69 protein-coding genes (2 of these 69 running past the window's edge) are annotated in these 52,344 nt (G+C 67.6%); 57 read left to right on the top strand and 12 right to left on the bottom strand.

Going from position 1 to position 52,344, the window contains the following annotated elements; genetic code table 11:
- The 5 genes from FHR20_RS01435 to FHR20_RS01455 form a co-directional block, all read left to right on the top strand.
- Positions 1–394 carry the end of a protein-disulfide reductase DsbD family protein gene (locus tag FHR20_RS01435; protein WP_167297915.1) on the top strand. The gene continues 1,628 nt to the left of window position 1, outside the view, so only the last 394 of its 2,022 coding nucleotides appear in the window; its start codon lies off the left edge, out of view; its stop codon occupies positions 392–394.
- Between the two features lie 14 nt (positions 395–408).
- Positions 409–1,023 carry a redoxin domain-containing protein gene (locus tag FHR20_RS01440; protein ID WP_167297916.1) on the top strand — a complete coding sequence of 205 codons (615 nt, stop codon included), beginning with the start codon at positions 409–411 and terminating at the stop codon, positions 1,021–1,023.
- Between the two features lie 83 nt (positions 1,024–1,106).
- A complete protein-coding gene (locus FHR20_RS01445; RefSeq protein WP_167297917.1) occupies positions 1,107–2,543 on the top strand; it encodes a circularly permuted type 2 ATP-grasp protein in 1,437 nt (478 codons plus the stop codon).
- Positions 2,544–2,553: 10 nt separating this feature from the next.
- Complete coding sequence (locus FHR20_RS01450) at positions 2,554–3,489, top strand: alpha-E domain-containing protein (protein WP_208413480.1); 936 nt, start codon at positions 2,554–2,556, stop codon at positions 3,487–3,489.
- Positions 3,489–4,301 carry a transglutaminase family protein gene (locus FHR20_RS01455; RefSeq protein ID WP_167297919.1) on the top strand — a complete coding sequence of 271 codons (813 nt, stop codon included), beginning with the start codon at positions 3,489–3,491 and terminating at the stop codon, positions 4,299–4,301. Before FHR20_RS01450 ends, FHR20_RS01455 begins: the two co-directional genes overlap by 1 nt.
- Before the next feature lie 36 nt (positions 4,302–4,337).
- Here the strand turns inward: FHR20_RS01455 and FHR20_RS01460 are convergent, their stop codons facing one another.
- Entirely contained in the window at positions 4,338–5,123 is a 786-nt protein-coding gene (locus tag FHR20_RS01460) for an arginyltransferase (RefSeq protein WP_167297920.1), read from the bottom strand.
- A 565-nt stretch (positions 5,124–5,688) separates the two neighbouring features.
- Positions 5,689–6,933, bottom strand: coding sequence for a threonine ammonia-lyase (locus FHR20_RS01465; RefSeq protein WP_167297921.1), 1,245 nt, complete (start codon positions 6,931–6,933; stop codon positions 5,689–5,691).
- Positions 6,934–7,058: 125 nt separating this feature from the next.
- Here FHR20_RS01465 and FHR20_RS01470 point away from each other — a divergent pair, with 125 nt between their 5' ends.
- Positions 7,059–8,714 carry an amidohydrolase gene (locus FHR20_RS01470; protein ID WP_167299321.1) on the top strand — a complete coding sequence of 552 codons (1,656 nt, stop codon included), beginning with the start codon at positions 7,059–7,061 and terminating at the stop codon, positions 8,712–8,714.
- Positions 8,715–8,722: 8 nt separating this feature from the next.
- Positions 8,723–9,409: an HPP family protein gene (locus tag FHR20_RS01475; RefSeq protein WP_167297922.1), complete on the top strand. Its 687-nt coding sequence runs from the start codon at positions 8,723–8,725 to the stop codon at positions 9,407–9,409.
- A 58-nt stretch (positions 9,410–9,467) separates the two neighbouring features.
- Here the strand turns inward: FHR20_RS01475 and ctrA are convergent, their stop codons facing one another.
- The 3 genes from ctrA to FHR20_RS01490 form a co-directional block, all read right to left on the bottom strand.
- On the bottom strand, positions 9,468–10,181 hold the full coding sequence (ctrA, locus tag FHR20_RS01480; RefSeq protein WP_167297923.1) for a response regulator transcription factor CtrA: 714 nt from the start codon (positions 10,179–10,181) through the stop codon (positions 9,468–9,470).
- 136 nt (positions 10,182–10,317) lie between these two features.
- The gene (locus tag FHR20_RS01485) at positions 10,318–11,274 is read right to left on the bottom strand and encodes a LysR family transcriptional regulator (protein ID WP_167297924.1); all 957 of its coding nucleotides are present in this window, start codon (positions 11,272–11,274) and stop codon (positions 10,318–10,320) included.
- A gap of 22 nt (positions 11,275–11,296) precedes the next feature.
- The gene (locus FHR20_RS01490; RefSeq protein WP_208413360.1) at positions 11,297–11,872 is read right to left on the bottom strand and encodes a hypothetical protein; all 576 of its coding nucleotides are present in this window, start codon (positions 11,870–11,872) and stop codon (positions 11,297–11,299) included.
- Between the two features lie 155 nt (positions 11,873–12,027).
- Here FHR20_RS01490 and FHR20_RS01495 point away from each other — a divergent pair, with 155 nt between their 5' ends.
- On the top strand, positions 12,028–12,726 hold the full coding sequence (locus FHR20_RS01495) for a pirin family protein (protein WP_167297925.1): 699 nt from the start codon (positions 12,028–12,030) through the stop codon (positions 12,724–12,726).
- Positions 12,727–12,744: 18 nt separating this feature from the next.
- The gene (gene wrbA, locus FHR20_RS01500) at positions 12,745–13,371 is read left to right on the top strand and encodes an NAD(P)H:quinone oxidoreductase (protein ID WP_167297926.1); all 627 of its coding nucleotides are present in this window, start codon (positions 12,745–12,747) and stop codon (positions 13,369–13,371) included.
- Here wrbA and FHR20_RS01505 read toward each other — a convergent pair.
- Complete coding sequence (locus FHR20_RS01505) at positions 13,302–14,063, bottom strand: M15 family metallopeptidase (protein ID WP_167297927.1); 762 nt, start codon at positions 14,061–14,063, stop codon at positions 13,302–13,304. The genes wrbA and FHR20_RS01505 overlap by 70 nt on opposite strands.
- A 153-nt stretch (positions 14,064–14,216) precedes the next feature.
- Between FHR20_RS01505 and FHR20_RS01510 the strand changes: the two genes are divergently transcribed.
- The 3 genes from FHR20_RS01510 to arfB are packed head-to-tail and all read left to right on the top strand — an operon-like array spanning position 14,217 to position 16,036.
- Positions 14,217–14,927 (top strand): mannan-binding lectin, encoded by a 711-nt coding sequence (locus FHR20_RS01510; RefSeq protein ID WP_167297928.1) that lies wholly within the window; start codon positions 14,217–14,219, stop codon positions 14,925–14,927.
- A 52-nt stretch (positions 14,928–14,979) separates the two neighbouring features.
- Positions 14,980–15,642, top strand: coding sequence for an RluA family pseudouridine synthase (locus tag FHR20_RS01515; RefSeq protein ID WP_167297929.1), 663 nt, complete (start codon positions 14,980–14,982; stop codon positions 15,640–15,642).
- Positions 15,635–16,036, top strand: a complete 402-nt coding sequence (gene arfB, locus FHR20_RS01520) for an alternative ribosome rescue aminoacyl-tRNA hydrolase ArfB (protein ID WP_167297930.1) — start codon at positions 15,635–15,637, stop codon at positions 16,034–16,036. Before FHR20_RS01515 ends, arfB begins: the two co-directional genes overlap by 8 nt.
- Before the next feature lie 85 nt (positions 16,037–16,121).
- Here the strand turns inward: arfB and FHR20_RS01525 are convergent, their stop codons facing one another.
- Entirely contained in the window at positions 16,122–17,177 is a 1,056-nt protein-coding gene (locus FHR20_RS01525; RefSeq protein ID WP_208413362.1) for an AraC family transcriptional regulator, read from the bottom strand.
- Between the two features lie 54 nt (positions 17,178–17,231).
- Here FHR20_RS01525 and FHR20_RS01530 point away from each other — a divergent pair, with 54 nt between their 5' ends.
- The 3 genes from FHR20_RS01530 (at position 17,232) to FHR20_RS01540 (ending at position 19,655) form a co-directional block, all read left to right on the top strand.
- On the top strand, positions 17,232–18,038 hold the full coding sequence (locus FHR20_RS01530; protein ID WP_167297931.1) for a DUF2306 domain-containing protein: 807 nt from the start codon (positions 17,232–17,234) through the stop codon (positions 18,036–18,038).
- A 39-nt stretch (positions 18,039–18,077) separates the two neighbouring features.
- Complete coding sequence (locus tag FHR20_RS01535) at positions 18,078–18,563, top strand: GAF domain-containing protein (RefSeq protein WP_167299323.1); 486 nt, start codon at positions 18,078–18,080, stop codon at positions 18,561–18,563.
- 117 nt (positions 18,564–18,680) lie between these two features.
- The gene (locus FHR20_RS01540) at positions 18,681–19,655 is read left to right on the top strand and encodes an RcnB family protein (protein ID WP_167297932.1); all 975 of its coding nucleotides are present in this window, start codon (positions 18,681–18,683) and stop codon (positions 19,653–19,655) included.
- An 89-nt stretch (positions 19,656–19,744) separates the two neighbouring features.
- Here FHR20_RS01540 and FHR20_RS01545 read toward each other — a convergent pair whose 3' ends face one another.
- Positions 19,745–21,013 carry a M20/M25/M40 family metallo-hydrolase gene (locus FHR20_RS01545; RefSeq protein ID WP_167297933.1) on the bottom strand — a complete coding sequence of 423 codons (1,269 nt, stop codon included), beginning with the start codon at positions 21,011–21,013 and terminating at the stop codon, positions 19,745–19,747.
- A 115-nt stretch (positions 21,014–21,128) separates the two neighbouring features.
- Positions 21,129–21,584, bottom strand: coding sequence for a universal stress protein (locus tag FHR20_RS01550; RefSeq protein WP_086128624.1), 456 nt, complete (start codon positions 21,582–21,584; stop codon positions 21,129–21,131).
- Between the two features lie 130 nt (positions 21,585–21,714).
- Here FHR20_RS01550 and FHR20_RS01555 point away from each other — a divergent pair, with 130 nt between their 5' ends.
- From FHR20_RS01555 to FHR20_RS01585, 7 genes are all read left to right on the top strand, one after another.
- Complete coding sequence (locus FHR20_RS01555) at positions 21,715–23,016, top strand: pyruvate dehydrogenase complex dihydrolipoamide acetyltransferase (RefSeq protein ID WP_167297934.1); 1,302 nt, start codon at positions 21,715–21,717, stop codon at positions 23,014–23,016.
- A gap of 16 nt (positions 23,017–23,032) precedes the next feature.
- Entirely contained in the window at positions 23,033–23,272 is a 240-nt protein-coding gene (locus tag FHR20_RS01560; protein WP_167297935.1) for a hypothetical protein, read from the top strand.
- Positions 23,265–23,672, top strand: coding sequence for an acyl-CoA thioesterase (locus FHR20_RS01565; RefSeq protein WP_167297936.1), 408 nt, complete (start codon positions 23,265–23,267; stop codon positions 23,670–23,672). Before FHR20_RS01560 ends, FHR20_RS01565 begins: the two co-directional genes overlap by 8 nt.
- Before the next feature lie 31 nt (positions 23,673–23,703).
- Entirely contained in the window at positions 23,704–25,101 is a 1,398-nt protein-coding gene (lpdA, locus tag FHR20_RS01570) for a dihydrolipoyl dehydrogenase (protein WP_167297937.1), read from the top strand.
- Between the two features lie 63 nt (positions 25,102–25,164).
- On the top strand, positions 25,165–25,551 hold the full coding sequence (locus tag FHR20_RS01575; protein ID WP_167297938.1) for a hypothetical protein: 387 nt from the start codon (positions 25,165–25,167) through the stop codon (positions 25,549–25,551).
- Positions 25,552–25,570: 19 nt separating this feature from the next.
- Positions 25,571–26,977, top strand: a complete 1,407-nt coding sequence (locus FHR20_RS01580; RefSeq protein ID WP_341786426.1) for a hypothetical protein — start codon at positions 25,571–25,573, stop codon at positions 26,975–26,977.
- 73 nt (positions 26,978–27,050) lie between these two features.
- Positions 27,051–27,395 carry a DUF3140 domain-containing protein gene (locus FHR20_RS01585; RefSeq protein ID WP_286713571.1) on the top strand — a complete coding sequence of 115 codons (345 nt, stop codon included), beginning with the start codon at positions 27,051–27,053 and terminating at the stop codon, positions 27,393–27,395.
- A 17-nt stretch (positions 27,396–27,412) separates the two neighbouring features.
- On the opposite strand, the gene FHR20_RS01590 is transcribed toward FHR20_RS01585, so the two are convergent.
- On the bottom strand, positions 27,413–27,868 hold the full coding sequence (locus FHR20_RS01590; RefSeq protein WP_167297941.1) for a GFA family protein: 456 nt from the start codon (positions 27,866–27,868) through the stop codon (positions 27,413–27,415).
- A gap of 96 nt (positions 27,869–27,964) precedes the next feature.
- Here FHR20_RS01590 and FHR20_RS01595 point away from each other — a divergent pair, with 96 nt between their 5' ends.
- Complete coding sequence (locus tag FHR20_RS01595; RefSeq protein ID WP_167297942.1) at positions 27,965–28,537, top strand: DUF4142 domain-containing protein; 573 nt, start codon at positions 27,965–27,967, stop codon at positions 28,535–28,537.
- 104 nt (positions 28,538–28,641) lie between these two features.
- Here the strand turns inward: FHR20_RS01595 and FHR20_RS01600 are convergent, their stop codons facing one another.
- Positions 28,642–29,124, bottom strand: coding sequence for a bactofilin family protein (locus FHR20_RS01600; protein WP_167297943.1), 483 nt, complete (start codon positions 29,122–29,124; stop codon positions 28,642–28,644).
- On the bottom strand, positions 29,111–29,695 hold the full coding sequence (locus FHR20_RS01605) for a hypothetical protein (RefSeq protein WP_167297944.1): 585 nt from the start codon (positions 29,693–29,695) through the stop codon (positions 29,111–29,113). The genes FHR20_RS01600 and FHR20_RS01605 overlap by 14 nt, the downstream gene beginning before the upstream one ends.
- 266 nt (positions 29,696–29,961) lie before the next feature.
- On the opposite strand from FHR20_RS01605, the gene rpsL reads away from it, so the two are divergent.
- The 34 genes from rpsL to FHR20_RS01775 all read left to right on the top strand — a co-directional run.
- Entirely contained in the window at positions 29,962–30,333 is a 372-nt protein-coding gene (gene rpsL, locus FHR20_RS01610) for a 30S ribosomal protein S12 (RefSeq protein ID WP_086129340.1), read from the top strand.
- 63 nt (positions 30,334–30,396) lie between these two features.
- On the top strand, positions 30,397–30,867 hold the full coding sequence (gene rpsG, locus FHR20_RS01615; RefSeq protein ID WP_086128636.1) for a 30S ribosomal protein S7: 471 nt from the start codon (positions 30,397–30,399) through the stop codon (positions 30,865–30,867).
- A 101-nt stretch (positions 30,868–30,968) separates the two neighbouring features.
- Complete coding sequence (fusA, locus tag FHR20_RS01620) at positions 30,969–33,062, top strand: elongation factor G (protein ID WP_167297945.1); 2,094 nt, start codon at positions 30,969–30,971, stop codon at positions 33,060–33,062.
- A gap of 81 nt (positions 33,063–33,143) precedes the next feature.
- A complete protein-coding gene (gene tuf / locus FHR20_RS01625) occupies positions 33,144–34,340 on the top strand; it encodes an elongation factor Tu (protein ID WP_086128638.1) in 1,197 nt (398 codons plus the stop codon).
- Between the two features lie 172 nt (positions 34,341–34,512).
- Positions 34,513–34,824, top strand: coding sequence for a 30S ribosomal protein S10 (gene rpsJ / locus FHR20_RS01630; RefSeq protein ID WP_029936463.1), 312 nt, complete (start codon positions 34,513–34,515; stop codon positions 34,822–34,824).
- A 386-nt stretch (positions 34,825–35,210) separates the two neighbouring features.
- Positions 35,211–35,969, top strand: a complete 759-nt coding sequence (gene rplC, locus FHR20_RS01635) for a 50S ribosomal protein L3 (protein ID WP_086128640.1) — start codon at positions 35,211–35,213, stop codon at positions 35,967–35,969.
- Positions 35,970–36,584: a 50S ribosomal protein L4 gene (gene rplD, locus FHR20_RS01640; RefSeq protein WP_167297946.1), complete on the top strand. Its 615-nt coding sequence runs from the start codon at positions 35,970–35,972 to the stop codon at positions 36,582–36,584.
- The gene (locus FHR20_RS01645; protein WP_086128642.1) at positions 36,577–36,897 is read left to right on the top strand and encodes a 50S ribosomal protein L23; all 321 of its coding nucleotides are present in this window, start codon (positions 36,577–36,579) and stop codon (positions 36,895–36,897) included. The genes rplD and FHR20_RS01645 overlap by 8 nt, the downstream gene beginning before the upstream one ends.
- On the top strand, positions 36,897–37,748 hold the full coding sequence (gene rplB / locus FHR20_RS01650) for a 50S ribosomal protein L2 (protein ID WP_086128643.1): 852 nt from the start codon (positions 36,897–36,899) through the stop codon (positions 37,746–37,748). The genes FHR20_RS01645 and rplB overlap by 1 nt, the downstream gene beginning before the upstream one ends.
- A 3-nt stretch (positions 37,749–37,751) precedes the next feature.
- Positions 37,752–38,030, top strand: a complete 279-nt coding sequence (rpsS, locus tag FHR20_RS01655) for a 30S ribosomal protein S19 (RefSeq protein WP_086128644.1) — start codon at positions 37,752–37,754, stop codon at positions 38,028–38,030.
- Complete coding sequence (rplV, locus tag FHR20_RS01660; protein WP_086128645.1) at positions 38,030–38,407, top strand: 50S ribosomal protein L22; 378 nt, start codon at positions 38,030–38,032, stop codon at positions 38,405–38,407. Before rpsS ends, rplV begins: the two co-directional genes overlap by 1 nt.
- Positions 38,407–39,114 carry a 30S ribosomal protein S3 gene (rpsC, locus tag FHR20_RS01665; RefSeq protein ID WP_086128646.1) on the top strand — a complete coding sequence of 236 codons (708 nt, stop codon included), beginning with the start codon at positions 38,407–38,409 and terminating at the stop codon, positions 39,112–39,114. The genes rplV and rpsC overlap by 1 nt, the downstream gene beginning before the upstream one ends.
- A gap of 16 nt (positions 39,115–39,130) precedes the next feature.
- Entirely contained in the window at positions 39,131–39,562 is a 432-nt protein-coding gene (rplP, locus tag FHR20_RS01670; protein ID WP_086128647.1) for a 50S ribosomal protein L16, read from the top strand.
- A gap of 4 nt (positions 39,563–39,566) precedes the next feature.
- Positions 39,567–39,770, top strand: a complete 204-nt coding sequence (rpmC, locus tag FHR20_RS01675; protein WP_086128648.1) for a 50S ribosomal protein L29 — start codon at positions 39,567–39,569, stop codon at positions 39,768–39,770.
- Between the two features lie 12 nt (positions 39,771–39,782).
- Complete coding sequence (gene rpsQ / locus FHR20_RS01680; protein ID WP_086128649.1) at positions 39,783–40,055, top strand: 30S ribosomal protein S17; 273 nt, start codon at positions 39,783–39,785, stop codon at positions 40,053–40,055.
- A 65-nt stretch (positions 40,056–40,120) separates the two neighbouring features.
- The gene (gene rplN, locus FHR20_RS01685; RefSeq protein WP_086128650.1) at positions 40,121–40,489 is read left to right on the top strand and encodes a 50S ribosomal protein L14; all 369 of its coding nucleotides are present in this window, start codon (positions 40,121–40,123) and stop codon (positions 40,487–40,489) included.
- Positions 40,489–40,806: a 50S ribosomal protein L24 gene (rplX, locus tag FHR20_RS01690; RefSeq protein WP_086128651.1), complete on the top strand. Its 318-nt coding sequence runs from the start codon at positions 40,489–40,491 to the stop codon at positions 40,804–40,806. Before rplN ends, rplX begins: the two co-directional genes overlap by 1 nt.
- Positions 40,799–41,380, top strand: a complete 582-nt coding sequence (rplE, locus tag FHR20_RS01695) for a 50S ribosomal protein L5 (protein WP_086128652.1) — start codon at positions 40,799–40,801, stop codon at positions 41,378–41,380. Before rplX ends, rplE begins: the two co-directional genes overlap by 8 nt.
- Before the next feature lie 19 nt (positions 41,381–41,399).
- A complete protein-coding gene (rpsN, locus tag FHR20_RS01700) occupies positions 41,400–41,705 on the top strand; it encodes a 30S ribosomal protein S14 (RefSeq protein ID WP_086128653.1) in 306 nt (101 codons plus the stop codon).
- Between the two features lie 11 nt (positions 41,706–41,716).
- The gene (gene rpsH, locus FHR20_RS01705) at positions 41,717–42,112 is read left to right on the top strand and encodes a 30S ribosomal protein S8 (protein ID WP_086128654.1); all 396 of its coding nucleotides are present in this window, start codon (positions 41,717–41,719) and stop codon (positions 42,110–42,112) included.
- Positions 42,112–42,645: a 50S ribosomal protein L6 gene (gene rplF, locus FHR20_RS01710; RefSeq protein WP_167297947.1), complete on the top strand. Its 534-nt coding sequence runs from the start codon at positions 42,112–42,114 to the stop codon at positions 42,643–42,645. The genes rpsH and rplF overlap by 1 nt, the downstream gene beginning before the upstream one ends.
- Positions 42,645–43,004, top strand: a complete 360-nt coding sequence (gene rplR / locus FHR20_RS01715) for a 50S ribosomal protein L18 (RefSeq protein WP_179188060.1) — start codon at positions 42,645–42,647, stop codon at positions 43,002–43,004. Before rplF ends, rplR begins: the two co-directional genes overlap by 1 nt.
- A 2-nt stretch (positions 43,005–43,006) precedes the next feature.
- Complete coding sequence (rpsE, locus tag FHR20_RS01720; RefSeq protein WP_086128657.1) at positions 43,007–43,741, top strand: 30S ribosomal protein S5; 735 nt, start codon at positions 43,007–43,009, stop codon at positions 43,739–43,741.
- A 5-nt stretch (positions 43,742–43,746) separates the two neighbouring features.
- Positions 43,747–43,941, top strand: a complete 195-nt coding sequence (rpmD, locus tag FHR20_RS01725) for a 50S ribosomal protein L30 (protein ID WP_167297948.1) — start codon at positions 43,747–43,749, stop codon at positions 43,939–43,941.
- A gap of 127 nt (positions 43,942–44,068) precedes the next feature.
- On the top strand, positions 44,069–44,506 hold the full coding sequence (locus FHR20_RS01730; RefSeq protein WP_167297949.1) for a hypothetical protein: 438 nt from the start codon (positions 44,069–44,071) through the stop codon (positions 44,504–44,506).
- A 99-nt stretch (positions 44,507–44,605) separates the two neighbouring features.
- Complete coding sequence (gene rplO, locus FHR20_RS01735) at positions 44,606–45,157, top strand: 50S ribosomal protein L15 (RefSeq protein ID WP_167297950.1); 552 nt, start codon at positions 44,606–44,608, stop codon at positions 45,155–45,157.
- Between the two features lie 166 nt (positions 45,158–45,323).
- Entirely contained in the window at positions 45,324–46,685 is a 1,362-nt protein-coding gene (gene secY, locus FHR20_RS01740; protein ID WP_086128661.1) for a preprotein translocase subunit SecY, read from the top strand.
- Between the two features lie 39 nt (positions 46,686–46,724).
- A complete protein-coding gene (locus tag FHR20_RS01745) occupies positions 46,725–47,378 on the top strand; it encodes an adenylate kinase (protein ID WP_167297951.1) in 654 nt (217 codons plus the stop codon).
- Positions 47,379–47,501: 123 nt separating this feature from the next.
- Positions 47,502–48,521: a polysaccharide deacetylase family protein gene (locus tag FHR20_RS01750; RefSeq protein ID WP_167297952.1), complete on the top strand. Its 1,020-nt coding sequence runs from the start codon at positions 47,502–47,504 to the stop codon at positions 48,519–48,521.
- Between the two features lie 27 nt (positions 48,522–48,548).
- The gene (locus FHR20_RS01755) at positions 48,549–49,064 is read left to right on the top strand and encodes an SRPBCC family protein (RefSeq protein WP_167297953.1); all 516 of its coding nucleotides are present in this window, start codon (positions 48,549–48,551) and stop codon (positions 49,062–49,064) included.
- Between the two features lie 350 nt (positions 49,065–49,414).
- Positions 49,415–50,104 (top strand): winged helix-turn-helix domain-containing protein, encoded by a 690-nt coding sequence (locus FHR20_RS01760; protein ID WP_167297954.1) that lies wholly within the window; start codon positions 49,415–49,417, stop codon positions 50,102–50,104.
- A gap of 395 nt (positions 50,105–50,499) precedes the next feature.
- On the top strand, positions 50,500–50,868 hold the full coding sequence (gene rpsM, locus FHR20_RS01765; RefSeq protein WP_137862269.1) for a 30S ribosomal protein S13: 369 nt from the start codon (positions 50,500–50,502) through the stop codon (positions 50,866–50,868).
- Positions 50,869–50,882: 14 nt separating this feature from the next.
- Positions 50,883–51,272, top strand: a complete 390-nt coding sequence (rpsK, locus tag FHR20_RS01770) for a 30S ribosomal protein S11 (protein ID WP_010545745.1) — start codon at positions 50,883–50,885, stop codon at positions 51,270–51,272.
- Positions 51,273–51,373: 101 nt separating this feature from the next.
- Positions 51,374–52,344, top strand: partial view of a DNA-directed RNA polymerase subunit alpha gene (locus FHR20_RS01775; protein WP_086128667.1) — the 5' portion only. The gene runs 97 nt beyond the window's last position; only the first 971 of its 1,068 coding nucleotides appear in the window; it begins with the start codon at positions 51,374–51,376; the stop codon falls past the right edge of the window.

Here is a 52,344-nt window from a genome sequence, read left to right on the forward strand (position 1 = left end):
CGCCGCGACCGCGCTGGTCAACGCCGCGCCCGCCGGGACCGGGGCCGTCGTGCCGGGCGCCGAGAAGTTCAGCGAGGCCCGCCTCGCCGAACTGACCGCGCAGGGCAAGCCGGTCTTCGCCTATTTCACTGCCGACTGGTGCCTCACCTGCAAGGTCAACGAGAAGGCCGTGATCGAGACGGATGCCGTCGCCAGGGCGCTGGCCGATCACAAGGTGACGGTGCTGGTCGGCGACTGGACCGATGGCGATCCCGCGCTCGGCCGCTTCATCGAACGGCATAACCGCGCGGGCGTGCCGCTCTATCTGTGGTACAAGCCGGGCGAGGCCGAACCGCGGGTCCTGCCCCAGATATTGACCCAGGCCATGCTGGTCGACCTGGCAAGCAAGGGCTGAGAAGGAGAGCGAAGATGATTCATCGCATGCTGGTCGGTGCCGCCATCGTCGCGGCGGGTGTCGCTGCCGCGCCGCTCATGGCCGAGCCCGATGTCGCCGCCGCCGTCCCCAATTTCCGCGCCCTCGACATGCACGGCAAGGTGGTCGACCTCTCGGCCTATCGCGGCAGGACCGTGGTGCTCGAATGGAACAACCCCGGCTGCCCCTTCGTGAAGAAGCATTATGGCAGCGGCAACATGCAGAGGACCCAGGCGGCGGCGACCGCGCAGGGCGTGGTGTGGCTGACGATCAATTCGGGTGCGCCGGGCCTGCAGGGGCACATGACCGGGGCCGAGGCGCAGAAGTTCGTCGCCGCGGAGAAGGCGAAGCCCACTGCCTATCTGCTCGATCCCAAGGGGCTGGTCGGCAAGGGCTATGGCGCCAAGACGACGCCGCATTTGTATATCATCGATGGCCAGGGCCGGCTCGCCTATAAGGGCGGGATCGACGACAAGCCGACGGCCGACGCGGCGGACATCGCGGGGGCACGCAACCATGTGCTGGCGGCGCTGGCCGAGATGCGCGCGGGCAAGCCGGTATCGGTACCCGAGACGCGACCCTATGGCTGCAGCGTGAAATACGCCGGTTGACGGCATGACGTCTGCCCCCTTGTGCGACGCAACAAAGCGTTGCAGCATGCGATCCGTCGGCATTACCGGCACATGGGAGGCGCATGGCGGCACGCGGGGCGTTCGACGAAATCTGGGGGCATGGCGGGCCTGACAGTCCGCGCGCCGAGTTCGCCGCGCTTTCGAGGTGGCTGGCCGAAACCGATGCCGCCGAGCTGCAGCGCCGCCAGCAATCCGCCGAAGCCGCGTTCCGCCAGCTGGGCATCACCTTTGCCGTCTATGGCGACAGCGACGCGGCGGAGCGGATCATTCCGTTCGACATCGTGCCGCGCGTGTTCCTGGCCGGCGAATGGGCGCGGCTCTCGGAAGGGCTGGTCCAGCGCGTCGAGGCGATCAACGCCTTCCTGGAGGATATCTATGGCGCGCGCCGGATCCTGCGCGAAGGCGTGATCCCGCCCGAGCTGATCTATCTCAACGCGCAGTTCCGTGCCGAGGTCGACGGCGTCCGCCCGCCGCACGGCGTATGGGCGCATATCTGCGGCATCGACCTGGTGCGCACCGGGCCGGATCAGTTCTACGTGCTCGAGGACAACGCCCGCACGCCCTCCGGCGTGTCGTACATGCTCGAGAATCGCGAGGCGATGATCCGCCTCTGCCCCGAGCTGTTCCGCGACTTTCGCGTGGCGCCGGTGGACAGCTATCCCGACATGCTGCTGAAGACGATGCAGTCGGTCGCGCCGGGCGGCAACCCCCGGCCGGTCTGCGTCGTACTCACGCCGGGCCATTTCAATTCGGCCTATTACGAGCACAGCTTCCTCGCGGATTCGATGGGCGTCGAGCTGGTCGAGGCGGCGGACCTGGTGGTGGACGACGATGTCGTCTGGATGCAGACGATCGCGGGGCGGGTGAAGGTCGACGTCATCTATCGCCGTATCGACGACGATTTCCTCGATCCGCTGGTCTTCCGCCCGGATTCGATGCTCGGCGTGCCGGGTATCATGGCGGCATATCGCGCCGGCAATGTCGCGATCCTCAACGCGCCGGGCAACGGCATCGCCGACGACAAGGCGATCTACAGCTACATGCCCGAGATCGTCCGCTTCTATTCTGGCGGCGAGGCCAGGCTGCCGAACGTCGAGACCTGGCGCTGCCGCGAGCCCGACGCGCTGAACTATGTGCTTGCCAATCTGCCGGAGCTGGTGGTGAAGCTGGTCGACGGATCGGGCGGCTATGGCATGCTTGTCGGCCCCACTGCGACGCGGGCCGAGATCGCGGCCTTCCGCGCCGCGCTGGTCGCCGAGCCGCATCGCTACATCGCCCAGCCCACGCTGGCGCTGTCCACCGTGCCCACGCTGGCCGAGCAAGGCCTGGCGCCGCGCCATGTCGATTTCCGTCCCTTCGTGCTGACCGGTAGCGACGGCGTGCGCGTGGCGCCGGGCGGGCTCACCCGGGTGGCGCTGCGCGAAGGCTCGCTGGTGGTGAACTCCAGCCAGGGGGGCGGCACCAAGGACAGCTTCGTGCTGCTGGACGACGGGGCATGAGCCGATGCTGATGCTCTCCCGCACCGCGGCGGCGCTCTACTGGCTCGGCCGCTATCTCGAGCGGGCGGATTTCATTGCCCGGCTGGTCGAGGCTACCATCCGCCTCGACGCGCTCTCCGCTCGTCCCGCCGGCGACGCGGCATGGCAGAGCGCGCTCGCCGTCACCTATACCGACCAGGCCTTTGCCGCGACCGGGCAGGAGCCGACCCAGGCCCATGTCGCGCGCTTCCTCGCGCTCGACGACGGCCATCCCGGCTCGATCGTCCGCTGCCTGGAGATGGCGCGCAACAATGCCCGCGCCGTGCGCACCGCGCTCACCCGCGAGGCCTGGACGGCGATCAATCGCGCCTGGCTGCTCTTCCAGAACCGCCAGACCATCGGCGGCGCCACCGCCACGCTCAACCTGCTCGAGCAGGTGAAGGGCGAAACGCGCGGCTTCGAAGGCGCGATCCACCGGATGATGCGCAACGAGGCGACCTTGCTCATCCAGCTCGGCGCGGCGATCGAGCGGGCGGACAACACCGCGCGGCTGGTCGACGTCAAATACCATCTGCTCCTGCCCCAGGACGAGCGGATCGGCGGCGTGGTCGATCGCGACCAGTGGAACACGATCCTGCAGACCGTCTCGGCGGTGAACGCCTATCGCTGGCTCTACGATGACGGGCTCCAGCCGGCCAATGTGATCGACCTGCTGATCAGCCGCGCCGAGCTGCCGCGCAGCCTGGCCGCCTGTGTCGAGGAAGTGGTCGCGCTGCTCAACGCGCTCGCCAAGCGCACCGGGCTCCAGGGCGAGGCGGACCGCATGGCCCGCGCCCGCCTGGCCCGGATGCAGAAGACCAGGACCCATGACGCGATCGTCTCCGGCCTGCACGAGCATCTGGAGGCGTTCGTCCGCGAGAATGCGCTGCTCGATGGCGCGATCGCCCGGCAGTTCAGGTTCATCTGATGCGGATCGCGATCGAGCACCGCACTACCTATCGCTTCAGCGAACCCCAGGCGCGCATCGTCCAGATGCTGCGCCTTACCCCGTGCGACACACAGGACCAGACGGTGGTGAGCTGGCTGGTCGGCGTGGATCGCGACGCGCGCCTTCGCGATACGGGCGACGGCTTCGGCAACATGGTGACGATGCTCTATGCCGAGGGCCCGATCGAGGCGCTCGACATCACGGTGACGGGCGAAGTGCTCACCAGCGAGGCGAGCGGCGTGGTGCGCGGCGCCCTCGAGCCGCTGCCGCCGCTCTTCTACCTGCGCGGCACCGCGCGCACCGAGGCGAGCGACGCGCTGTTCGTCTTCGCCGCGGACAGCGCCGGCACGGCCGACGATACGCTCGAGCGGCTGCACGCCTTCAACGCCGCGCTCCACCGGCGTTTCCCCTGCGTGCCCGACCTGCCCGATGCCGGCTGCACGGCATCAAGGGCATTCGAGACGGGCGGTAAGGTCAGCTCGCGCGACGTCGCCCAGATGTTCATCGCGGGAGCCCGCGGGCTGATGGTGCCGGCGCGCTATGCGTCCGGCTATCGTGCCGAGGATGCCGCCCGCTCCGCTCCGCACGCCTGGGCGGAAGCGCATGTCGAGGGCCTGGGCTGGGTGGGCTTCGACCCCTCGACCGGGCTCAGCCCCGACGAGAGCTATGTCCGCGTTGCGATCGGGCTCGACGCGAGCGGCGCCGCGGCGACGGGCGGCATGCGGATCGGGCATGGGCAGGAGCAACTGGCCGTGGACCTGCACGTCGATCGGCTGGGGGGCGAGGAATAGGATCTTCCCTCGCAACCTGGTTGCGCGGGGGCCGGATCAGGCGAAGGCGGCTGCGTTCGCCTGTATCGGCGCCGCGACGTGCAGGTCCTCGTCCTCCAGCACCGACCAGCCATTGGGGCCTAGCACTTCGATCGGGCGATAGCGCGTCTTGTAGGCCATCCGCTCGCTGCCCTTCACCCAATAGCCGAGATAGACATAGGGCAGGCCGGCGGCCTGGCTGCGCAGGATGTGCTCCATGATGATGAAGTTGCCCAGGCCCGGGCGGCTGTCGTCATCGGCAAGGAAGAAGCTGTAGATCATCGACAGGCCGTCGGCCTGCTGATCGGTGATGCAGGCGCCGACCAGCCGGCCACGCGCGCCGTCCACCGAAGGCTCGCGATATTCGATCACATAGGAGCTGACCGGCGACTGCTCGACCATGTCGGCATAGTCGTTCTCGTCCATCGCCGCCATGCCGCCGCCGGGATGGCGCGCCCCGAGATAGCGGTGGAGCAGCGCGAACTGCTCCTCGGTCGCCCAGGGCTTGCAGGCGGTGATCTCCAGGTCCGAATGGCGCTTGAGCAGCTTGCGCTGGCTGGCATTGGGCTTGAACGCATCGGCGACGACGCGGACCGAGACGCAGGCGGTGCAGCCCGCGCAGCTCGGCCGATAGGCGACCGACTGGCTGCGGCGAAAGCCGATGCGGCCCAGCGCGTCGTTCAGTTCGCCCGCGTGCAGTCCCGAAAGCTCGGTGAAGATCTTCCGCTCCTGCCGCCCCGGCAGATAGGGGCAGGGGGAAGGGCTGGTGACGAAGAACCGCGGAAAACGGGAAAGTGCAGTCACCCCTTATGCCCCTATCTTCTGGTCGATACGCTGACCCGGCAGCGCTGAATATGCGGTGGTTCGCCAAGGATGAAAAGCGGCTTTACCATGAAAGAGGGTTAACGATTCACCAGTTTCGCGGAGCGCGCGGACGTTAACCATCGGGCCGCGTAAATCGCTGCCTGAAAAGGGGAATTTGTCCTGTGCGGCCATCATACCGGCTGCGGCGAATCGTGTGAATCCAGCGACGACTCAATTCGTCGCGCGTGCGATTCGTTTCATCGGGTCGGTGCGGAACAGAAGGAGTCCTGCGGAGTCGCGGGCGTTCTCGACGGGCAGGAAGTCGCTGGCCTCCTCCCGTCATGCTGCGCTGGTTCCGGGCCTATCCCCCTTGAGGCAAATACCTCGCTCGTCATCCGCCTTCGCGGGGTGACGAGAAGTGGATGCAAGCCGAGCCCCTTTCCCCCATCGCGAACCCGCGCAGCGAGCCCTCGCTTGGGAGGGGGAAACAGGGGCCCCCGATAGTCCAAACTTCCTGAACGTCGACGGCCCGAAGCCGCCGCGGATCAGTCGCGCGCCGTCCGGATCAGGCCAGCTCGACCAGCTGCACCTCATATTGCGCGCGCCGCAGCGCGGTCATCAGCCGGTCGAGATGGTCGCGGTCGCGCGTCTCGCACTCCACGTCGAGGCTCAGGCCCTTGGCCGGCAGGTTGGTGAAGATGCGCTGGTGCGAAAGCTCCAGGATGTTGACCGAGAGCTGCTCGAAGATCTGCGCCACCTTGTAGAGCGCGCCCGGCCGGTCCTGCAGGCGGATGCGCAGCCGCGCCATCCGGCCCGAGCGGGCAAGGTCGCGCAGCAGCACATAGGCGAGCAGCCGCGGATCGATGTTGCCGCCGCACAGCACGATCCCCACGGTCTTGCCCTTGAAGCGCTGCGGCTCGGCGAGCAGCGCGGCGAGGCCGGCGGCGCCGGCACCCTCGACCACCGTCTTCTCGATCTGGAGCAGCAGGCTCACCGATTCCTCGAGGCGGCGCTCGCTCACCAGCACGATGTCGTCGACCAGCGCCTCGACCAGCTTGGCGGTGATGCCGCCCGGCTGCTTCACGGCGATGCCCTCGGCCAGCGTATCGCCGGCGCAGGGCATGTCGGTGTGGTGGATGCGGTTGTACATCGAGGGGTAGAGCTCGGCCTGGACGCCGACCACTTCGATGTCGCGTCCTTCCGACTTGGCCACGGTGGCGCAGCCCGAGATCAGGCCGCCGCCGCCGATCGGGATGATCAGCGTGTCGATGTCCGGCACATCCTCGATCATCTCGAGCGCCAGGGTGCCCTGGCCGGCGATGATGCGCGGATCGTCGAAGGGATGGACGAAAGTGAAGCCGTGCTCCGCCTCCAGCTTGCGGGAATGCGCATAGGCGGCGTCGAACGTCTCGCCTTCCAGGATCACGTTGGCGCCGTGATGCTCGGTCTGCGTCACTTTCACGATCGGCGTGTTCTTCGGCATCACGATCGTGCTCGGGATGCCGAGCCGGGTGGCGTGATAGGCGAGGCCCTGGGCATGGTTGCCGGCCGATGCGGCGATCACGCCCTTGGCGCGCGCCGCTTCGTCGAGCTGGAGCAGCGTGTTGAGCGCGCCGCGCTCCTTGTAGGCGGCGGTGAACTGCAGGTTCTCGAACTTGAGATAGACGGTCGCGCCGGTCAGGTCCGACAGCGTCTTGCTCACCAGCGTCGGCGTCCGCACGATCTGGCCCATGATGCGCGCCTGCGCTGCACGGACGTCGTCGATCGATACGGGGAGCGGCTGGGTCGCCGGGACTGTCTTGCTGGCCATGATTCCGCTCGCCTAGACCATCTGGCGGCGGGGGGAAACCACGCTTCTGCGATGAAGGCCATGTTCGCCGGGCATGAAGGCGCCGTATCTGGCGCGCGGGGAGAACAGGCCCTATGCCCTGGCCCATGCTGAAGCGCCTCCTGCGGCTGTTCGCCGTGCTCGCCCTCCTCCTCGCCCCCGCTGCCGCCATGGCGGACGGGCTGGTCGACAACGTCAACGGCATGACGCTGGACGAGAAGGGCGACGTGGTCCGCTTCAACGGCATATTGTTCAACCGCGAGGGCCAGATCACCGCGCTGCTCACCCGCGAGCACAAGCGGCCCAAGAAGCTCGAGTGGAAGCTCGACATGGGCGGCAAGACGCTGCTTCCGGGCATGATCGACGGGCATGGCCATGTGATGGGGCTGGGCGCGCAGCTGCTGCTGCTCGATCTCTCGGCCACCACGTCGCTCGACGAGGCCCTGGCGAAGATCAAGGCCTATGCCGATGCCAATCCCACCAAGTGGATCATCGGTCGCGGCTGGAACCAGGAGACCTGGAAGCTCGGCCGCTTCCCCACCGCGGCGGAGCTCGACCGGGCGGTGTCGGACCGGCCGGCCTGGCTCCAGCGAGTCGACGGCCATGCCGCCTGGGCGAACAGCCGCGCGCTGCAGGTTGCCGGCGTCACGGCCGCGACCAAGGATCCGGCCGGCGGGCGTATCGAGCGCGATGCCAAGGGCGCGCCTTCGGGTGTGTTCGTCGACGGCGCCACCGCGCTCATCGACAAGTTCGTGCCCCGGCAGACTCCGCGCGAGCGCAACGCCGCCTTCCTGGCCGCACAGGACCGGCTGCTGTCGCTCGGCATCACCGCCACCGCCGACATGGGCACCAGCGTGGACGACTGGCTCACCTATCGCCGCATGGCCGATATGGGCCAGCTGCGGATCCGCATCATGAGCTATGCCAGCGGCGTCGAGACCGCGCTGGCGGTGGCCGGGCAGGGGCCGACCCCCTGGCTCTATGGCGACAAGCTGCGCATGGGCGGGATCAAGCTCTATGCCGATGGCGCGCTGGGCAGCCGCGGGGCCTGGCTCAAGGCCGAGTATAGCGATGCGCCGGGCCAGAAGGGGCTGGGCTTCCTCACCGACGACCAGCTGCTCAACATGATGACGCGCGGGGCGATGGACGGTTTCCAGATCGCGGTCCATGCGATCGGCGACCGTGCCAACCAGCAGGTGCTCGACGCGGTCGAGGTGCTGTCCGATACCTACAAGGACGATCGCCGCTGGCGGATCGAGCATGCCCAGATCGTCGATCCCAAGGATCTGCCGCGCTTCGCCAAGCTGGGCGTGATCGCCTCGATGCAGCCGGTCCACCAGACCAGCGACATGAAGATGGCCGAGGCCCGGCTGGGGCCCGACCGGCTGGCCGGCGCCTATGCCTGGAAGACGATGCTCCGCGACGGCACGCGCATCGCCTTCGGCTCCGACTATCCGGTCGAGAGCCCCGATCCCTGGGCAGGCTGGGCCGTGGCCTTCACCCGCACCGACGCCAATGGCCAGCCCTTTGGCGGCTGGCGGATCGAAGAGGCGGTGACCCGCGAGCAGGGCTGGGCGGGCTTCACCACCGGCGCGGCCTGGGCCGGCTTTGCCGAGAAGCAGATCGGCCGCCTCGCGCCCGGCATGCGGGCCGACTTCATCATCGTCGATCGCGATCCGCTGCTCGCCTCGCCCGCGGATCTGCGCGGTACCCAGGTGCTCGAGACCTGGGTGGGCGGCGCGCGGGTCTTCGTGAAGAAATAGGCGGGCGGATGCGGGTTGCGATCGGGCAGCTGGATCGACTGCTGCGCCTGCGCCAGCTTTCCGGCACCAATTGGCGGGAGCGTGCTGTCGCCGCGCTGGGGGCTTCGCTTGCCATTGGCGCGGCCGGGGCGATCAGCGCGCTGATCGTCGGCAGCCATGCCGCGTTGCTCCTCGCCGCGCCGATCGGGGCGTCGGCGGTGATCCTGTTCGCGGTGCCCTCGAGCCCGCTTGGCCAGCCCTGGCCGGTGATCGGCGGCACCACCCTGTCGATCGCGTGCGGCATCCTGGCCACGCAGTTGCTCGGGCATGGTCCGCTCGCCGCCGGCTTGGCGGTGGGGGCGTCGATCCTGGTCATGTCGGCGACACGCTCGCTGCATCCGCCGGGCGGCGGCTGCGCGCTCCTGGCCGTGCTCGGCGGGCCCGAGCTGCTCGCCAAGGGCTATTGGCTGGCGCTGGTGCCGGGCGGCCTCAACGCCGCGCTGCTGGTGGTGGCCGGCCTCGTCTTCCACCGCTTCTCGGGCCACAGCTATCCGCACCGCCCGGCACCGGTGCCCGCCGATCCCCATATCCTGCCCGAGGACATCGACGCCGCGCTCGAAGCGGCACACGAAAGCTTCGACGTCAGCCGCGAGGATCTCGCCGCGCTGCTCGAGGCGGCGGAGCGTCACGCCGTGGCGCGGCGGAGGCGCAGATGAGCGAAAGGCCGCGATCCCTTCGGACCGCGGCCTTGCCAATCCCCGTTGAATTGTCGTGTCAGGCGACGGCCGAAATCGGCTCCTGGCCCTCGGCGCCGTCCGGCTCGCGCAGCACATAGCCGCGGCCCCAGACGGTTTCGATATAGTTCTCGCCGTCGCATGCCATGCTGAGCTTCTTGCGCAGCTTGCAGATGAACACGTCGATGATCTTGAGTTCGGGCTCGTCCATGCCGCCATACAGGTGGTTCAGGAACATTTCCTTGGTGAGCGTCGTGCCCTTGCGGAGCGAGAGCAGCTCCAGCATCGCATATTCCTTGCCGGTCAGGTGCACGCGGGCGCTGTCGACTTCGACCGTCTTCGCATCGAGGTTCACCGCCAGCTTGCCGGTGCGGATGACCGACTGGCTGTGTCCCTTGGAGCGGCGGACAACGGCATGGATGCGCGCCACCAGCTCTTCGCGGTGGAAGGGCTTGGTCACATAGTCGTCGGCACCGAAGCCGAAGGAGCGCACCTTGGAATCCATCTCGTTGATGCCGGACAGGATCAGCACCGGCGTCTGCACGCGGGCGACGCGGACCTTCTTCAGGACGTCATATCCGTGCATGTCGGGCAGGTTCAGGTCGAGCAGGATGATATCGTAGTCATAGAGCTTGGCCAGGTCCAAGCCCTCCTCGCCGAGGTCCGTCGTATAGACGTTGAACCCCTCGGTCGTGAGCATCAGCTCGATTGCCTTGGCAGTGCTCGGCTCGTCTTCGATCAACAGCACGCGCATCGTCAAAGTCCCCTTGCCCGCAGGCTGCCTTGCCCCAATGAAAGGCATGCCCTGAGCGATTCATTAACCTAAGCGTGTCTGAAGGCAAAAGGTTAATTTCTCCCTAACCGGCCTGAATCCACGAGTCGCAGGGAATCTACTTAGGCGAGGACTCATCCTCGTTACGGAGTCGAGTCCTTTCGAGGCGAACTTCGCCGCAAGTGCGCTTCAGCTGCTCGGAAAGGAACGCGATCATCGTCTCGACGCGGGCGGGGCGGAGCGTGCCGGGCGGCGTGAGCAGATGGAGCCCGGACGCGCTGGCCGACCATTCGCCGAGCACGGCTTCCAGCCTCCCCTTGGCCAGGTCGTCCCCGACCATGAATTCGGGAAGCCGGGCCACGCCCAGGCCGGCGCGCAGCGCGGGCAGCATCGCGTCGCCATTGTCGGTGCGCATGGGTCCTTCGACCCGCACCGCCGCTTCCTCGCCGCCGGCCTTGCGGAAGCGCCACACATCGGGATTGGCGGTGTTGGTGTAGACGAAGCAGGCATGGCGGGCGAGGTCGGCCGGATGCTGGGGCCGCCCCACGCGATCGAAATAGGCCGGCGACCCGACGATATGGGCCACCATCGGCCCGAGGCGGCGGGCACGCAGCGAACTGTCCGGAAGCTCGGCGATGCGCAGCGCGATGTCGATCCCCTCGCCGACGATGTCGATGAACGCATCGGACAGGCGCAGCTCCACCTTGATGCCCGGATAGAGCTTCATGAAATCGGCAAGCACCGGGGCCACCGCCTGGATGCCGAAGGTGAGCGGCGCCGCGACCCGGACCAGGCCGGCGGGCGCGCTGGCGGATTCGAAGGCGGCTTCCTCCGCCGCCTCGCCTTCGCTCAGGATGCGCTGGGCATGCTCGGCAAGGCCGCGGCCGCTGTCGGTGAGCGTCAGCCGGCGCGAGGTGCGGTGGAAAAGCGTGGTGCCGAGGCGTGCCTCCAGCCGGGTGATCGCCTTGGATACCGTCGCCTTGGACACCGCCAGCGCATCGGCCGCGCCCGAAAAGGAGCGGTGCTCCACCACCGCGGCGAAAACGGCCCAGGCCTCGAAATCGGGAAGTTTCATGCGTTGCTTCTCTTGTGGTGGTTCATGGCCGCCGGGTGTCGACGGCAATCCAGTTCAATTCCCAGCTCTTGCCGCCATCGGTCGAAAAGGCCTGCTCGAACCGCGCCGAGTTCGGCGTGATGTCCGCGATCACGAAGCGCACCAGGATGGCGCGCCCCTCCCAGCTGTCCTGCGCATAGAATTCGCCGCAGCCCTTGCGGAATGCGCCGATCGGCGCCGGCGTGAGCACGCCTCCGCCGGCGCTGGCGAAGTTCAGCGACCATTGGCGGGCTTGCGGATTGTAGAGCCGCAGCGAGGTACCCTCGACCCGGCCCGCCGGCCCATCGACCTTGAGCTCCGCCAGGTTCGCTCGCCCACCCATCACCGGGCGCACCTCGGTGGTGCCGCTATATTCGACCCAGGCCGTCGAGCCCGAGAGCGGGCGCTTCAGGCGCTTGAGGTGCGTCGTCCAGGATCCGATCTCCCAATCGAAATCCTTCTGCCCGTCGGCATCCGGCGTTGTCGCGGCGGGGCAGGTCGTCGGCACCGGGGCCTGTTGCGCCAGTGCGGCGCCGGGCAGGGCGAGCAGCATGGCGGGAGCGGGGAGTCGACGAAGCATATGCGGCATGATGGCGGCCTTCGACGGTGGACCGGACCAGTCTAGCAGCTTTCGCCTCGAACGGAAGTCTTGGGAAACGATCGGTTTCCAACGTTTCCATTTACCGTGCGATCGGACCGCCTATCTTCCTGTCCAACACAGGAGGTTCAGACCCCATGATCGACAAACGACCCTTTGAAACGCTTGGCCATGCCGACCATGGCTGGCTCAATGCGCGGCATCATTTCAGCTTCGCGGACTATTATGATCCCGGTCGCATGAGCTGGGGCGCGCTGCGCGTCTGGAACGACGACGAGATCGCCGCGGGCGCCGGCTTCCCGCCGCATCCGCACCAGGACATGGAGATCATCACCTATGTCCGCCGGGGCGCGATCACGCACCAGGACTCGATGGGCAACAAGGGCCGAACCGGCGCCGGCGACGTCCAGGTGATGAGCGCGGGCACTGGCGTGCGCCATGCCGAATATAATCTCGAGCCGGAGACGACGACGCTCTTCCAGATCTGGATCATGCCGCGCGAGCGGGGCGGCCAGCCGAGCTGGGGCGCCAAGCCTTTCCCCAAGGGCGATCGCTCGGGCAAGTTCGTTACCCTGGCGAGCGGCTTTGCCGATGACGCGGACGCCTTGCCGATCCGGGCCGATGCCCGGGTGCTCGGCGCCACGCTGAAGGCGGGCGAGAGCGTAACCCACGAAGTGGGCGGTGGCCGCCACGCCTATCTGGTGCCCGCGGTCGGCAGGATCGAGATCGATGGCGAGCCGGTCAATGCCCGTGACGGCGCCGCGCTCTCCAGCGGCAAGGCCTACACCATCACCGCGATCGAGGACGCCGAGATCGTCCTGGTCGACAGCGAATAATCAGGAAGGGAAGCAAGCATGTCGAAGATCCTCGTTCTCTATTACTCGTCCTATGGCCACCTCGCGAAGATGGCCGATGCCATGGCCGAGGGCGCGCGCAGCGCCGGCGCCCAGGTGGACGTGCGCCGGGTGCCCGAGACGGCGCCGTTCGAAGTCGCGCAGGCGGCCGGCTTCGTCGCCGACCACAGCCACCCGGTGCTCGAGGACGTGGGCGAGCTCGCCAATTATGACGGCATCATCGTCGGCGCGCCGACCCGGTTCGGCCGCATGGCGAGCCAGATGGCTTCGTTCTGGGATCGCGCCGGCGGCGTCTGGTTCCAGGGCCAGTTGAACGGCAAGGTCGGCGGCGCCTTCACTTCGACGGCCACGCAGCATGGCGGCCAGGAGACGACGCTCTTCTCGATCATCACCAACCTGCTGCACTTCGGCCTGACCGTCGTCGGCCTCGACTATGGTTTCCAGGGCCAGTCGGGCGTCGGCGAAGTGAAGGGCGGCTCGCCCTATGGCGCGACCACGATCGCGGACGGCGACGGCAGCCGCCAGCCGAGCGAAGTGGAACTGGACGGCGCCCGCTATCAGGGCCGCCGCATCGCCGAACTGGCCAACAAGATCGCGGCTTCCCCCCGCGAAGTCGAGACCGCGTAATCTCCCCCTCCTGGCGCGGTCTCCAGGGACGGCGGCCGGACCTCGGGTCCGGCCGCCGTTTTCGTTTGCGCGCGCGGGGCGGCGGGAAGCGCCGGGAAACTCGCCTGCGCCGCGGCGAAGCGGGCACGGGCCGCGGGCGCGCCCACCCAGCGCCAATGCCAGGGCTCCCAGCCCACGCCCTGCTTGTTGCCCGCGGGGAAGGAGAGCTCGAAGCCGAACTCCGGCGCCCGGCGCATCAGCCATTGCCCGCCAGGCGTCAGCGCGAAGCATTGCTCGACGGCGCGGCAATTTGCGCCGCGCTGGAGGAAGTCGATCGCATAGCCGGTGGCATGCTCGCTATAGCCCGGCGGCGCCACGAAGCGGGCCCGCGAGGCCGCCTCGCCGTCGCAATCGCGCAGCCCCGCGCAGAACACCCGGCGCTGATGGGCGATCGAGCGGAAGCAGGACAGCGCGCCGAGCGCGATTCCCTCCGCCTGCGCCGCGGCGAGCAACCGCTCGACATCGGGCACCGCCTCCCGCGCCATGACGCAGCCCGCCAGGCCCGGCACCGGCGCAAGGTCCGCGGGGGACGCCTCGCCATAGGGAAGGTGGTTGAACAGGCGCGTGACGGCGACGGGCACGGGGGCAGCATCGTTCGCGGCATGCGCCGTCAGCGGCAGGAGCGAGAGCAGGATCAGGGCCGAAGGACGCATACGCAACCTCGCGACGCCGCAAAAAAGGCGTCACCCGTTCAAACGCGGTTCAAGCGGAAAGGCTCACGCAACTTTGCACATTGCTGTGTCGTTGCGCAGTTGTGTCCACAGGGTCAAAACAGGCCCGCCGTTGCAGCAGAGGGAGAAATCATCATGTTCCTGCGAGTTTCATGTCTTGCCTTGTCCGCGGTGCTGTTGAGCACCACCGCTTCGGCGGTGCCGGCGCCGAATCACGCCGCGCCCGCCGCCATGCAGCGGGTGGACGGCAACAATGTCGGCCGCGTCCGCCACAGCGGCGGCGGTGCCTTTGTCGAGACCCGTCCGGGTCGCTGGGTCGAGTTCGCCGACGACGGCACGCTCATCCATCGCTTCGACGAGACCAACCGCAGCCGCGATGCGGTCAACCTCTACGATCCGTCGCGCGGCGCGCGCGTGCGCCTCGACCTGCGCCGCGGCGACATCTCGGGCGTGCCGCGCTCGGGCCCGCCGCGCTTCCTCTACCGCATCACCGACGTCGACCCGCGCCGCAACAACGGCTGGGGCGACAATGGCGGTTGGGGCGAGGGCGGCTGGGGCCGTCCCGGCGGCGGTCGCCCCGGCGGCGGCGGCTGGGATCGTCCCGGTGGCGGTCGTCCGGGCGACGGCGGCTGGGATCGCCCCGGTGGCGGCCGTCCCGGTGACGGCGGCGGCTGGGGCACCGGCGGCGTGATCCGCGACATCGAGGTCGGCCCGATCTGGAATCAGTCCGACGCCGAGCGCAAGTGCCGCGACACTGCCCGCAACATGCGCGCCGAATGGACCGGCAACTGGCACACTACCGCCGAAGGCCGCCAGTCGGTCTGCTCGATCCGCTTCCAGCGCTGATCCGAACCCACCACCGCTGGCGCTCCGGCGCCGGCGGTGGCATGGGCAGGCGATGTTCAAGGATCGCGTGCTCTTCATCGACGGCGAGGCATTGGTGATCGACAAGCCCGCGGGCCTGCCGGTCGATCGTCCGCGGGACCGCGCGGAAAGCCTCGAGGACCTGCTCGACCAGCTCACCTTCGGGTTCCAGCGCCTGCCGGTGCCGGTCCACCGGCTCGACCGCGATACCAGCGGCTGCCTGTTGCTCGCCCGCAACCCCAAGGCGCTGAAGCGCTTCGCCCAGGCCTTCGAGGCTGGCGCCGTGGCCAAGCGATATCTGGCGATCCTCGAGGGCGAGCCCGCTCTCGACAGCGGCACGATCGACTTGCCGCTGGCCAAGGTCTCGACCCGCGAGCAGGGCTGGCGGATGGTCGGCGATCCCAGGGGCAAGGCCTCGATAACCCGCTACAAGGTGATGGAGCGCAAGGGCGGCAAGAGCCTGGTCGCCTTCTATCCCGAGACCGGCCGCACCCATCAGATCCGCGTTCACGCGGCCGAAGGGCTGGGCGCGCCGGTGATGGGCGATCCGGTCTATGGCCGGGGCGGGCCGGCGATGATGCTGCATGCGGTCGAACTGACTCTCCCGCGCGAGGGCAAGGACGATATCCACGCCACCGCCCCGCTGCCGGTGCGCTTCCACAATGCCGGGTTCGGGCCCGGCTTCGGCCGTGGCTGAGATACCCGACGAGGCGATCGTCGAGGAGAAGTTCCTCGCCTCGACCGGCCCGGGCGGGCAGAACGTCAACAAGGTCGCCACCGCCGTCCAGCTGCGAATCGACGTGTTCAAGCTGGGCCTGGCACCCTATGCCTATCAGAAGCTCAAGACGCTGGCCGGCACCAAGCTGACCGCGGGCGGGGAGCTGGTGATCACCGCCCGCAAGTTCCGCACCCAGGAAGCCAACCGCGCCGATGCCCGCGAGCGCGTCGTCGAGCTGATCGCCAAGGCGCATGAGCGTGACGCGAAGCGGATCAAGACCAAGCCCAGCAAGGCGGCCAAGGCGCGGCGGGTGGACGAGAAGAAGGGGCGCAGCGCAGTGAAGGCGGGCCGGGGCAAGGTGCGGTTCGATTAGGGCGAGAACGCATATTCCTTCAATCGTCATCCCAGCCTGCGCAGGGATGACGACGGAAAATCAGATACTTGTTTGAGTCCCCAACCTAGCGTTCCCGCGCAAGCCACCCGCGCGGGCTCGTGCCGGTCCAGCGCTTGAACGCGCGCGAGAAGGCGCTGGGATCGGAGAAGCCGACCAGATAGGCGGTCTCGTTCACCGAAGTCCGCCCGCCGCTCAGATAGTTGAGCGCCATGCGGTGGCGGAGTGCGTCGAGCACTGCCTCATAGCCGCTGTCCTCATCCTTCAGCCGGCGCTGAAGCGAGCGCTGGCTGAGCCCCAGTTTCCGGGCAACGGCTTCCATCGCGACATCGCCCCGGTGGAGCATCGGCACCAGCACGCCTTCGACCCGGCCGCGCATCGACTTGGCATTTTCCAGCTCTCGTACCAGCCGGTCGGCGCGTTCGCTGAGCACGCCAAAGGCATAGCGGCTGGGATTGTGCAGCGCGATGCCGAGCCAGGACGGATCGATCCGGATCGCGTTGCGATCGCTGGCGAAGGTCGCCGGCACGCCCAGCACCGCTTCATATTCGTCGACATGGGCCGGGGCGGGATGGGTGACGTGCACCGCCAGCGCGAAGGGCGCGTCGGGGAAGTGGCGCCGCGTCTCGCCGATGAAGCGGGCCCAGCTGGCCTCGGTCATCTCGGGAAAGGCATCGGGGTCGGCGCGGGTGTCGGTGAGCCAGGTGCCGCCGTCGCGCTGCTCGATCCGGAAGCGGGGCCCCGCCATCGCCAGATCGACTTCGGCGACGAGCCGGCCATAGCGATTCAGCTCGGCCAGCGCCTCGCCCATGGTGGGCGCGGCATAGCAGATGAGGCCGACCACCGAGAATTCGCGGAAATCATTGCCCGCGCCCAGATGCAGCGCGAGCGCGGGCATGCGGCACAGTTCCTTCGCGGTGCGCATCAGCGCCTGGTAGCGGGCGAAGGGCACGCGGGTGTCGGGATCGGCAAGGCCGGCCGGGTCGATCCCCGACCGCCGCGCCAGCTCGGCCGGGTCGGCGCCGCGGGCCACGGCGAAGCGCCATAGATAGCCGGCATAGCCCGCCGAGACGGTCGGTGCCCTTTGGCGCGCAAAGTCATGCTTTCCGGTCGGCATGGTCATGTCCGGGGCCAGTCTCGCCGGGTTATCGACTCCTTGGCAAGTCCGGGAGGGAAGATGACCGAGAAGACCGTCGCCATGTGGAGCGTGAAGGCGCTCAGGGGTTCCGCCTTCTTCTGGTTCGCCGTCGCGACGACCGGTCAGCTGGCCTTCGTCCTCTACATCGCCGGCTTCTATGGCCGTGCCGCCGCCCGGGGCGATTTCGAGCGGTGGAACCAGGTGCTGGTCGGCGGCTATGTCCCGGGCGGGCTGGCCGGCAACCTCGTCCTCGCGATGCATCTCCTGCTCGCGGCGGTCATCACGCTGGGCGGCCCGCTCCAGCTCGTGCCCGCGATCCGCCGCCGCTGGCCGCGTGTCCATCGCTGGAACGGCCGCGCATACATGCTCACCGCGCTGCTGATCAGCCTGGGCGGGCTCTACATGGTATGGACCCGGGGCACGGCGGGCGGCCCGTCGCTGCGGATCGGAATCAGCCTGAACGGGCTGCTGATCATCGGCGCGGCAACGGTCGCCTGGCGCTTCGCCCGCCAGCGCCGCTTCGCCGAGCATCGCCGCTGGGCGCTGCGCACCTTCGTGCTGGCGAGCGGCGTGTGGTTCTTCCGCGTCGGGCTGATGTTCTGGATCCTCGCCAATCGCGGGCCGGTGGGCATCGGGCCGGATTTTGACGGCCCCTTCGTCCGCGCCTGGGCCTTTGGCTGCTATCTCGTGCCGCTGGCGCTGCTCGAGCTCTATCTGGCCGCCGAGCGGCGCGGGCCGTTGTCGCGCTTCGCCGCCGCCGCGGGGCTCGGGCTGCTCACGCTCGCGGCCGGGGTCGGCATTTTCGGCGCGGTGATGGCGATGTGGCTGCCGCGCCTGCTCGGTTGACCCCTCCCGCCGGAGCGCCGGATCGACTACATGGGGCCCATGTACGCCTTCGACATCGACACCGCCGACAAGACCGAACTCTATCGCGACCTCGCCGCCGCGCTCGACGCGCTCACCGCCGACGAGCCTGACGCGATCGCCAACATGGCGAACGTGTCGGCGCTGATCTGGCAGTATCTGCCCGGCCTGAACTGGGCGGGCTTCTATCGCAACGTGAACGACGAGCTGGTGCTCGGGCCGTTCCAGGGCAAGGCCGCCTGCATCCGTATCCCCTTCGGCAAGGGCGTGTGCGGCACCGCCGCCGCGACGCGCGAGACGCAGCTGGTCGAGGACGTGCACGCCTTTCCCGGCCATATCGCCTGCGACGCGGCCAGCCGGTCCGAGCTGGTCGTGCCGATCGTCGTCCAGGGCGTTCTGCTCGGCGTGCTCGACCTCGACAGCCCCGATCCGGCCCGCTTCGACGCCGGCGACGCCGCCGGCTGCGAGGCGCTGATGCGCATCCTCGGTCCCCGTCTGGTCGGCTGACCCGGATCGGGACTCCGTTAAGCATAGGCAAAAGTGGCGCCCCGCACGCGCGGAGTTTAATTCTTTGGCAACCATCGGAGCAGCGCGCGCTCCGACACGGGGCGAAGGAGTATCGATATGCGTCACCTGTTGAAGCCGGCCCTGATGGCCTCGGCGCTGCTGGCAGCGATGCCCGCGGTTGCGCAGGTGGCTTCGCCCGGCCCCGTCTGGGGCGGCAGCGGCGGACCGATCCCGGCGCCGGGCGGAGCCTATGGCGGGCGCAGCGTGCCGATGCCGCCGCCGCCGCGCGTTCCCGGCCCGCCGCCCGTCGTCCAGAACGGTCCTGGCGTGCCGACCGCCGGCGCGCGCGTCTGGCAGAATGGTCGCTGGATGGCGCTGCCGCCGCGCGGCCACGGCCAGGTCGGCCGGCCGAACGGGAATCGCTGGGGCGGCATGATCGGCGGCCGCTGGTATGCCGGTGCGCAGGCGCCGGGCGGCTGGAACGGGTATCGCCGGCTTGGCCGGGGCAACCATCTGCCCGGCTATTGGATGGGTGGCGGCTTCCGCATTCCCGATTATCTGAGCTGGGGCCTTGCCGCGCCGCCCTATGGCTATTTCTGGGTCCGCTATTATGACGACGCCGTGCTGGTCGACGATCGCGGCGACGTGTGGGATTCGGTAAGCGGCATCGGCTGGGCCGATGCGGATTCCTGGGCGGATTCGAGCGGCGGCTATTCGAGCGCCTATAGCCGTTCGGGCACCGGCGCCGGCTATCGCGAGCCCATCCGGCCGATCGACCCGAACGACTATTATGACGATTATCCGGCGGACTATGCGCCGCCGGCACCGCCGCCGGGCGTGCAGGTCCAGGGCTATTACGGGTCGGGCGGTGCCTATTACGGCTCGGGCAGCTATCAGTCCGGCGCCTATTATTATGGTGCGCCGGTGGGCTCGACCGTGATCGTCACCATGCCTGCCGTGACCACGACCACTGTCGTGACCGAGGAAGTGACGACCTCCTATGTCCGCCCGGCGTCGCGCCGGGTGGTGCGCAAGGCGCCGGTGCGGCGATACAAGCCGCGGGTGCAGTGCTGCGTCTGCGGTTGCCGCTGACTTCGCGCCGCGCCGTATGGCGAATGCGCGGCGATCCCATATTGCGAGAATAGGCTCCCCTCCCCGGAAGGGCGGGGAGCTGGCGCGCTTCAGCGCCGTCCGAACGCCACCAGGCTCTCCGCTCCGTCCGCGCCGATCGCGGACACCCCGACGAAATTGTCGTCGACGATCACGCCTTTCAGGCTGACTTCGGTGCCGGTGACGTCGAGATGGTTCGTCCAGTCGCGCGCATCGGCTCGGCGCCAGTGGACGCGGTACTTGGCCGCGCCGGGCACCGCGGCCCATTTCACCGAGGTGTCGGAAGCGAGCGCGCCGCCGATCGTCACCTTGTCCGGCGCGGCCGGCGCCGCGGCCAGGCGGCGGATCGTCGCGACGTTGAGCGCCGTCACTCCGGCCAGATAGGGAAAGTCCATGCGGTCGACCGTGTCGCCCTTGCCGGGGGCGAGATCCTGGTGCTGCGCGTCGTAATTCTCGATCCCCACCGAGAAGCGCACCGCCGGATAGCCGAGCTTCTGGAACGGCGAATGATCGCCGCCGCGGCCGAACCGGTCGGGCCGGCGGACGAGGAAGGCGTCGAGCCCGCCGGGGAGCGTGCCTGCGACCTGGCCGATCGCCTTGGCGAGCGCGCGCGAGGGGCCGTCGTCCTCGCCGCCATCGGCACGCAGGCCCTGGAGCGCCTGGGGGGCGTCATTCTCGCCGAAGCTTTCGGAGAAGATGCGCACGCGGTCCGCCACCTTGCGTCCGTCGGTGCCGACCGTGTTGCCGACGATGTCGTTGTTGAGCACCGCGGTGACCGTCCAGCCACGTTCCCTTGCAGTCTCGGCGAGCAGCTGGCCGCCGAACAGCCCCTGCTCCTCGCCGGAGAGCGCAGCATAGACAATCGTCGCCCGGAACTTTTCCCTGGAGAGGATGCGCGCCGCCTCGAGCACCAGCGCGACGCCGGAGGCATCGTCATTGGCGCCGGGGGCATCGGCGGTGGCGTTCATCACGTCGCCGACCCGGCTGTCGATATGGCCCATCACGATGACGACTCGCCTGGGATCGCTGCCCGCCTGAAAGCCGAGCACGTCGACGATCTGTACGCCGTTCGGCGCGCGGGGGCCGGTGAAGCCGCGCGCGATATTGGCCACTTCGATGCAATCGCACTGGTCGCCGAGCTTCGCGAGTTCGGCCGCGAACCAGCGGCGGGCGGCGCCGATGCCGCGGCTGGGGTGGTCCGCGTCCGAAAGGGTGTGGCGGGTGCCGAAGCCGACCAGCTTCTCGACGCTGGCCTTCAGCCGGGCGGGATCGGGCCTTTCCTGGGCCTGGGCAATGGCGGGGACAGCGAGGAGGAGCGGAGCGAGGGCGAGAATGCGCATGCAGCGAGAGTGGCGGGGGAGCGGGGGTGGGTCAATCGCCCCGGCCGTGACCCCCGGGGACAAGCGCCGGCGCGACGAGCTGGGGGCGCCTCGCGCAGTAGTTCGACGCGATAGTTCAACTCAGCCGGTCGATCGCATCCATGTCGAGCGCGCCGGGAATCACCATCAGCGGCACGGGCAGCTTGCCGGCATCCGATCCGGAGAAATGCGTGACCATCGGGCCCGGCGGCCCGCTTGCCGCGGCACCGAGGACCAGGGCGGCGATGTCGCGATTGGCGGCGATCATCTCGTGGACGATCTTGGGCCCGTCGCCTTCGCGCACGGTGATCGAAGGCTGGAGCCCCGATTCGGCGAACAGCGTGCCGGCCGCGCGTGCGACCAGCGCCTCGGCGCGTTCGCGCGCTTCCTCCTCGATCGTGGCCATCACGCCGCCCCATTGGACGAAGTCCGGCTTGGGAATCAGCGCGAGGATCTCGACGTTGCCGCCGGTCTTCACTGCACGCCGCGCGGCGAAGCGCAGCGCGATCTCGGCTTCCGGGCTTTCGTCGATCACCACCAGATAGGTGCGCATGGAAGGTTCCTCTTGGTCGTGCGTTACGTGCCCCGTAGCGTCAATTCCTGCAAGCGCGTCTCTTGACCCGGGGCGGGGGCGGCGCAAAGAGGGCCCGAACCTGTTCCGGGCTCCAATGACGGGAACCTTCATGTCGATCGAAATCAAGATGCCTGCGCTTTCCCCCACCATGGAAGAGGGCACCCTCGCCAAGTGGCTCGTGAAGGAGGGCGACACGGTGAAGTCCGGCGACCTCATGGCCGAGATCGAGACCGACAAGGCGACCATGGAGTTCGAAGCGGTGGATGAAGGCGTCATCGCCAGGATCCTCGTCCCCGAAGGCACCGACAATGTGAAGGTCGGTACCGTGATCGCCGTGCTGGCGGGCGAGGGCGAGGACGTCTCCTCGGCCGCCGCGTCGCCGGTGCCGACTCCGGCGCCCGCGCCCGCGCCCGCGCCTGCGGCGGCTGCCGCTCCGGCGCCGACTCCGGCCGCCGCGCCGGCTCCGGCGCCCGCCCCGGCCCAGCCGGCCGCCGCCTCGGGCGACCGGGTCAAGGCGAGCCCGCTCGCCAAGCGCCTTGCCGCCGAAAAGGGCGTCGACCTGACCGGCGTCGCCGGCTCGGGCCCGAACGGCCGCATCGTGAAGGCGGACATCGAGGGCGCGAAGCCGGGCGCCGCCCCTGCCGCCGCACAGGCGCCCGTTGCGGCCGCTCCTGCCGCAGCCGCTCCGGCCGAGCACAAGCCGGTCTGGTGGGACGAATCGATCCCGCACGAGGCCGAGAAGCTCTCGAACATCCGCAAGACGATCGCGCGCCGCCTCACCGAGTCGAAGCAGACCGTCCCGCACATCTATCTCACGCTCGACATCCGGCTCGACGCTCTGCTCAAGCTGCGCGGCGACCTGAACAAGGCGCTCGAGGCGCGCGGCGTGAAGCTGTCGGTCAACGACCTGCTGATCAAGGCGCTCGGCGTGGCGCTGGCCCAGGCGCCCAAGTGCAACGTCACCTACACCGGCGACCAGCTGATCAAGTACAGCCGGTCCGACGTGTCGGTGGCCGTCTCGACTCCGACCGGGCTGATCACGCCGATCATCCGCGACGCGGCGAACAAGGCGGTCTCGGCGATCTCGACCGAGATGAAAGACCTGGCGGCGCGCGCCCGCGACGGCAAGCTGAAGCCCGAGGAATATCAGGGCGGCACCGCGTCGCTCTCGAACATGGGCATGTTCGGCATCAAGCAGTTCGAGGCGGTGATCAATCCGCCCCAGGGCATGATCATGGCGATCGGCGCCGGCGAGAAGCGCCCGTACATCGTCGACGACGCGCTGGGCGTGGCGACGGTGATGTCGGCCACCGGCAGCTTCGATCATCGTGCGATCGACGGTGCTGATGGCGCCGAGATGATGAAGATCTTCAAGGAGCTCGTCGAGAATCCCTTCGGGATGATCGCCTGAACCGGAGGGCGCGGCCATGCGCGTGCTGATCGAAGTGGTGCACATCGCGATCGGGCTGATCGCCGCGGCGTTGATTTCCGCGGCGGCCGCCTGGTCCTATCCGCGCGCGACCGGCGACATCTGGCTGGTCGGCTATGCCTGCATGATCGCCGTGGTGCTGATGGGCGTCGGCCCGGTGCGCCGGGCCTTTGCCGAGGACAAGGCGCGGCTCGCCGGGGCCAGGCCGGCCGGCACGGAGCCGCGTGCCGATGGTTGAGGGTGGCGCCACGCCCCCGCAGCAGCAGCCGGCGATTCGCGTGAGCACCATGCCTGCGGATGCCAATGCCTATGGCGATATCTTCGGCGGCTGGCTGATGGGCCAGATGGACCTGGCTGCCGGGCTGGTCGCCGCGCGCCATGCGCGCGGGCGGGCGGTCACCGTCGCGGTGGAGGGCATGAAGTTCCACGCGCCGGTCTCGGTGGGCGACGAAGTCTCGGTGTTCGCCGACATCGTCAAGGTGGGGCGCACCTCGATGACGATCGACGTCCAGTCCTGGCGCCGCGCCCGGCATTCCGAGGAAAGCTGCCTGGTCACCCAGGCGCAGTTCGTGTTCGTCGCGGTGGACGAGCACAAGCGGCCGCGGCCGGTGGACGCGGCCCCGGCCAACCCTATCTGATACAGAACCTATAAGCGGAAGGACTCCCCCCTTGGCTGACACCTATGACGTGATCGTGCTCGGTTCGGGCCCCGGCGGCTATGTCGCGGCGATCCGCGCCGCGCAGCTCGGCCTCAAGACGGCGATCGTCGAGCGCGAGCTGCTGGGCGGCATCTGCCTCAACTGGGGCTGCATCCCCACCAAGGCGCTGCTCCGCTCGTCCGAGATCTATCACTATATGCAGCACGCCAAGGATTACGGGCTGGTCGCCGAGAAGATCAGCGCCGACCTGGACGCAGTGGTGAAGCGTTCGCGCGGCGTCGCCAAGCAACTCAACCAGGGCGTCACGCACCTGATGAAGAAGAACAAGATCACGGTGCACATGGGCACCGGCGTGCTGACTGCGCCGGGCAAGCTGACCGTGACTTCGGAGGACGGCAAGAAGACCGATCTCGAGGCGAAGAACATCATCGTCGCCACCGGCGCCCGCGCCCGCGACCTGCCCTTCGCCCCGGCGGACGGCAAGCGGATCTGGACCTATCGCACCGCGATGACTCCCCCCGAGATGCCGACCAAGCTGCTCGTCATCGGCTCGGGCGCGATCGGCGTGGAGTTTGCCAGCTTCTACAACGACATGGGTGCCGAGGTGACCATCGTCGAGATGCTCGACCGGATCGTGCCGGTGGAGGACAAGGACGTCTCCGCGCATCTGGAGAAGCAGTTCAAGAAGCAGGGGATGGACATCCGCACCGCGACCGGCGTCGAGAAGATCGACGTGACGGGTTCGGGCGTGAAGGCCTCGATCAAGGGCAAGGACGGCAAGGTCACCGTCGAGGCGTTCAGCCACGTCATCGTCGCGGTCGGCATCGTGCCGAACACCGAGAATATCGGGCTGGAGACGCTGGGCGTGAAGACCGAGCGCGGCCATATCGTCACCGATGCGGCCTGCAAGACCAATGTGCCCGGCCTCTATGCGATCGGCGACGTCACCGCGCCGCCGTTCCTCGCGCACAAGGCCAGCCATGAGGGCGTGATCGCTGCCGAGGCGATCGCCGGCAAGCATCCGCACGCGATGGACGTGCGCAACATCCCGGGCTGCACCTATTGCCACCCGCAGATCGCGTCGGTCGGCCTCACCGAGGCCAAGGCCAGGGAAGCAGGCTATGAAGTGAAGGTCGGCAACTTCCCCTTCATCGGCAACGGCAAGGCGATCGCGCTGGGCGAGGCCGAGGGCTTTGTGAAGACGGTGTTCGACGCCAAGACCGGCGAGTTGCTCGGCGCGCACATGATCGGCGCGGAAGTGACCGAGATGATCCAGGGCTATACGATCGGCAAGACGCTGGAGACGACCGAGGCGGAGCTGATGGAGACGGTGTTCCCGCACCCGACGATCAGCGAGACGATGCACGAAGCCGTGCTCGGCGCCTATGGCCGCGCGCTCCACATCTAGCCGGTCTTCACGCTTTGTTGCCGATCTCCTGCCATGTTCGCCCGAACTGGTCGGAGATTCGGCGTGCGCATGTTCAAGCTGATCCTGTCGCTGCTCCCCCTCGTCTTCATCGGGGGGCTGCTGTTCTATTTCACCGGCTTCGAAGGCTGGAACGGCGGAGATTTCACCCAGGGGCTGGGGCCGACGATACTCGGGCTGGGCGCGATAGGGCTGCTCTTCTGCGCCCCGCTTGCTTTCCGGCTGCTCAAGCTGGTCATCACTCCGCGCGGTCCCGCGACGGCGAAGAAGGGCGATGTGGAGGAGGAGGGGTCGAGCTTCGACGCCGATGCCGCGCTCGACCGCTATCTCGCGCGCAAGGCGGCGGCCGGGGAGGCGATGCCCGAAGCGCCCACGGCCTTCCCCCGGGGCGACGCCCCGCCGCGCCCGGTGTTCGGCCGCAAGATCGGCTAGGAGCCCTGCGTTGAGGCGCGTGTCGCCCGCGGCCCGGGCGGCGCTCGCCGCTTTGCTGCTCTGCCTCGCCATGCTCGCGCTGTTCTGGCCGGGCGTCGCGATGTTCGACACGCTCAACCAATATGCCCAGCTGCGCTCCGGCAGCTATGACGACTGGCACCCGCCGGTGATGGCGCGGCTCTGGGCGCTGTTCCATGCGGCGGGCTGGCACGGCCAGGCGCCGATGTTCCTGATCCAGATGCTGCTCTGCTGGATCGGCCTGGGCCTGTTCGCGGCGGCGCTGGCCCGGCAGGGCGCGCGGATCGCGGCGATCGCGGTGCTGCTGCTCGGCATCTGGCCGCCGATCGCCGGCTGGCAGGTGATGGTGCTGAAGGACGCGCAGATGGCAGGCGCGCTGCTCGCCGCCACCGGCCTCGCCGCCTGGTGGCGGCTGCAGGACCGGCCGCTGCCGCGCTGGGCGGTGCTGCTCGTCGGCCTGTTGCTGCTCTATGCGACGCTGGTCCGCATCAACGCGGTGTTCGCCACCGTGCCGCTCGCTTTCGGGCTGTTGGGGGCGGGGACGTGGCGGCGCCCGGTGCGGCGCGGGGCGATGATGCTGGCGGCAATGGTCGCGGTGCTCGCGGCGCTGCCGCTGGTCAATCACGGGCTGCTGCGCGCCGGCGCCAGCGAGGTCGGACGGGCGCTGCCGACCTATGATCTGGCCGGCATCGCGCATCATGCCGGCCCGGAGGCGGTGCCGGTGCTGCCGGCAGAGGTGTGGCGCGCGGCCGAGGCGGAGCGGTGCATCCGGCCCATCCTCTGGGATCCGCTCGGCGATCGCTGCGACTTTGTGGCGGAGGGGCTTGCGATCACTGCGCCGGGCCGCAAGCTCACCGAAGCCTGGCTGCTGACGATCGCGCGCCATCCGGTCGCCTATGCCGAGCATCGGCTGGCGCATTGGAATGCGACGATGCGCTGGCTGGTCCCCTGGCGCTATCCGCTGGCTGCGCCCCAATGGGATTCGGAGCCCAACATGCTGGGGATTGGCTCGCCGTCGCCACGAAGCGAACCGTTCCAGCAGCTTGCGGGGATGCTCGCCGAGAGTCCGCTCGGCGCGCCGATATTGTGGCTGACCGCGGCGCTCGCGGTGCTGGCGCTGGCCTGGCGGCACGACGGCTCGCGCAGCCGGCTCGCGGTCACGCTCGCGCTGTCCGCGGTGCTGACCGAGCTGGCGTTCCTGGTGATCAGCGTCGCCGCCGACTATCGCTACCATCTGTGGGCGATGCTCGCGACCGGGCTGGCCGCTGCGCTGGTGGCGGGCACGCCCATGCCGCGGCGCGGCCGGCGGATCGCGCTCGCGGCATTGCTGCTGATCGGAGCGACGAGCTTCGCGGCGCGGATCGCGCTGCCACCTGTCGGAGAAACTTACACCGATGCGGCCGGATAAATCCGCCGCTACGGGAAACCCCTGATAGGGGGAACCGTTACGCATGGGTAACATGACGTTAACGGAGAGACGGGTGGCCCAACGCGACGACCATGAGGAGATCCGGCGCAAGTTTCACGAAGTGGTGAACATGGCGCCGGAAGAGATCGAGGACTGGCTGGAGACCGCGGAGAGCCGCAAGGTCGGCCTCAAGCGGGATGGCGGGGAGAGCGTGGGCCATGCCTCTGGCCGCCGGATCGTCGGCATCCTGCGGACGCCGGAGGAGGATCTCGACGGCGGCGACTATGCGCACATGCGCAAGGTGGTCGGCTTCGTCGCCCGCCACCGCGCGCAGGGGCCGCACGAGGAGTATCGGATTCCCACTTCGCGCTGGCGCTACTCGCTGATGAACTGGGGGCATGATCCGCTGAAGGCGTGATATCCCCGCTCGGGCCGTCAGCTCCGCCGGGCATATTCCCCGGTCAGCGTCTCCCAGTCGTTCCAGTCGGGATCGCCCGGATAGCTGTGCACCGCACCGGTCTCGACCCAGGGGAGCTTCTCGCCGGCCCAGGTCTCCAGGAACGGCGGCCGGTCGTCGGGCGCGTCGAGCATCGTCGTGCGGACATTGACGAACCAGTCGATCCCTTCGGCCCGGGTGAAGACCCAGCTCTTGCAGCGATCGCAGTGATAGTGATGGGCGACGGGGCCGTGCAGCCCGCCGATCACCGGCTCGCCCCGGAGCAGTTCGAAGGCAGCGGTGGGCATGGTCAGCGTGAGCGAGAAGGCGCTGCCGGTCATCTTCTGGCAGCCGGTGCAGTGGCAGGCGCTGGTCAGCATCGGCGCGCCGGTCAGGCGGAAGCGCAGTTCGCCGCAGCGGCAGCCGCCGTCATGTGCCTGGGTCCAGTCGGTCATTCGGTATCTCCCTCGGTTCGCCGCGTCGCGCCGCGATAGCCGGAACGGCGCCCGCATGCTCGCGTTCCTTTTCCTGAAAACAGGAGGAATGCCTGGATGGACAGATACTTCTTCGCGCTCGGTCTGGGGCCGGCCTTCGCACTGGGCGCCTGTGGCGGCAGCGAGCCGATCACCACGGTCGACAATATCGTCGCCCCCGACACGATCCTCCCTGGAAACGGCGCGAACGTTGCGGCTGGCGCGGTAGCGACGACCGGCCAGGCCTTCGCCGACACGGTCGGCGCGAGCAACGCCTATGGGATGGAAGCGGGCAAGCTTGCCCGGCAAAAGGCGACCGCGCCTGCGCTCAGGGATCTTGGCGGAGCAATGGTGCGGGCGTGCGCCGAATCGACTGCCGGCCTGGGGGCCGCGGGCGCGAGGGCGCGGCCGGCGATCGTTCCCGATCCCAGGCCGAGCGCCGAGCAGGCCGCGGACCTGGAGACGCTGCGCCAGGCGACGGGCGCGGACTTCGACGCCACCTACAAGGCGCAACAGGCGGCCGCGCAGGAGAAGGTGCTGGCGGCGGTCGAGGATTATGCCGCGAACGGCACCGTGCCGGCGCTCAGGGCCTTTGCCGCGAAGAGCGTGCCGGAAGTGCGGGCGCAGCTGGACAAGGTGAGGGGGCTATAGGCGCACCTTCCCGCTTCACTCCGACGCGGGGAAGAGGAGTGCAAAAGGAAAGGGCGCGTTCCGCCGGGGAACGCGCCCTTTCCGGTTTCGCGAGAAACCAAAGCCTATTCGTTCGCCGCCGCCGCAAAGGGAGAAGGCGCAGCCTCGACCGGGCGCGGGCCCGCCGGGGCCGCTGCCGGGACGGTGCTCATGTGCTTCAGGCGCCCGTCGATATGGCCGCCATTCTCGATGGTGATGTTCTCATATTCGACATCGCCGGTGATCTTGGCCGAGCGCTCGATGGTGAGCTGGCGCACGCGCACCGTGCCTTCGATCGCGCCGGCGAGACGCGCGGTCTCGGCGGTGACGTTGCCGAAGACCTGGCTGTCGGCGCCCTGGGCCAGGCTGCCGCAATTGACGTCGCCTTCGATGCGGCCGTCGATGTGCAGGTCCGCGCTCGCCGAAACATTGCCGGTCACGGTCACGTCCGGACCGATCACCGAGAACATGCCGCGCTTGCCCCCGTTGCCGCTGCTCTGCTGCGGCGGTGCCGGCGGCATCGCCGGACGTTCGTCGCGATCGCGACCACGATTATTACCGTTGAACATTCACGCTACTCCCCAATTCGGAACCCGAATCCCTGGCGATTTCCCTAGCATAATGCAGGGAAGCAGGCATCGGCGAAAAGCGCGGCCAAAAGCGGGGCACGCGTTCCAGAGAGGGATTGTCGTTCGCGGCGGGGCAGCGGGCGCGGCAACGCCATGCGGCGGCCAGCATCGTCCCGCCGGCGGCCGTCGCGGCGAGGGGGCCGGCGCCAAGCGCGGCAAGCGTGCCGGCGAGCGCCAGCACCACGGCGAATCGCTCGGCCGGCAACAGCGTGACGGCGAGCGCCGCGGGCACGAGCAGGGCGGCGGCGCCGATGTGCGGAAAGACGATCAGCGGCACGAGCGCGGCGGGTAGCGCCGCCCGCGCGGCCGGGCCGGGGGGCAGGGCGGTCAGCTGGGCGAGGTGCCAGCCGAGGAAGCCCGCGCCACCGGTGAGCGCGAGCCCGAACAGCTCCCAGGAGAGCAGGCCGGCGGGGCTGGCGAGCGCCGGGCCGAAGCCGCCCAGCAGCAGAGTCGCGGCCAGCGCGGCCAGCGCGGCGGCAAGGGGCTTGAAGCGGGGAGCGTGACGAACCATCCGCCGGCTCTAGCCCGGCGGAGGTTGACGCTCTCTTATCCTCCGGCCGACTCAGTTGACCCGCTCGCTGCCCGTCGCTATAGGCGCCCCCGTTCCGCGAGGGGCCGGTATTCCGGCGCATATCCCGCGCGGGGCAAGAGCTGAACGTTGCTGGAGACGCAATGGCCCGGGGGGTCAAGGACACCCGGGGCCTTTTCGTATTTCTCGTACCAGGGTTCCAGCAAAGTAACCGCCGGCCATGCCGGTAACATAAGGTGAAGGGCTTCATGCCGACGATCAACCAGCTGGTCCGCAAGGGCCGCGAACTGCAGAAGACCAAGTCGAAGGTCCCTGCGATGGAGCAGAACCCGCAGAAGCGCGGCGTCTGCACCCGCGTCTACACGACGACTCCGAAGAAGCCGAACTCGGCGCTCCGCAAGGTTGCCAAGGTCCGCCTGACCAACCAGCGCGAAGTCATCTCGTACATCCCGGGCGAAGGCCACAACCTGCAGGAGCACTCGGTGGTGCTGATCCGCGGCGGCCGTGTGCGCGACCTTCCGGGCGTGCGCTATCACGTCCTGCGCGGCGTGCTCGATACCCAGGGTGTCAAGGACCGTCGCCAGTCGCGTTCGAAGTACGGCGCCAAGCGTCCGAAGTAATCACAGCCATAGTAAGCCCCGGACGGGTTCCGGATCGGCTGAAGTTTGTAAAGGAAGTTTCAGATGGCTCGTCGTCGTCGCCCCGAAAAGCGGGAAATCCTGCCGGACCCCAAGTTCGGTGACATTGTTCTTTCGAAGTTCATGAACTCGGTGATGCTGGACGGCAAGAAGTCCGTCGCCGAGGGCATCGTCTATTCGGCCCTGGAAACCGTCGAGACCCGCGCCAAGCGCGATCCGATCGGCGTGTTCCATGACGCGCTGAACAACATCAAGCCGGGCATCGAGGTCCGCAGCCGCCGCGTCGGCGGTGCGACCTATCAGGTGCCGGTGGAAGTCCGTCCGGAGCGTGCCCAGGCGCTCGCGATCCGCTGGCTGATCTCGTCGGCCCGCAACCGCAGCGAGAACACCATGTCGGCCCGCCTCTCGGGCGAGCTGCTCGACGCTTCGAACAACCGCGGCAACGCAGTGAAGAAGCGCGAAGACACCCACCGTATGGCCGAGGCGAACCGCGCCTTCAGCCACTACCGCTGGTAAGTCTTTCTCCAGCGCCGGCACGTCTGGCGCTGGAAATTTTCGTTCCTACATATCGGGGAGCCGGATCGTCCGGCTCCCCACATCCTTAAGGAAACCAGGTCATGGCCCGCAGCCATCCGCTCGAGCGTTACCGCAATATCGGCATCATGGCGCACATCGACGCCGGCAAGACGACGACGACCGAGCGCATCCTCTACTACACCGGCAAGTCCTACAAGATCGGCGAAGTGCACGAAGGCACCGCGACGATGGACTGGATGGAGCAGGAGCAGGAGCGCGGCATCACCATCACGTCGGCCGCAACGACGTGCAAGTGGCGCGCGGAAGAGGGCAAGGGTGAAGAGCACCTGATCAACATCATCGACACCCCGGGCCACGTCGACTTCACCATCGAAGTCGAGCGTTCGCTGCGCGTGCTCGACGGTGCGGTCGCCTGCTTCGACGGCGTCGCCGGCGTGGAGCCGCAGTCGGAGACGGTGTGGCGCCAGGCGGAGAAGTACAAGGTTCCGCGCATGTGCTTCGTCAACAAGCTCGACCGCACCGGCGCGAGCTTCGAGCGCTGCGTCGACATGATCAAGGACCGTCTGGGCGCCCGCCCGGCCGTCCTGTATCTCCCGATCGGCATCGAGGGCGGTTTCAAGGGCCTGGTCGACCTGGTCGAGAACCGCGCGATCATCTGGCTCGAGGAGTCGCTGGGCGCGAAGTTCGAATATCAGGACATCCCGGCCGACCTGGCCGATGCCGCCGCGACCGCGCGTGCCGAGCTGATCGAAATGGCCGTCGAGCAGGACGACGCGCTGATGGAAGCGTATCTCGAGGGCAACGAGCCGTCGGTTGCCGACCTGAAGAAGCTGATCCGCAAGGGCACGCTGAACTTCTCGTTCGTTCCGATCGTCTGTGGCTCGGCGTTCAAGAACAAGGGCGTGCAGCCCCTGCTCGACGCCGTGGTCGACTATCTGCCGAGCCCGCTCGACATTCCCGACGTGCAGGGCGTGAAGCTCGACGGCGAGACCCCGGATTCGCGTCCGGCGTCGGACACCGCGCCGCTTTCGCTGCTCGCCTTCAAGATCATGAACGATCCGTTCGTCGGCTCGCTCACCTTCGCCCGCATCTATTCGGGCACCCTCACCAAGGGCCAGTATCTGAACTCGGTGAAGGACAAGAAGGAGAAGATCGGCCGCATGCTCCTGATGCACGCGAACTCGCGTGAGGACATCGAGGAAGCGCGCGCCGGCGACATCGTCGCGATCGCGGGCCTCAAGGAGACCACGACCGGCGACACGCTGTGCGACACGGCGCACCCGATCATCCTGGAGCGCATGGAGTTCCCGGAGCCGGTGATCGAGCTGTCGGTGGAACCGAAGACCAAGGCCGACCAGGAGAAGATGGGCCTCGCCCTGAACCGCCTGGCCGCCGAGGATCCCTCGTTCCGCGTTTCGACCGATCACGAATCGGGCCAGACCATCATCAAGGGCATGGGCGAGCTCCATCTCGAGATCCTGGTCGACCGCATGAAGCGCGAGTTCAAGGTCGAGGCGAATGTCGGCGCGCCGCAGGTGGCGTATCGCGAGTATCTCGCGAAGCCGGTGGACATCGACTACACGCACAAGAAGCAGTCGGGCGGCACCGGCCAGTTCGGCCGCGTCAAGGTCAAGCTGACTCCGGGCGAGCGCGGCTCGGGCTTCGTCTTCAAGGACGAAGTGAAGGGCGGCAACGTGCCGAAGGAGTATATCCCGGCGATCGAGAAGGGCTTCCGCGAGACGGCGATGACCGGCTCGCTGGTCGGCTTCCCGATCATCGACTTCGAAGTGCTGCTGTATGACGGTGCGTATCACGACGTCGACTCGTCGGCGCTCGCGTTCGAAATCACCGCCCGCGCGGCGATGCGCGAAGCGGCCCAGAAGGCCGGCATCAAGCTGCTCGAGCCGGTGATGAAGGTCGAGGTCGTCACGCCCGAGGATTATCTCGGCGACGTCATCGGCGACATCAACAGCCGCCGTGGCCAGATCCAGGGCACCGACAGCCGCGGCAACGCGCAGACGGTCGAGGCGATGGTGCCGCTGGCCAACATGTTCGGCTATGTGAACCAGCTCCGCTCGTTCACCCAGGGCCGCGCGCAGTACAGCATGCAGTTCTCGCATTACGACGAAGTGCCGCCGAATGTGGCCGACGAAGTGAAGGCGAAGCTGGCGTAACCAGGAATCAGCCGCTATGGGGCTCGCCTTCCGGCGAATCCCCTGGCGGCGCGGAAACAGAGATCAGAAGGTAGGAAAACAATGGCGAAGGCAAAGTTTGAGCGGAACAAGCCGCACCTCAACATCGGCACCATCGGCCACGTCGACCATGGCAAGACGTCGCTGACCGCCGCGATCACCAAGGTTCTGGCCGAGAACGTCGCGGGTAACGCCGCCGTCGACTTCGCCAACATCGACAAGGCTCCGGAAGAGCGCGAGCGCGGCATCACCATCTCGACCGCGCACGTCGAGTATGAGACCGACAAGCGTCACTATGCGCACGTCGACTGCCCGGGCCACGCCGACTATGTGAAGAACATGATCACCGGCGCCGCGCAGATGGACGGCGCGATCCTCGTGGTCGCCGCCACCGACGGCCCGATGCCGCAGACCAAGGAGCACATCCTGCTCGCCCGTCAGGTCGGCGTGCCCACCATGGTCGTGTTCCTGAACAAGGTCGACCTGGTCGACGACGAGGAAATCCTCGAGCTCGTCGAGATGGAGATCCGCGAAGAGCTGTCGCGTCGCGAGTTCGACGGCGACAATATTCCGATCATCCGTGGTTCGGCCACCGCCGCGCTCTCGGGCTCGGACGACAAGCTCGGCAAGGACGCGATCCTGGCCCTCATGGCCGCCGTCGACGAGTCGATCCCGCAGCCGGATCGTCCGCTCGACAAGCCGTTCATGATGCCGATCGAAGACGTGTTCTCGATCTCGGGCCGCGGCACCGTGGTGACCGGCCGCGTCGAGACCGGCGTCGTCAAGGTGGGCGAGGAAGTCGAGATCGTCGGCATCCAGGAGAACGTCCGCAAGACCACCGTCACGGGCGTCGAAATGTTCCGCAAGCTGCTCGACCAGGGCGAGGCCGGCGACAACATCGGCGCGCTGATCCGCGGCGTGGGCCGTGACGAAGTCGAGCGTGGCCAGGTTCTGGCCAAGCCGGGTTCGATCAAGCCGCACACCGACTTCAAGTCGGAAGTGTACGTGCTGTCGAAGGACGAGGGTGGCCGTCACACGCCGTTCTTCGCCAACTATCGTCCGCAGTTCTACTTCCGCACCACCGACGTGACCGGCACGATCGAGCTGCCGGAAGGCACCGAGATGGTGATGCCGGGCGACAACGTCGCGCTGGGCATCAAGCTCATCGCGCCGATCGCCATGGACGTGGGTCAGCGCTTCACGATCCGCGAAGGCGGCCGCACCGTGGGTGCCGGCGTCGTCGCCGAGATCCAGAAGTAAGCTTGGGCACACGCCGCAAGGCTTGAACTGAGTAAAGCAGCCGCCCGGCGCTCTCAAAAAAGAGTGTCGGGCGGTTGCCTTTTAATGAGGGCCGCTGTAAGGGCGCGCCTTCGGTTTTGGGTACAGCATAGAAGTCCGGCAACGGGCTCCGCTCTTTCGCATTGGTAGGGACATGGAAACGCAGAATATCCGTATTCGCCTGAAGGCGTTCGATCATCGAGTGCTCGACCAGGCGACCGGCGACATCGCCGACACTGCGCGCCGCACCGGCGCTCTCATCCGTGGCCCGATCCCGCTTCCGACGAAGATCGAGAAGTTCACGGTCAACCGTGGCCCCCACATCGACAAGAAGTCGCGCGAGCAGTTCGAAGTGCGCACCTACAAGCGCATGCTCGACATCGTGCAGCCGACTCCGCAGACCGTGGACGCGCTGATGAAGCTCGACCTGGCTGCCGGCGTCGACGTCGAGATCAAGCTGGCCTGAGCCAGTTGAAGCCCCTGCGAAAGCGGGGGCTTTCTCCTTCCGCCGCATTCCCGCAGAGGAATGCAGGTGAAGGGGTGGACAGGGAAGCGCTGCTGACGTAAAGGCGCGCCTCCACACGAGATTCGCGATTCCCTTTTGAGGGATTCGCCGGTTCCTCCACCGGATCGATCCCGATCCGAAGCAAGGAACCCGGAGGGCGCCAAGCGCGCGCTCACATCGCGATAGGGATACCGCCGGCCTCTTCGGAGAACCGGGCCTGCGTCCCCCGTCGCCTCTTCCTTCGGGGAGGGGTTCAGCCCGGACGGGGGCTCGCATCATATTTTCGGGCTGAGGCACGCACCCGCGGGAATTCCCCCTCGGGTGCCTATGCATAGGAGCAACTGGTCATGCGCACTGGCGTGATCGCGAAGAAGTTGGGGATGACCCGCCTGTTCCAGGACGACGGCCGCCACGTGCCCGTCACCGTCCTGGCGCTCGAAGGCGTGCAGGTCGTCTCCGTCCGCGAAAAGGATCGCGACGGCTATACCGCCGTCCAGCTCGGCGCCGGCACGGCGAAGAGCAAGAATGTCGCCAAGCCGCAGCGCGGCCATTTCGGCAAGGCCGAAGTCGAGCCCAAGGCGGTGGTCCATGAGTTCCGCGTCGACGCGGACGGCCTGCTCGAAGTGGGCGCCGAGATCTCGGCCGACCATTATGTCGCCGGCCAGTTCGTCGACATCCAGGGCAAGACGCAGGGCAAGGGCTTTGCGGGCGGCATGAAGCGTTGGGGCTTCGGCGGTCTGCGCGCCACCCACGGCGTCTCGGTCTCGCACCGCTCGCTCGGTTCGACCGGTCAGCGCCAGGATCCGGGCAAGGTCTTCAAGAACAAGAAGATGGCCGGCCACATGGGCGACAAGTTCCGCACCCAGCAGAACCTCGAGATCGTCGGCACCGACGTCGAGCGCGGCCTGATCTTCGTCAAGGGCTCGGTCCCTGGCTCGAAGGGCGGCTGGCTGTTCGTGAAGGACGCCGTGAAGGTCGCCCGCCCCGACGCCGCGCCGTTCCCGGCCGGCATCAAGTCGGTCGCCAACAACAACGACACCGCCCCCGCGGAGACCCCGGCTGAAGTGACCGAGGCCCCCGAGGCGACCGAAGGCCAGGAGGGCTAAGTGAAGGTCAAGGTTCAAACCCTCGACGCCAAGGCATCGGGCGACATCGAGCTCAACGACGGCGTCTTCGCTGTCGAGCCGCGCGCCGACATCCTGCACCGCGTCGTCACCTGGCAGCTCGAGAAGCGCCGCGCCACCGCGCGCGGCACCCGCGAGCGCGCCGACGTCGCCCGTTCGGGCAAGAAGTTCGGTCGCCAGAAGGGCGGCGGCACCGCCCGTCACGGCGATCGCCGCGCCCCGGTGTTCATCGGCGGCGGTAAGGCGCACGGCGCTCGCGTTCGCGACTTCAATCCGTCGCTGAACAAGAAGATCCGCGCGCTCGGCCTGAAGATGGCCCTCAGCAGCCACGCCAAGGCGGGTTCGCTGATCGTCGTCGACGCGTTCGGCACCGCCAAGACCGCGGAGCTCAAGGCGCAGTTCGCCAAGCTCGGCACCGGCAAGACCGCGCTGGTGATCGACGGCGAGGCCGGCAACGGCTTCCTGGCCGCGCGCAACCTGATCGGCGTGAACGTCCTCCCCGCGGTGGGCGCCAACGTCTACGACATCCTGAAGCACGACACGCTGGTCCTGACCCGCGCTGCCGTCGAGAAGCTGGAGGCGCGCTTCAATGGCTAAGAAGCAGGCAGCCGCGATCGACAACCGTCATTATGACGTGATTGTCGCGCCGCACATCACCGAGAAGTCGACGCTCGTCTCCGAGCACAACGCCGTTGTGTTCAAGGTCGCCGGCGACGCCACGAAGCCCGAGATCAAGGCCGCCGTCGAGGCGCTCTGGAAGGTCAAGGTGACCGGCGTCAACACGATCGTCCAGAAGGGCAAGACCAAGAAGTGGAAGGGCGCCCCCTACAAGCGCTCTGACGTGAAGAAGGCTATCGTGACGCTCGCCGACGGCGACCAGATCGACGTGACCTCGGGGGTCAATTCGTAATGGCACTCAAGAATTACAATCCGACGTCGCCTGGCGTCCGCGGCCTGATCCTGATCGACCGTTCGGCCCTGTACAAGGGTCGCCCGGTCAAGGCGCTGACCGAGGGCAAGACCAAGACCGGCGGCCGCAACAACAAGGGCCATGTGACCTCGCGCGGCATCGCCGGCGGCCACAAGCAGCGCTATCGTATCATCGATTTCAAGCGCCGCCTGTGGGACGTCGAGGGCACCGTCGAGCGGATCGAATATGATCCCAACCGCACCGCCTTCATCGCGCTGGTCAACTACGGCGCCGACGAGAACGGCAAGGACCGCGTCGCCTATATCATCGCGCCGCAGCGCCTCGCCGTCGGCGACAAGGTGATCGCCGGCAAGAAGACCGACGTGAAGCCGGGCAATGCCATGGAGCTGTCGTCGATGCCGGTCGGCACCATCGTCCACAATGTGGAGATGAAGCCGGGCAAGGGCGGTCAGATCGCCCGTTCGGCGGGCACCTATGTGCAGGTCGTCGGCCGCGACCGCGGCATGGTCATCGTCCGCCTGAACTCGGGCGAGCAGCGCTACATCCACGGCAACTGCATGGCGACGGTCGGTGCGGTGTCCAACCCGGACAACCAGAACACCAACCTCGGCAAGGCCGGCCGCAACCGCTGGAAGGGCATCCGCCCGCTGACCCGCGGTGTCGCGAAGAACCCGGTCGACCACCCGCATGGCGGTGGTGAAGGCCGGACCTCGGGCGGCCGCCACCCGGTCACCCCGTGGGGCAAGCCGACCAAGGGTGCGCGCACCCGCCACAACAAGGCGACGGACAAGATGATCATCCGCAGCCGTCACGCGAAGAAGAAGGGCTAACCGATGGCTCGCTCCGTTTGGAAGGGTCCGTTCGTGGACCTCCACCTGCTCAAGAAGGCGCAGACCGCGCAGGAGCAGGGCACCCGCGCCGGTCCGATCAAGACCTGGTCGCGCCGCTCGACGATCCTGCCGGACTTTGTCGGCCTGACGTTCAGCGTCTACAATGGCCGCAAGTTCGTGCCGGTCTCGGTCAACGAGGACATGGTCGGCATGAAGCTCGGCGAATTCGCGCCGACCCGCTTCTTCCCGGGCCACGCTGCCGACAAGAAGGGTAAGCGCTAATGAGCAAGCCTGCAGCCCCCCGCAAGGTCGGCGACAAGGAAGCCCTTGCCGTCGCCACGCAGATCCGCGGCTCGGCCCAGAAGCTGAACCTCGTTGCGGGCCTGATCCGCGGCAAGAAGGCCGGCGATGCGCTGAACATCCTTCAGTTCTCGACCAAGGCCATGGCCGTCGACGCCCGCAAGGTTCTCGCCTCGGCGATCGCCAATGCGGAAAACAACCACAACCTCGACGTCGACGCGCTCGTCGTCGCCGAGGCTTCGGTCGGCAAGTCGATCACGATGAAGCGCTTCGCGACCCGCGGCCGTGGCAAGTCCACCCGCATCCTGAAGCCGTTCAGCCGTCTTCGCATCGTCGTCCGCGAGCAGGAAGAAGCATAATGGGTCACAAGAGCAACCCGATCGGCCTTCGCCTCCAGGTCAACCGCACCTGGGACAGCCGCTGGTTCGCCGAGGGCGCCGACTATGGCCGCCTTCTCATGGAGGACCTCAAGATCCGCAAGTACATCCTCGAGACGCTGCCCCAGGCCGCGATCTCGAAGGTGGTGATCGAGCGCCCGGCCAAGCTGTGCCGCGTGTCCATCTATGCCGCGCGCCCCGGCGTGATCATCGGCAAGAAGGGCTCGGACATCGAGAAGCTGCGCAAGACGCTGAGCGCGATGACCTCGAGCGACGTGAGCCTGAACATCGTCGAGATCCGCAAGCCGGAAGTCGACGCCAAGCTCGTCGCCCAGGGCATCGCCGACCAGCTCGAGCGCCGCATCGCCTTCCGCCGCGCCATGAAGCGCGCGGTGCAGTCGGCCATGCGCCTCGGCGCCGAGGGCATCCGGATCAACTGCGGCGGCCGTCTCGGCGGCGCCGAGATCGCCCGGTCGGAATGGTATCGCGAAGGTCGCGTTCCGCTGCACACGCTGCGCGCGAACATCGATCACGCCACTGCCGAAGCGCACACCGCCTATGGCGTCTGCGGCGTGAAGGTGTGGATCTTCAAGGGTGAGATCCTCGGCCACGATCCGATGGCGACCGATCGCCTCAACCTGGAATCGCAGACGACGGGCGTGCGCCCGGCGCGCGAAGACCGCCGCTAAGGGTTAGGACAGAATCATGTTGCAACCGAAGCGCACCAAGTTCCGCAAGGCCTTCAAGGGCCGCATCCATGGCGACGCCAAGGGTGGCACCGCGCTGAACTTCGGGTCGTACGGCCTGAAGGCGATGGAGCCGGAGCGGATCACCGCCCGCCAGATCGAAGCGGCTCGCCGCGCGATCACGCGTCACATCAAGCGTCAGGGCCGTCTCTGGATCCGCATCTTCCCGGACGTGCCGGTTTCGTCGAAGCCCGCCGAAGTCCGCATGGGCTCGGGCAAGGGCTCGCCGGAATTCTGGGTCGCCCGCGTCAAGCCGGGCCGCATCCTGTTCGAGCTGGACGGCGTGCCGGGCCCGCTCGCCGCGGAAGCGTTCGAGCGCGCGGCGATGAAGCTGCCGATCAAGGTCAAGGTCGTGGCTCGCCTCGGCGATACCTCGCACCTGGAGGGTTGATAGAATGACCAAGGCTACCGATCTTCGTGCGAAGACCGAGGACCAGCTGAGCGAAGAGCTCGGCAACCTGAAGCGCGAGGCGTTCAACCTCCGTTTCCAGGCCGCGACCAGCCAGCTCGAGAAGCCGAGCCGGGTCCGCGAGGTCCGTCGCGACATCGCCCGTATCAAGACGCTGCAGAACGAGCGCTCGCGCTCGGCTGCGAAGTAAGAGGACGAAACCATGCCGAAGCGCGTGCTGACCGGGAACGTGGTTTCCGACAAGGGCGACAAGACGGTCGTCGTGCTCGTGGAGCGTAAGGTGAAGCACCCGCTCTACGGCAAGATCATCCGTCGCTCGAAGAAGTATCATGCCCATGACGAGGGCAATGAGTACAAGGCCGGCGAGACCGTGCGCATCGAAGAGACTGCGCCGATCTCGAAGCTCAAGACCTGGAAGGTGATCGAGCGGGTGAACACCCACGCGACCCCGACCAAGTCGGACGCAGCCGCCTAAGCATTTTCAACTGGAACCGCCGGGCAGGGATGTCCCGGTAGGCCGAACGAGAAGGAACCGGATCGATGATCCAGATGCAGTCCAATCTCGACGTCGCAGACAACAGCGGCGCGAAGCGGGTGCAGTGCATCAAGGTGCTGGGCGGATCGAAGCGTCGCTTCGCGTCCGTGGGCGACGTCATCGTCGTCAGCATCAAGGAAGCTGCTCCCCGCGGCAAGGTGAAGAAGGGTGACGTGCACCGCGCCGTCATCGTCCGCACCGCCAAGGACGTCCGCCGCGCCGATGGCTCGGTCATTCGCTTCGACGGCAACGCTGCCGTCCTGGTCAACAAGAACGAGGAGCCGATCGGCACCCGTATCTTTGGCCCGGTGGTCCGCGAGCTGCGCTCGAAGGGCTTCATGAAGATCATTTCGCTCGCCCCCGAGGTGCTGTGATGGCTACTGCCAAGATCAAGAAGGGCGACCAGGTCATCGTTCTGTCCGGCAAGGACAAGGGGCGGACCGGCGAAGTCGTCAAGTCGCTGCCCAAGGACGGCAAGGTCGTCGTCTCGGGCATCAACGTCGCCGTGCGCCACCGCAAGCCGAGCCAGACCAACCCGCAGGGTGGCCTGGAGCGTTCGGAAGCGCCGATGGCGGTGTCGAAGGTCGCGCACGTGACCAAGGACGGCAAGCCGACGCGCGTCCGCTTCGAGGAGCGCGACGGCAAGAAGGTCCGCGTCGCCGTCAAGACCGGGGAGGTCATCAATGGCTGATTCCTACACGCCGCGCATGCGCAAGCTCTATGACGAGCAGATCGCCAAGGCGATGACCGAGAAGTTCGGTTACAAGAACGTCATGGAAGTGCCGAAGATCGAGAAGATCGTGCTCAACATGGGCGTCGGCGAAGCCACGCAGGACAAGAAGAAGGTCGAGCAGGCCGCGTCGGAGATGGAACTCATCGCCGGCCAGAAGCCCGTCGTGACCAAGGCGAAGAAGTCGATCGCGCAGTTCAAGCTGCGCGAGGGCATGCCGATCGGCGCGAAGGTCACCCTTCGCCGCGAGCGCATGTACGAGTTCCTCGACCGCTTCATCACGATCGCGCTGCCGCGCGTTCGCGACTTCCGTGGCCTCAACCCGAAGTCGTTCGACGGCCGTGGCAACTATGCCTGCGGCCTCAAGGAGCAGCTGATCTTCCCGGAAATCAGCTACGATAAGGTCGACAAGATCCGCGGCATGGACGTGATCGTGACCACCACCGCGAAGACCGACGACGAGGCTCGCGAGCTTCTCCGTCTCTTCGGTTTCCCGTTCCCGCAGGATGCGGACGGCGAAGCCAAGGCCGCGTAAAGGAAAGAGAACTTAAGTCATGGCGAAACTGAGTTCCGTGAACAAGAACGAGCGTCGCAAGCAGCTGGTGAAGAAGTACGCCGGCAAGTATGCGAAGCTGAAGGCGATCGCGAACGACGAGAGCCTCGATGAGACCGAGCGTCTCATCGCGCGTCTCAAGCTGGCCGAGATTCCCCGCAACGGGAACCCGACCCGCATTCGCAACCGGTGCGAGCTCACCGGTCGCCCCCGCGGTTACTACCGCAAGTTCCGTCTCGCTCGTGTCATGCTGCGCGATCTGGCCAACAAGGGCCTGATCCCCGGCGTCACCAAGTCGAGCTGGTAAGGATCACGAAGATGGCAGTGACCGATCCCCTGGGTGATATGCTCACCCGCATCCGCAACGGCCAGCGCGCCCGCAAGGACTCCGTCCTGACGCCGGCGAGCAAGCTGCGTGCGCGCGTTCTCGATGTGCTCCAGCGCGAAGGCTATATCCGTGGCTATAGCGAAGAGCAGATGGGCCCCGCCGCGGGCATCCGCATCGAGCTGAAGTATTTCGAGGGCCAGCCGGCGATCAAGCACGTCGCGCGCATCTCGAAGCCGGGCCGCCGCGTCTATTCGGGCAGCCAGGAGCTTCCCCGCGTGCGCAACGGCCTGGGCATCACGATCGTCTCGACGCCTCGCGGCGTTCTCTCGGACGCGGAAGCGCGCGAGCAGAATGTCGGCGGCGAAGTGCTGGCGGAGGTGTTCTGATGAGCCGCATCGGCAAGAAGCCGGTCACCGTGCCGGCAGGCGTTACCGCCTCGATCGATGGCCGCGTGCTGAGCGTGAAGGGCCCGAAGGGCACCCTGTCGCTCAACCTGCGCGACGAGATCAGCTACACCGTCGAAGACGGCGGCATCGTGGTGAAGCCGGCGAACGAGACCAAGCAGGCGCGTGCCTTTTGGGGCATGCAGCGCACGCTGGTGCAGAACCTCGTCACCGGCGTGACGGAGGGCTTCACCAAGAAGCTCCTGATCACCGGCGTCGGCTATCGCGCTGCGTCGCAGGGCAAGGTGCTCAAGCTCCAGCTCGGCTATTCGCACGACGTGAACATCGACGTGCCGGAAGGCATCGAGATCAAGACCCCGGATCAGACCACGGTCGAGATCTCGGGGATCGACAAGCAGAAGGTCGGCCAGATTGCGGCCGAGATTCGCCGCTGGCGCAAGCCCGAGCCGTACAAGGGCAAGGGCATCAAGTACGACGGCGAGTTCATCTTCCGTAAGGAAGGGAAGAAGAAGTGATCAGCACCAAGGGTCTCTCGCTTTTCGCGAAGCGTCGTCGCCGCAACCGCACTGCGCTGCGTGCGCGTGCCGGTGGTCGTCCGCGTCTTTCGGTCCATCGCTCGGGCAAGCATATCTATGCCCAGGTGATCGACGATACGCAGGGCAAGACCGTCGCCGCGGCTTCCACCCTCGACAAGGACGTGCGCGGCAAGACCGGCGCGACCATCGAGGCCGCGCAGGAAGTCGGCAAGCGCGTTGCCGCGGCCGCCAAGGCCGCCGGCATCACCCAGGTCGTGTTCGACCGCGGTGGCTTCCTCTATCATGGCCGCGTCAAGGCGCTGGCCGATGCCGCTCGTGAGAGCGGGCTGGAGTTCTGAGAATGGCTGACGAAAACAACCAGGCGCCGGAAGGCGCGGGCTTCGAGGCCCAGGACGCCGGTGCCGGCGCTCCGCAGGAGCAGCAGGGCCGTGGCCGCGGCCGTGGCCGTGGTGGTCCGGGCGGCGGCGGTGATCGCGGCCGTGGTGGCCGTGACGGCAACCGTGGCCGTCGCGATGATCGTCGTGGCCAGAACGCCGAGGACGGCGGCGAGGAGCTGATCGAGAAGCTGGTCCACATCAACCGCGTCTCGAAGACGGTGAAGGGCGGCAAGCGCTTCGGCTTCGCGGCGCTGGTCGTCGTGGGCGACGGCAAGGGCCGTGTCGGCTTCGGCCATGGCAAGGCCCGCGAGGTGCCGGAAGCCATTTCGAAGGCGACCGCCTCGGCCAAGAAGAAGATGCTGCGCGTTCCGCTCAAGGAAGGCCGCACGCTGCACCATGACGGTGCGGGTCACTTCGGTGCCGGTCGCGTCTATGTGCGCTCGGCTCCGCAGGGTACCGGCATCATCGCGGGCGGCCCGATGCGCGCCGTCTTCGAGAGCCTGGGCGTGGCGGACGTGGTGACCAAGTCGGTCGGCACTTCGAACCCCTACAACATGATCCGCGCCACCTTCGAAGCGCTTGGCGAGCAGACCTCGCCGAAGAGCGTTGCGCAGCGCCGCGGCAAGAAGATCGCCGATCTGCTCGGCCGCGGTGGTTCGCAGACCGCCGAGGCGGATGCGGCCGCGATCGCGGAGTAAGCGACATGGCCCAGGAAACCCGCAAGACTGTCAAGATCCAGCAGATCGGCTCGCCGATCCGCCGCACCAAGGATCAGCGCGCGACGCTGATCGGCCTTGGCCTCAACAAGATGCACAAGGTCTCGGAGCTCGAGGACACTCCCGAAGTTCGGGGCATGATCCGCAAGCTGCCGCACATGGTGAAGGTGCTCGAGGGCTGAAGCCTTTGATCGCCGGCAGCGACGATAGGGAAGGGGCGGTAGGCGACTACCGCCCCTTTTCGTTACCTGGCTCGAGCGCCGTCCAGCGCCAGTTGTCGGGCCTGGCTTTGGCTGCGAGACTGACCGGATGATACTGCGTGCCGGTGGACTTCTCGCCCTATTGCTGATGTCGGGCTGCGCCTCTCCCGCGACGCAGCTGCCTTCCTGCTGGCAGGCTGACACTTTCAAGGCCGGGGAGCGGCTCGCCGGGAGCGTGACGCTTCTCATATCCGGAGGCGATGCCGCGTTGCAGTCGCCATCTCTTGTAGTGATGACGCCACTCGGCTGTGAACGCGGTTCCCTACTCGTCGAGAATCCGTCGGACTTCCAGTTGATGCGGTTTTCGCATCCCTATCGGGAGGGGGACGAGCTTTTCGGCACGGCGGTCAATGCGACGATCACGGGTACGGTTCGCATCGATCCTTCGGAGGAGCGCTATACGCACGGCCGCGGACGGTACCGGATCACGCTTTCGAGCGTGCATGATCCAAAGCCGATTTCGCGCCCGGCCTGGTGGCGGCGCTAGCCGGCCGACAAACAACGAGTCGACAAACCCCGATCCCCCCGCTATGGGCCCCGCTTCCCTTTCCATCAGCGCGACAAAAGCGAAAGCGAGTGCACGACCATGAAGCTCAACGATCTCCGCGATAACAATGGTGCCCGTCAGGGCCGCGTCCGTGTCGGCCGCGGCATCGGCTCGGGCCTGGGCAAGACCGCCGGCCGCGGCCAGAAGGGCCAGAAGAGCCGCGAAGGCGTCTCGATCAAGGGCTTCGAGGGCGGCCAGATGCCGCTCCACATGCGCATCCCGAAGCGCGGCTTCAACAACATCTTCGCCAAGGATTATGCCGAGGTGAACCTGGGCGCGATCCAGAAGGCGATCGACTCGGGCAAGCTGACCGCGACCGACCTGACCCAGGCCGAGCTGAACGCGGCGGGCCTGACCCGTGGCGGCAAGGACGGCGTGCGCCTGCTCGGCAAGGGCGAGCTCAAGGCCAAGCTGAACTTCACCGTCGCCGGCGCGTCGAAGAGCGCGATCGAGGCGGTCGAGAAGGCCGGCGGCACCGTGACGATCCCGACGATCGTGCCGGCCGCCGAGAAGGCCAAGGCCAAGCACCGCGTCGTGCAGAAGGCCCGCGCGGCGGACAAGGAAGCCAAGAAGGCCGCCGCCAAGGCGTGACGACGCGGCGCCCCGGCCGCGCGCCGGGGATCCAGCATCGTGCCGTTCGCAACTTGTCCCCAGCCTCGGGCCGGGGACAGATTGCCCAAAGGGTTGGACACCCTATATGAGCGGCGGGGGGCGGAAACGCTCATCCGCCGTTTCTGTTTCCGGGACCTGATACAATATGGCCTCCGCCTCCGATCAACTTGCTTCCAGCATCAACCTGGCGAAGTTCGCCCAGGCGACCGATCTCAAGAAGCGCCTGTGGTTCACCCTCGGCGCGCTGATCGTCTTCCGGATGCTGAGCTACGTGCCGCTGCCGGGCGTCGACCCCACCCAGCTGAACCTGCTCGCGCAGCAGACCCAGGGCGGCGTGCTCGACTTCTTCAACAACTTCACCGGCGGCGCGCTCAACCGCATGTCGATCGTCGCGCTCGGCGTGATGCCCTACATCACCGCCTCGATCGTGGTGCAGCTCGCGACGTCGCTGTCGCCGCAGCTCAACGCGATCAAGAAGGAAGGCGAGAGCGGCCGCAAGCGGCTGAACCAGTACACCCGCTACGGCACCGTCGCGCTGACCGCGGTGCAGGGCTATTTCATCGCCGTCGGCCTCGAGACGTTCGGTGCCAGCCAGGGCCTGCAGCCCGTGGTGGAGCCCGGCCTGATCTTCCGCATCGGCGCGGTGATCTCGCTGATCGGCGGCACCATGTTCCTGATGTGGATCGGCGAGCAGATCACCAATCGCGGCATCGGCAACGGCATCTCGCTGATCATCATGGCCGGCATCGTCGCCCGCCTGCCCACCACGCTCGTCCAGCTGTTCGAGAGCGGCCGCACCGGGTCGATCGATCCGCTGCGCCTGATCACGATCATCGTCGGCGTGGCGATCCTGGTGCTGTTCATCTGCTTCATGGAGCGTGCCCAGCGCCGCATCCTGATCCAGTATCCGAAGCGCCAGACGGCGCGCGGCGTGCAGGCCGAGCGCAGCCACCTGCCGCTCAAGCTCAACACCGCCGGCGTGATCCCGCCGATCTTCGCCTCGTCGCTGCTGCTCCTGCCGCTGACCGTCACCCAGTTCGCCGGCAACATGACCGCGGGCGAGAACTGGTGGAGCGACCTGATCATCAACCTGAACACCTGGCTGCGCCACGGCTCGCCGGTGTACATGACGCTCTACGGCCTCGGCATCATCTTCTTCTCCTTCTTCTACACCGCCGTGGTGTTCAATCCGGAGGAGACGGCCGAGAACCTCAAGCGCTATGGCGGGTTCATCCCGGGCATCCGCCCCGGCAAGAACACCGAGCTCTATTTCGATTACGTGCTCACGCGCATCACCGTGATCGGCGCGGCCTATCTGACGATCATCTGCCTCGTTCCCGAAGCGGTGTTCTCGTCGATGAGCATTCCGTTCCTGATGGGCGGCACCAGCCTGCTCATCGTCGTCAACGTGACGATGGACACGGTGACCCAGATCCAGTCGCACCTGCTGGCGCACCAGTATGGCGACCTGATCAAGAAAGCGAAGCTCAAGGGCCGCGCGCGCTGAGCGCGGCCCAAACTGGCCGAAACTGAGGGGATAGGCTTAGTGAACATCATCCTGTTGGGCCCGCCGGGAGCCGGCAAGGGCACCCAGGCTAAGCGGCTCGAGCAAGAGCGCGGCATGGTTCAGCTCTCGACCGGCGACATGCTGCGCGCCGCAGTCAAGGCGGGGACGCCCACCGGCCTGCAGGCCAAGGCAGTCATGGACGCGGGCGAACTCGTGTCCGATTCGATCGTCTCGGGCATCATCGGCGAGCGGCTCGACATGGAAGACACGCTGAAGGGGGCGATCTTCGACGGCTATCCGCGCACCGCGGCCCAGGCCGAATCGCTGGATTCGCTGCTTTCGGAGCGCGGCCGCAAGCTCGACTATGTGATCGAGCTCGAAGTGGACGAGGACGCGCTGGTCGAGCGCGTCGAGGGTCGCTTCACCTGCGCGAACTGCGGCGAGGGCTATCACGACAAGTTCAAGCTGCCCAAGGTCGCGGGCATGTGCGACGTGTGCGGCCATCACGAGTTCAAGCGCCGCCCGGACGACAATGCCGAGACGGTGCGCACCCGCATGGCCGAGTATCGCGCCAAGACCGCGCCGATCCTGCCCTTCTACGATGCCAAGGGGCTGGTGCGGAAGGTCGACGGCATGGCCGACATCGCCGAAGTGGGCGCGCAGATCGACGCGATCCTCGACGGCACTGCCTGATCCCGGCCCGGCCGGGCCGCTCGGCGCTTTGTAATATATTGTTGCCCTAACCCCTGCTTAAGCCGGGACTGGGACCATTCCCCTTTGCCCCGGCATCCAGGCCGGGCGGGGGATTGGTCATCGATGTTGCCCAAGCGCGCCCTGTTGCGAGCCGCCCGGTGGACCGGCCTGTCGATGCTCGCCCGCCGCATGACCGGCGCCCAGCTGCGCATCCTTTGCTATCATGGCCTGTGGCTGGCGCCCGGTGCGCCCTTTGGCAGCTGCCTGTTCATGACGCCCGAGCGGTTCGCGGCGCGCATGGCCCGGCTGGCGCGATCGGGCCTGCCGGTGCTGCCGCTGGGCGAGGCAGTCGAGCGGCTCGCCGCGAACCGCCTGCCGCGTGCCGCGGTGGTGATCACGATCGATGATGGCTGGGCCTCGACCCACAGCCACATGCTGCCGGTGCTCGAGCGGCATCGCCTGCCCGCGACGCTTTATGCCACCACCTGGTATGCGGGGCGCGATCTGCCGGTGATCAATGTTGCGGTAGACTATCTCATCGCCGCTTCGGGCCGGGCGGGGGAGGATCGCGGCGCGGTGATCCGCCGGATCGAGGCGCTGCCGGAGCGGGAGCGGCTCGATGCGCTGCGCGCGCATGGCCGGGCGCTCGGCGTGGGCGAGGCCTGGCTCGAATGCCGGCAGTTCCATCTCATGCGCCCGGCCGAGATCGCCGACGCGCATGGCCGGGGGCTCGACATCCAGCTCCACACCCACCGGCATATCGACGTTGCCGGCCGTATCGGCCAGCTCGTGCCGGAGATAGCGGCGAACCGAGCCGCGCTGGTCGCCGCGACCGGCGCCGGCGCGCCGGAGCATTTCTGCTATCCGAGCGGCACCTTCCATCCGTCCGCGCCGGCGCTGCTCGCGGCGAGCGGCATTCGCTCCGCCACGCTGGTGACCGAGGGGCTCAACCCGCCCGGTGCCAGCCCCTTTGCGCTGCGCCGCTTCGTCGACGGGCAGCACGTGCGGGCCAGCGCCTTCGATGCCTATCTGGACGGCACGCTCCACTATGTCTCCCGCGCGCGGGCGGTGGCCGGTCGGATCGAGATCGAAGTGCCGCGCCGTGTCGCCGCCGCTTCTGGAATGCTGCTCTGCGCGCTATGATCGCCCTGGCTCGATGGGGGAGGGATCATGAAGGCGCATTTTCCGATAGTGCTGGCGCTCGCCGCCGCCGCGCCTGCCGCCGCCGAAGTCGCCGCTTCGACGGAAACCAGCTTCACCGTCGTCGAGAAGGGGGCGATCGCCGCGCCGCCCGCCAAGGTCTGGGCGGCCCTGGTCACGCCCTCGGCCTGGTGGAGCGGCGAGCATAGCTGGTCGGGCAGCGCCGCGAACCTCTCGCTCGATCCGCGTCCCGGCGGCTGCTGGTGCGAGAAGCTGCCGGACGGCGGCGGCGTCGAGCATATGCGCGTGATCTTCGTCCGCCCGGGCAAGATGCTGCGCCTCAGCGGCGGGCTGGGGCCGCTGCAATCCTTTCCGGCCAGCGCAGTGATGACGGTCACGCTCGATCCCGCGCCGGACGGCAAGTCGACCGGGGTGACGATCGAATATGCGGTGGCGGGCGCGCCGGGCCTGGGCCGGATCGCCGCGCCGGTCGATGGCGTGCTTGCTGCGCAGCTTGCCGGGCTGAAGGCCGCCGCCGAGCGCTGAGCGGTTTCAACATTACGGTTTTTTCATGCCCCGGTCACCGCCCGTGGTGCCGCGGCGGGCTATCAGCAGCCCATGGCCGGCATGCCCCCGCCGGTCACGCATCAGAGGTCAAACACATCCGGTTTACGCGTTGCTCTTCCCGGCGCCGGCCCGGTCGCTCCTCCCCCTGCGATCGCCGCCGTGCCGATGGTCCGGATCAGCCCCCTTTCCGGATCGGGCTCGCCGGGAAGAGCGCCCAGGATGCGGATGCGCACTGAAGGCGCCGATGCTGCCCTGGCATCGACGCTCGGCCGGCGGACGCCCCCTTGTCCGTCGGCCACCCCTTTTGCCGGGTCGGGCGGAGGATGGACGTGAAGCACCATATCCTGATCGTCGAGGATGATGCCGCCGCCGTGGATTTCGTGACCCAGGGGCTCGCCGATGCCGGTTTCGCCATCGAGGCCTGCGCCGATGGCAGTACCGGTCTTGCCCGCGCGGCCGAGGGGGATTTCGACCTGTGGATCTTCGATCGCATGCTTCCCGGCATGGACGGCCTGTCGATGCTGGGTGCGCTGCGCGAGCAGGGGCTGCGGACCCCGGCGATCATGCTCTCCGCACTCGGCACGGTCGACGACAAGGTGGGCGGCCTTGCTGCGGGTGCCGACGACTATCTTGCCAAGCCCTTCTCCTTCGCCGAGCTGCGCGCGCGCATCGCCGCACTGCTGCGCCGCGCCGATCGGGCCGAGGCGGACGCCAAGGCGACCCGGATCGTCGTTGGGGATCTCGAGATCGATCTGCTCAGCCGCACCGTTGCCCGTGCCGGCCGCGCCGTGCCCCTGGTGGCGCGCGAGTTCCACCTGCTCGAATATCTCGCCCGCCATGCCGGCGAGGTCGTCACCCGTACCATGATGCTCGAGCATGTGTGGAACTGCCGCTTCGATCCTGGGTCGAACGTGGTCGACGTCCATATCGGCCGGCTGCGCCGCAAGCTGGAGGAAGGGGAAGCCCCGATCCTCCATACGGTGCGTGGCGCGGGGTACCGGCTGGCGGCTGAAGGATAGCGCGCATCCCGCTCTCGACATGTGCCGCGCGCGGCACGCGCGCCCTGCGATGCGGGGCCGCGCCCGTTCCGCTGCGCCTTCGTCATGCGCACATGGGCGAGCCAATCGCGCCGGCAAGGGCTTCGACGAGCCGGTTGAACGCCATGCCTGCAGGATGGGCCGGCGGCATCGGCTTGGCGGAAGCCCCGGATTCGTGTATAAGTCCATTTTCGGCGAAAGCCTTTTCCACAGCGCTTGACTCTGCGCTGGTGGATGCATATGTCGCGCATCTTCCGAAACACCGGTGTCCGGCGGCGTGCTTGTGCGCTCGTCGTGCCGCCGCATTTCGGGATCAACGCTACGAGATGGGGTGCGAGCTGCCATGCGGCGCCCCGTGGAGCTGGGAGAAAAAATTCATGGCTCGTATTGCGGGGGTTAATATCCCGACGAATAAGCGCGTCGTCATCGCGCTTCAGTACATCCACGGCATTGGCGCGGCCAAGGCCAAGGAGATCACCGCCAAGCTGAACATCGCGGACGAGCGCCGCGTGCAGGACCTGTCGGACCAGGAAGTGCTGCAGATCCGCGAGGCGATCGACGCCGGCTACACCGTCGAGGGCGACCTTCGCCGCCAGACCGCGATGAACATCAAGCGCCTGATGGACCTGGCCTGCTATCGCGGCCTGCGTCACCGCAAGGGCCTTCCGGTCCGTGGCCAGCGCACGCACACCAATGCGCGCACCCGCAAGGGCAAGGCCAAGCCCATCGCCGGCAAGAAGAAGTAAGGGAGCGCTGAGAAATGGCACGTGAACCGCAGCGCATCCGCCGTCGTGAGCGCAAGAACATCACCGCCGGCGTCGCCCATGTGAACGCCAGCTTCAACAACACCATGATCACCATCACCGACGCGCAGGGCAACGCCATCTCGTGGTCGTCGGCCGGCATGATGGGCTTCAAGGGCTCGCGCAAGTCGACCCCGTACGCCGCCCAGGTCGCCGCCGAGGATGCGGGCCGCAAGGCCGCCGAGCACGGCGTGCGCACCCTCGAGGTCGAAGTGAAGGGCCCGGGTTCGGGCCGCGAGAGCGCCCTTCGCGCGCTGCAGGCGGTCGGCTTCCAGATCACGTCGATCCGCGACGTGACTCCGATCCCGCACAACGGCGTCCGTCCGTCGAAGCGCCGTCGCGTCTGATCGTTCCTGCTTGTCGCCGCGGGCCCAGAGGCGGGTCCGCGGTCTTGCAGCAATTACCTGGCGGGACGCGCCTCTGGTCCCGCCCAACATGAGGAAAGCCCGTGTCGGTCAACGCTAAGAACTGGCAGGAACTCAAGAAGCCCAACGGCCTCGAGAAGAAGCCCGGTGGCGATCCCAAGCGCAAGTCGACCTTCGTGGCGGAGCCGCTCGAGCGCGGTTTCGGCCTGACGCTCGGCAACGCGCTGCGCCGCGTGCTGCTCTCGTCGCTGCAGGGCGCCGCGGTCACTTCGATCAAGATCGAGAACGTCCTCCACGAGTTCAGCTCGCTGGCGGGCGTGCGCGAGGACGTGACGGACATCGTCCTCAACGTGAAGCAGATCGCGATCCGCATGCAGGGCGAAGGCCCGAAGCGCCTCCAGCTTTCGGCCACCGGCCCGGCTGAGGTGAAGGCCGGCGACATCGCCGTCTCGGGCGACATCGAGGTGATGAACCCCGATCTCGTCATCTGCCACCTGGACGATGGCGCGACGCTCAACATGGAGCTGACCGCCGACACCGGCAAGGGCTATGTCCCCGCCGCGTCGAACCGTCCGGCGGATGCGCCGATCGGCCTGATCCCGGTCGACGCGCTGTACAGCCCGGTCCGCCAGGTCTCGTACAAGGTCGAGAACACCCGCGTCGGCCAGGAGCTCGACTACGACAAGCTCACCCTGTCGATCGAGACCGACGGCACGATCACCCCGGAAGACGCGGTGGCCTATGCCGCGCGCATCCTCCAGGACCAGCTGGCGCTGTTCGTCCATTTCGACGATTCGGCGATCACCCGCTCGGCTCCGATCGGCATGGCGGCTGCGGCTCCGGCTGCGGAGGGCGCCGCGGGCGACGCTTCGCAGATCAACCGCTATCTGCTGAAGAAGGTCGACGAGCTGGAGCTGTCGGTCCGCTCGGCCAACTGCCTCAAGAACGACAACATCATCTATATCGGCGATCTGGTCCAGAAGACCGAGGCCGAGATGCTGCGCACGCCGAACTTCGGCCGCAAGTCGCTCAACGAGATCAAGGAAGTGCTTTC

Origin of the sequence: Sphingomonas leidyi (assembly GCF_011761945.1) — a bacterium.
Classification (GTDB): Bacteria; Pseudomonadota; Alphaproteobacteria; order Sphingomonadales; family Sphingomonadaceae; genus Sphingomonas; species Sphingomonas leidyi.

Bases quoted from the DNA above. Each gene is read 5' to 3' on its own strand.
- FHR20_RS01440 (WP_167297916.1), top strand. From the start codon at position 409: ATGATTCATCGCATGCTGGTCGGTGCCGCCATCGTCGCGGCGGGTGTC.
- FHR20_RS01445 (WP_167297917.1), top strand. From the start codon at position 1,107: ATGGCGGCACGCGGGGCGTTCGACGAAATCTGGGGGCATGGCGGGCCT.
- FHR20_RS01450 (WP_208413480.1), top strand. From the start codon at position 2,554: ATGCTCTCCCGCACCGCGGCGGCGCTCTACTGGCTCGGCCGCTATCTC.
- FHR20_RS01455 (WP_167297919.1), top strand. From the start codon at position 3,489: ATGCGGATCGCGATCGAGCACCGCACTACCTATCGCTTCAGCGAACCC.
- FHR20_RS01465 (WP_167297921.1), bottom strand. From the start codon at position 6,933: ATGGCCAGCAAGACAGTCCCGGCGACCCAGCCGCTCCCCGTATCGATC.
- FHR20_RS01470 (WP_167299321.1), top strand. From the start codon at position 7,059: ATGCTGAAGCGCCTCCTGCGGCTGTTCGCCGTGCTCGCCCTCCTCCTC.
- FHR20_RS01475 (WP_167297922.1), top strand. From the start codon at position 8,723: ATGCGGGTTGCGATCGGGCAGCTGGATCGACTGCTGCGCCTGCGCCAG.
- ctrA (WP_167297923.1), bottom strand. From the start codon at position 10,181: ATGCGCGTGCTGTTGATCGAAGACGAGCCGAGCACTGCCAAGGCAATC.
- FHR20_RS01485 (WP_167297924.1), bottom strand. From the start codon at position 11,274: ATGAAACTTCCCGATTTCGAGGCCTGGGCCGTTTTCGCCGCGGTGGTG.
- FHR20_RS01490 (WP_208413360.1), bottom strand. From the start codon at position 11,872: ATGCTTCGTCGACTCCCCGCTCCCGCCATGCTGCTCGCCCTGCCCGGC.
- FHR20_RS01495 (WP_167297925.1), top strand. From the start codon at position 12,028: ATGATCGACAAACGACCCTTTGAAACGCTTGGCCATGCCGACCATGGC.
- wrbA (WP_167297926.1), top strand. From the start codon at position 12,745: ATGTCGAAGATCCTCGTTCTCTATTACTCGTCCTATGGCCACCTCGCG.
- FHR20_RS01505 (WP_167297927.1), bottom strand. From the start codon at position 14,063: ATGCGTCCTTCGGCCCTGATCCTGCTCTCGCTCCTGCCGCTGACGGCG.
- FHR20_RS01510 (WP_167297928.1), top strand. From the start codon at position 14,217: ATGTTCCTGCGAGTTTCATGTCTTGCCTTGTCCGCGGTGCTGTTGAGC.
- FHR20_RS01515 (WP_167297929.1), top strand. From the start codon at position 14,980: ATGTTCAAGGATCGCGTGCTCTTCATCGACGGCGAGGCATTGGTGATC.
- FHR20_RS01525 (WP_208413362.1), bottom strand. From the start codon at position 17,177: ATGACCATGCCGACCGGAAAGCATGACTTTGCGCGCCAAAGGGCACCG.
- FHR20_RS01530 (WP_167297931.1), top strand. From the start codon at position 17,232: ATGACCGAGAAGACCGTCGCCATGTGGAGCGTGAAGGCGCTCAGGGGT.
- FHR20_RS01535 (WP_167299323.1), top strand. From the start codon at position 18,078: ATGTACGCCTTCGACATCGACACCGCCGACAAGACCGAACTCTATCGC.
- FHR20_RS01540 (WP_167297932.1), top strand. From the start codon at position 18,681: ATGCGTCACCTGTTGAAGCCGGCCCTGATGGCCTCGGCGCTGCTGGCA.
- FHR20_RS01545 (WP_167297933.1), bottom strand. From the start codon at position 21,013: ATGCGCATTCTCGCCCTCGCTCCGCTCCTCCTCGCTGTCCCCGCCATT.
- FHR20_RS01550 (WP_086128624.1), bottom strand. From the start codon at position 21,584: ATGCGCACCTATCTGGTGGTGATCGACGAAAGCCCGGAAGCCGAGATC.
- FHR20_RS01555 (WP_167297934.1), top strand. From the start codon at position 21,715: ATGTCGATCGAAATCAAGATGCCTGCGCTTTCCCCCACCATGGAAGAG.
- FHR20_RS01560 (WP_167297935.1), top strand. From the start codon at position 23,033: ATGCGCGTGCTGATCGAAGTGGTGCACATCGCGATCGGGCTGATCGCC.
- FHR20_RS01565 (WP_167297936.1), top strand. From the start codon at position 23,265: ATGGTTGAGGGTGGCGCCACGCCCCCGCAGCAGCAGCCGGCGATTCGC.
- FHR20_RS01590 (WP_167297941.1), bottom strand. From the start codon at position 27,868: ATGACCGACTGGACCCAGGCACATGACGGCGGCTGCCGCTGCGGCGAA.
- FHR20_RS01595 (WP_167297942.1), top strand. From the start codon at position 27,965: ATGGACAGATACTTCTTCGCGCTCGGTCTGGGGCCGGCCTTCGCACTG.
- FHR20_RS01600 (WP_167297943.1), bottom strand. From the start codon at position 29,124: ATGTTCAACGGTAATAATCGTGGTCGCGATCGCGACGAACGTCCGGCG.
- FHR20_RS01605 (WP_167297944.1), bottom strand. From the start codon at position 29,695: ATGGTTCGTCACGCTCCCCGCTTCAAGCCCCTTGCCGCCGCGCTGGCC.
- rpsL (WP_086129340.1), top strand. From the start codon at position 29,962: ATGCCGACGATCAACCAGCTGGTCCGCAAGGGCCGCGAACTGCAGAAG.
- rpsG (WP_086128636.1), top strand. From the start codon at position 30,397: ATGGCTCGTCGTCGTCGCCCCGAAAAGCGGGAAATCCTGCCGGACCCC.
- fusA (WP_167297945.1), top strand. From the start codon at position 30,969: ATGGCCCGCAGCCATCCGCTCGAGCGTTACCGCAATATCGGCATCATG.
- tuf (WP_086128638.1), top strand. From the start codon at position 33,144: ATGGCGAAGGCAAAGTTTGAGCGGAACAAGCCGCACCTCAACATCGGC.
- rpsJ (WP_029936463.1), top strand. From the start codon at position 34,513: ATGGAAACGCAGAATATCCGTATTCGCCTGAAGGCGTTCGATCATCGA.
- rplC (WP_086128640.1), top strand. From the start codon at position 35,211: ATGCGCACTGGCGTGATCGCGAAGAAGTTGGGGATGACCCGCCTGTTC.
- FHR20_RS01645 (WP_086128642.1), top strand. From the start codon at position 36,577: ATGGCTAAGAAGCAGGCAGCCGCGATCGACAACCGTCATTATGACGTG.
- rplB (WP_086128643.1), top strand. From the start codon at position 36,897: ATGGCACTCAAGAATTACAATCCGACGTCGCCTGGCGTCCGCGGCCTG.
- rpsS (WP_086128644.1), top strand. From the start codon at position 37,752: ATGGCTCGCTCCGTTTGGAAGGGTCCGTTCGTGGACCTCCACCTGCTC.
- rplV (WP_086128645.1), top strand. From the start codon at position 38,030: ATGAGCAAGCCTGCAGCCCCCCGCAAGGTCGGCGACAAGGAAGCCCTT.
- rpsC (WP_086128646.1), top strand. From the start codon at position 38,407: ATGGGTCACAAGAGCAACCCGATCGGCCTTCGCCTCCAGGTCAACCGC.
- rplP (WP_086128647.1), top strand. From the start codon at position 39,131: ATGTTGCAACCGAAGCGCACCAAGTTCCGCAAGGCCTTCAAGGGCCGC.
- rpmC (WP_086128648.1), top strand. From the start codon at position 39,567: ATGACCAAGGCTACCGATCTTCGTGCGAAGACCGAGGACCAGCTGAGC.
- rpsQ (WP_086128649.1), top strand. From the start codon at position 39,783: ATGCCGAAGCGCGTGCTGACCGGGAACGTGGTTTCCGACAAGGGCGAC.
- rplN (WP_086128650.1), top strand. From the start codon at position 40,121: ATGATCCAGATGCAGTCCAATCTCGACGTCGCAGACAACAGCGGCGCG.
- rplX (WP_086128651.1), top strand. From the start codon at position 40,489: ATGGCTACTGCCAAGATCAAGAAGGGCGACCAGGTCATCGTTCTGTCC.
- rplE (WP_086128652.1), top strand. From the start codon at position 40,799: ATGGCTGATTCCTACACGCCGCGCATGCGCAAGCTCTATGACGAGCAG.
- rpsN (WP_086128653.1), top strand. From the start codon at position 41,400: ATGGCGAAACTGAGTTCCGTGAACAAGAACGAGCGTCGCAAGCAGCTG.
- rpsH (WP_086128654.1), top strand. From the start codon at position 41,717: ATGGCAGTGACCGATCCCCTGGGTGATATGCTCACCCGCATCCGCAAC.
- rplF (WP_167297947.1), top strand. From the start codon at position 42,112: ATGAGCCGCATCGGCAAGAAGCCGGTCACCGTGCCGGCAGGCGTTACC.
- rpsE (WP_086128657.1), top strand. From the start codon at position 43,007: ATGGCTGACGAAAACAACCAGGCGCCGGAAGGCGCGGGCTTCGAGGCC.
- rpmD (WP_167297948.1), top strand. From the start codon at position 43,747: ATGGCCCAGGAAACCCGCAAGACTGTCAAGATCCAGCAGATCGGCTCG.
- FHR20_RS01730 (WP_167297949.1), top strand. From the start codon at position 44,069: ATGATACTGCGTGCCGGTGGACTTCTCGCCCTATTGCTGATGTCGGGC.
- rplO (WP_167297950.1), top strand. From the start codon at position 44,606: ATGAAGCTCAACGATCTCCGCGATAACAATGGTGCCCGTCAGGGCCGC.
- secY (WP_086128661.1), top strand. From the start codon at position 45,324: ATGGCCTCCGCCTCCGATCAACTTGCTTCCAGCATCAACCTGGCGAAG.
- FHR20_RS01750 (WP_167297952.1), top strand. From the start codon at position 47,502: ATGTTGCCCAAGCGCGCCCTGTTGCGAGCCGCCCGGTGGACCGGCCTG.
- FHR20_RS01755 (WP_167297953.1), top strand. From the start codon at position 48,549: ATGAAGGCGCATTTTCCGATAGTGCTGGCGCTCGCCGCCGCCGCGCCT.
- rpsM (WP_137862269.1), top strand. From the start codon at position 50,500: ATGGCTCGTATTGCGGGGGTTAATATCCCGACGAATAAGCGCGTCGTC.
- rpsK (WP_010545745.1), top strand. From the start codon at position 50,883: ATGGCACGTGAACCGCAGCGCATCCGCCGTCGTGAGCGCAAGAACATC.